The organism is Jatrophihabitans sp., assembly GCA_036399055.1.
In the GTDB taxonomy this organism is placed as follows: Bacteria; Actinomycetota; Actinomycetes; order Mycobacteriales; family Jatrophihabitantaceae; genus Jatrophihabitans_A.
Genome location: DASWNX010000018.1, coordinates 57,672 through 115,342, shown reverse-complemented (window position 1 = coordinate 115,342; position 57,671 = coordinate 57,672). Strand labels below are relative to the sequence as shown.

Sequence of the window (57,671 nt, the reverse complement as noted above, 5' to 3'; positions counted from 1 at the left end):
GCGGCCCTGGCCAGTGCGGCCTTGCGCGCGACCGCTTGGCGTGCCGCCTGCTGAGCGCGCGCTCGAGCTGCCCGTTGCTTGGACTTGGCGGCTCGTTCCCTTGCCGTGACCGCGCGAGGCTTGGCTGGGGCCAACCCCGCGGAGTGAGCGGCTGAGTTACCGGCTGTCAGCGCGAATTGGCGCAACCCTGCGGCCTCGGCCGGCCCCGGCAGCAACACCGTGCTCGTCAAGGCCAGGACGCAGAGCATCGCCGCTGCCCTGAGGCCGCGCACGCCTCTGACTCGCCTGCCGAGGAAGGTCACGAGTGCCACCGGTGAGAAGTCATAACGCCCATATCATTTTATCTTGCGCGGAGTGAAGCCGTGCTTACACGGAGTGAACACCGTCTGGTAATAGAACCACACAGAAGCAATACGCGCGAAGTAAAAGTTGGGCAATTCACCCCCCAAAGCTAGGCAGACCATATTTCGATCACACAGAGTCACCGATCTGCAGACACGCGACAGCCAGTGACAGCCCCCCGTTCGCTTCGCCTGGGCAGGCGCCTCATGCGGAGGTCGAGTCGGGCAGTCCGCACTCAGGTCCTGAGCAAGGACGGCTACGGGCAGGCCCTCCGGGGCTCCTCAGGTGCGCTCTGCTCAGGCGGTCCGGGCAGCTGCCTTGGCCCGGGCGCGCTCACGCTGCTCGACGAAGCGGTTCGCCTGCGCGTCCAGCTGGCTGACAAACCGCGCCAGCTCCTCGCGGGCTTGCTCGCCGGCCGGGCCCAGGTCATCGCGGCCGAAGACGTTCCAGAACTTCAGCACGGGAGTGATCACCGCGTCATGGTGCAACCGCAAGTCATAGATGCCCGCCTTGGCGATGGTCACCGAGTTGCGCATGAAGTCCGGCATGTTGGCGCCGGGCATCTTGAAGCCGATCACCTCGTCGCGGACCGCGGCCATGGTCTCATCAGGCGCTATCTCGAAGGCGGCGGCGATCAGGTTCCGGTAGAAGACCATGTGCAGGTTCTCGTCCTGCGCGATGCGAGCCAGTAGCTGCTCGGCCAGCGGGCAGCCGGTGGCCTTGCCCGTGTTGCGGTGCGAGACCCGGGTCGCGAGTTCCTGAAAGGACACGTAGGCCACGGCTTCCAGGGCTGTCTTGTCGCCTGAGTCATACCCGGCGACCATGTGCTCCATCCGCAGGCCCTCGAGCTTGACCGGGTCCACCCCGCGGGTGACTACCAGGTAGTCGCGTAACGCGATGCCGTGGCGGCCCTCTTCAGCGGTCCACTGGCCGACCCACTGTCCCCAGGCGCCGTCGCGTCCGAACTGGGTCGCGATCTCACGGTGGTAGGAGGGCAGGTTGTCCTCGGTCAGGAGGTTCACGATCATCGCGGTCCGGGCGACCGGGTCCAGCGGCGAGTCCTCGGGCTTCCAGTCCTCGCCCCCTAGGAAGGCGAAGTCACGGCCCCGGCTCCACGGCACGTAGTCATGCGGCATCCACGGCCGGGCCACTGACAGGTGGCGTTCGAGGTTGTCCTCGACGACTGGTTCCAGCTCGTGCAGCAGGCGGGCCTGAAAGCCCTCGGCGCCCGACGGGATCTTGGTCGTGGTCATGGTCATCTGGAGCTCCCCGGCGTCGGTGGCAAACATACCTACGCTTACGTAGGTTACGCCTTTTTCAGGACTGCTCTGGCCGGCCAGTCAGCCGCTGCGGACCACTACCAGGTCGGCCAGCGCGTGCAGGGCCGCCTTGGCCGGCAACTCCGGCAGCCCGGCGATGGTCGCCCGAGCCGACTCGGCGTACTCCAGCATGGTGTGCTTGGCCTGCTGGATCGCCTCGGAGGACCGCAGCAGCGCCAGCGCCTCGGCGTGCTCGGCGTCGTCCTCGATGGGCCTGCTGATGAGTTCACGCAGCCGTGCGCCGGCCGCGGCGGTGTCCTGCAGCGCGTAGAGCACGGGCAGCGTCTGAACGCCCTCGCGCAGGTCAGTGCCCGGCGTCTTACCTGATTGGACGAACTCCGAGGCGATGTCGAGGATGTCGTCTGAGATCTGGAAGGCCATGCCGAACTGCTCGCCGAAGGCCCGCAGGCAGTCGACTGTCTGCTCGTCGACTCCGGCGAAGCGAGCGCCGAGCTCGGCCGAGGTGGCGATCAGCGAGCCGGTCTTGTCCGCCAGCACCGACAGGTAGTGATCCACCGGGTCTACCCCCGGCTTGGGACCGACCGTCTCGCGAATCTGGCCGGTCACCAGCCGCTCGAAGCATCGAGCCTGGATCCGGACCGCCTCTGGGCCGAGATCAGCCAGGATGTCCGAGGCCCGGGCGAACAGGAAGTCGCCGGTGAGAATGGCGATGGTGTTCGTCCAGCGGGTGTTGGCCGCAGTGGCCCCGCGCCGGACGGTCGCCTCGTCCATCACGTCATCGTGGTACAGGGTGGCCAGGTGGGTCAGCTCACAGACCACCGCCGACATCACCACCCCATCGCTGTCGGCGGTGGCATCCCCGAACTGCGCGGCCAGCAACGCCAGCAACGGCCGGAACCTCTTGCCGCCGGCGTTGACCAGGTACTTCGCGACGCCGGCTACGAATTCGTCCTCAGAGCGAACCGCTGCCTGCAGGGCCGACTCGACGGCCTGCAGGCCTTCTCGGATCGTCGCTTCCAGGGCCGGGTCGTCAAACTCGATTCCGACAGCCAGGAGAGAGGACTGGTAACTCACCCGCGTAACTTCGCTGCCTTGTCGGCGAGATCCAGCAGGGGCTGCGGGAAGACGCCCAGCACCAGGGTGGCGGCGGTGCCCACGGTGATCGCGATGGTGGACATCGCCGACGGGATGGCCACCGTCGGCCCGTCCTCGGCCGGCTCGGCGAAGAACATCATCACCACGATGCGCAGGTAGAAGAACGCCGCGACGGCCGAGGCGATCAACGCGATCACCACCAGCGGCCCGGCGATGTCGTACGCGGCCCGGAACACCACGAACTTGCCGGTGAAGCCGCTGGTCAGCGGGATGCCGGCCAGGGCCAGCAGCAAGAAGGTGAAGGTGATCGCGAACAGCGGTGACCTGCGCGCCAGGCCCGACCACTGCGACAGGTGATTGGCCTCGCCGTTGCCGTCGCGAACCAGCGTCAGCAGGCCGAAGGCGGCGATCGTGGTGAAGCCGTAAGCGGCCAGGTAGAACAGCACGCTGGACAGCCCGGCCGCGTCCAGGGACACCAGCCCCACCATGATGAAGCCGGCATGGGCGATGGAGGAGTAGGCCAGGATCCGCTTGAGGTCGGTCTGGGTCAGGCCCACGATCGAGCCCACCACCATTGACGCGATGGCCACTGCCCAGATGATCGGACGCCAGTTCCAGGCGCTGACCGAGAAGCCGACGTAGAGCACCCGGATGATGGCGCCGAACGCCGCGATCTTGGTGCACGAGGCCATGAAGGCGGTGACCGGCGTCGGCGAGCCCTGGTAGACGTCGGGTGTCCAGGAGTGGAACGGCGCGATTCCGGCCTTGAACAGCAGGCCCACGATGAGCAGCCCGAAGCCGAGGTACAGCAGGGTGTCGGACTGGGTGGAGCTGTTCTGGGCCTGCAGGATGTCGAACAGGTCGACCGAACCGGCGTAGCCGTAGAGCAGGGCCACGCCGTAGAGGAAGAACGCCGAAGCGAACGCGCCCAGCAAGAAGTACTTGATGGCCGCTTCCTGGCTCAGCAGCCGACGTCGGCGCGACAGCCCGGCGATCAGGTACAGCGGCAGCGACAGCACCTCCAGCGCCACGAACATCAGCAGCAGGTTGTTGGCCGCCGGAAAGATCAGCATGCCGCTGATGGCGAACATGCTCAGGGGGAAGATCTCGGTCTGGACGCGCTCGCTGCTGGCCAGCCTGCGGTCCGCCGGTGAGCCCACGATCACCGCCGCCGAGGCGACGATGGCGCCGCCGGGTTCGACCGCGCGCTCGGCCATCATCAGCAGCGACAACGCGCCCAGCACCAGGATGGCCCCCTGCAGGAACAGGGTGACGCCGTCGATGGACAGCGCGCTCGAGGCGGTCAGGGTGGACCGCCCGCGCAACATGATCACAGCGACCAGGGCCGCCAGCAGCGCCAGCAGCGCCAGCCCCAGCTGGAGGTGGAACCGGCGCTGGCGCGGCGCCAGCGCCTCGACCACGATGCCCAGGCAGGCCGCGCCCAGCACGATCAGGATCGGCGCCAGCGCCGAGTAACTGATCGAGGGGGCTTGCACCGGACTGGTGTCAGCTGCCAGCACGACGTTCAGCGGGCTCACTTTTTTCCTCCGGGCTGGGCCGCCTGCTGAGGCTGTGGATCGGTCTGGCCGATGTCGTTCATGGTGAACTCCACAGCCGGGTTGATGATGTCGATGACCGGCTTGGGATAGATCCCCAAAGCCAGGATCAGCACGATCAGCGGCGAGACGGCCAGGACCTCGCGCAGGTTGAGGTCGCGGAAACCGCTGACCTTCTCTTTCAGCGGGCCCTGCATGGTGCGTTGGTAGAGCAACAGGACGTAGATCGCGGCCAGGATGATGCCGGTGGTGGCCAGGATCGCCAGCGTCTTGTGCCGGGTGAAGGCGCCCAGCAGCGTGAGGAACTCGCTGATGAAGGTGCTCATCCCGGGCAACGCCAGCGCCGCCAGGCCCGCGATCAGGAAGACTCCGCCCAGTCGGGGAGCCACCTTGGCGGCACCGCCGTAGTCGGCGATCAGCCGGCTCTTGCCGCGGGCCACCACGTAGCCGACCACGATGAACAGCAGCCCGGTCGCCAGGCCGTGGTTGACCATGTAGAGCACGGCTCCGGTGCCGCCCTGGGTGGTGAAGGCGAAGATCCCCAGGCCGATGAAACCGAAGTGGGCCACCGAGGTGTAGGCGACCAGCCGCTTCATGTCGCGCTGGCCCATCGCCAGGAAGGCCGCGTACAGCACCCCGATCACCGACAGGATCAGGATCGGCTTGGCGAAGTCGCGCGAGGCCTCGGGGAACAGCGGCAGGCAGTAGCGCAGGAAGCCGAAGGTGCCGACCTTGTCCAGCACGCCCACCAGCAGCGCCGCCCCGCCGGCCGGCGCCTCGGCGCCGGCGTCGGGCAGCCAGGTGTGGAACGGGAACAGCGGCGCCTTGATCGCGAAGGCGATGAAGAATCCGAGGAAGAGCCACTTCTGGGTCGCGCCGGTGGGCACGTTGCCTACCAGGTCGGTGAAGGCGAAGCTCGAGGTGCCCGAGCTGACGTAGACGCCGATCACCGACGCCAGCATGAGCAGGCCGCCGACCAGGGAGTACAGGAAGAATTTCATCGCCGCGTACTGCCGGCGGGGGCCGCCGAAGCTGCCGATGATGAAGTACATCGGCACCAGCATGGCCTCGAAGAACACGTAGAACAGGAAGACGTCGGTGGCCGCGAACACCCCGATCATGAAGACCTCGAGCAGCATCACCAACCCGAAGAAGGTCTTTGGCGACCGGGTGGTGGAGGTTCGCAGTTCCTCAGCGCTCTCGACGCTGTCGAAGCTGTGCCAGGACGAGAGCACCACGCAGGGCACCAGCAGGGTGGCCATCGCGATCAGCACCAGGGCGATGCCGTCCAGTCCGAAGGCGAAGTGCACCCCCAGGTTCTCGATCCACACCCAGGAGCAGCTGAACTGGAAGCGGCTGGCGTTCTCGGTCGTCTTGAACGCCACGCCCAGCACGACGGCGTAGCCGAAGGTGAGCACCGAGGCGGTTAGCGCGATTTGCTTGGCCAACAGATCACGTCCGGCCGGCAAGGCGAAGATCAGCAGGCTACCGAGCAGCGGAATCGCGAGCAGCCCGAGCAGGCTGGCGTTGTGCATCAGGAGAACCTCACCGCGAGCAGCGCCGCGAGTACCACCGCGGTGCCGGCCAACATGGACAGGGCGTAGGACCGGACGAAGCCGGTCTGCAGCCGACGAAGACGGCCCGAGCCGCCACCGAGGCCGGCGGCCAGGGTGTTCACCGCGCCGTCAATGCCCCGGTTGTCGAAGAACACCAGGCCGCGTACCAGCCACTGTCCTGGCCGCATGAGCACCGTTTCGTTGAAGGCGTCGGCGTAGAGATTGCGCCGGGCGGCGACCGTGACCGGCGAGCCGACCGGCTGCACGACCGGCACCGGCCGCACCGCGAACGCCACGATGCCACCGGCCACGCCGAAGGCGACCACCAGCAGCGTGATCAGCGTCAGCACGGCCGGCGAGATGGTGTGCAGGCCCTCCTCCACCGACTCCCCGACCGAGGGCTCGAGCCAGTGCTGGAACCCGCCGCCGAACACCAGCAGCCCGCCGCCGACCAGCGACAGCAAGCCCAGGATCACCAGTGGCGCCTTCATGACCATCGGAGCCTCATGCGGGTGCACGTCGTCCTCCCACCGGCGACGGCCGTGGAAGGTCATGACCAGCGCCCGGGTCATGTAGAAGGCGGTCAGGCCGGCGCCCAGCAGCGCCACCCCGCCCAGCACCCAGCCGCTGACGCCGCCCTTGTTGAAGGCCGCCTCGATGATCTTGTCCTTGGTGAAGAACCCGGTGGCGAACGGGAACCCGATGATGGCCAGGTAGCCGCAGACGAACACCCCGTAGGTGACCGGCAAGACCCTGGCCAAACCACCGAACCGGCGCATGTCGATCCGGTCGTTCATCGCGTGCATCACCGAACCGGCCGACAGGAACAGCGCCGCCTTGAAGAATCCGTGCCCGATCAGATGCATGATGCCGATCGCGTACACGCCCTCGCCGAGCCCGACGGCCAGGAACATGTAACCGATCTGGCTGACCGTGGAGTAGGCCAGCACCCGCTTGAGGTCGTCCTGGCCGAAGGCGCAGACGCAGCCGTAGAGCAGCGTGATCGCTCCGACGATGACCACCACCGTCCGGCCGGTCTCGGTGAGGTTGAAGATCGGCGCCGACCGGGCGATCAGGTACACCCCGGCGGTGACCATGGTGGCCGCGTGGATCAGGGCCGAGACCGGGGTGGGGCCCTCCATCGCGTCGGGCAACCAGGTCTGCAGCGGGAACTGCCCGGACTTGCCACAGGCGCCGAGCAGCAGCATCAGGGCGATCGCGGTGACCACGCCGTTGGACAGGCCGTCGACCCCGGCGAAGACGCCCTCGAAGTCGGTGGACCCGACATAGGCGAACATCAGCATGATCGCGATGGACAGCCCGACGTCACCGACCCGGTTGGCGATGAAGGCCTTCTTGGCGGCGGTTCCGGCTGACTCGCGGGTGTAGTAATAGCCGATCAGCAGGTACGAGGCCAGCCCGACGCCTTCCCAGCCGACGTAGAGCACCAGGTAGCCGTTGGCCAGGACCAGCAGCAGCATCGCGGCGATGAACAGGTGGAAGTAGCCGAAGAATCTCCGCCGACCTGGGTCATGGCTCATGTAGCCGACCGCGTAGATGTGGATCAGCGAGCCGACTCCGGTGATCAGCAGGACGAAGGTCAGCGACAGCGGGTCGAGCAGGAACCCGACGTCGACGTTGAAACCGCCCACCGGCACCCAGCTGAACAGGTGCAGGTTGCGCTCGCGCTCCTCGCTGGCCTCACCCTTGATCGAGAAGAACAGCAGCACGGCGTAGCAGAAGAGCAGCACCGGAACGAGCGCGCCCAGCAGGTGACCCCACCGGTCGGCACGCTTGCCCAGCAACAGCAGGGCAGCGCTGGACAGCGCCGGCAGTGCCACCAGCAGCCAGGCTGCGGACTGAATACCGTGAGCGGCGTTCACTGTTTCGAATCTCTCCTTAGTACTTCAGGAGGTTCGCGTCGTCGACCGAGGCCGACCGCCGCGTCCGGAAGATGGACATGATGATGGCCAGGCCCACCACGACTTCAGCCGCGGCCACCACCATCACGAAGAAGGCCATGATTTGGCCGTCCAGGGTGCCGTTGATGCGGGAGAAGGTCACCAGGCTCAGGTTCACCGCGTTGAGCATCAGCTCGACGCACATGAAGACCACGATGGCGTTGCGCCGGACCAGCACTCCGACCGCGCCGATGGAGAAGAGCGCGGCGGACAGCACCAGATAGTAGGTAGGGGTCATGAGGCGACCACGCCTTTCCGGTCGCCGGGACACTCGGTCATGAGGCGACCACGCCTTTCTGGTCGCCGGGACACTCGGTCATGAGGCGACCACGCCTTTCCGGTCGCCGGACACTGGCCTCACAGCCGCCCGCTTTCGGGTCCGGGCAGCGCGTGCGGCGCGCCGACGCTGATCTCTGCCCCGCTGCCCAGCAGCGACTCGGCGGCGACGGAGCCGTCCGGCAGCAGCGCCGGGGTGCCCACCGCGTTGCCTGAGGACAGCACACCGGGGCCGGGCAGCGGCTGTGGCCGGCCGGAGCGGATCCGCTCTCTGGCCAGGGACTTCTGGCTCGCCCGAGGACCCTCCCGCTCGATGTGGGCCAGCACCATCGCCCCGACGGCGGCCACGATCAGCAGCGCCGAGGTCAGCTCGAAGGCGAATAGGTACTTGGTGAACAGCAGGTGCGCGATCCCGTTGACGTTGTTGCCGTACTGGGTGTTGGCCGCGTCCAGGTTCTTCACGTCCTGGCCGGTGAACGCGCGTCCGATCCCCAGCGCCACCAGCAGGGCGAACGCGACCCCGGCCACCAGGGCCGCTGCCCGCTGGCCCCGCAGCGTCTCGACCAGCGAGTCCGCCGAGTCCCGCCCGACCAGCATCAGCACGAACAGGAACAGGATCATGATCGCGCCGGTGTAGACGATGATCTGCACCAACCCCAGGAACGGCCCCTGCTGGATCAGATAGAACAGCCCCAGGCACATCATCGTCGCGACCAGCGACAGCGCCGAGTGCACCGCGTTGCGCAGCAGCACCATGCCGATCGCGCCGAGCAGCGCCACGGGGCCGAGGATCCAGAACGCCACCGCCTCACCGGTGCTCACCTGGCTGGCTGCCAGCACCGCCTGAGCCCCACTCATGCGTGGTGCCCGCCGACCTCGATAGCGGGTCCGGTGATGGGTCGGCCGGCGACGTTGGCGGCGCTCTGCGGCGCTCCCACATCCTTGCGAGGGGTGTAGTACGCCTTCTCGGTGTCGCCCAGGCGCATCGGATGCGGCGGCGCCTCCATGCCGGGCAGCAGTGGGGCCATCAACTGCTCCTTGGTGTAGATCAGGTCCTGCCGGTTGTCCAGGGCCAGCTCGTACTCGTTGCTCATGGTCAGCGAACGGGTCGGGCAGGCCTCGACGCACAGGCCGCAGAAGATGCAGCGCAGGTAATTGATCTGATAGACCTTGCCGTAGCGCTCACCTGGAGAGAACCTGGCGTCCTCGGTGTTGTCGCCGCCCTCGACATAGATCGCGTCCGCCGGGCAGGCCCAGGCGCACAGCTCGCAGCCGATGCACTTCTCCAGGCCGTCCGGATGCCGGTTCAGCACGTGCCGGCCGTGGTAACGCGGCGCCGTCGGGAAGACCTCGAACGGGTACTGCTGGGTGTAGACCTTCTTGAACATGGTCGAGAAGGTCAGGCCGAAGCCGGCGGCGAAGCTGCCCAGGGTCGCGTTCGGGTGGTTGAACGCGTCCTCGTTGAGCGCGACCGCCGAGACGTCCACCGGCGCCGGCAGCCCGGTCTGGACCGCCGGCCTCACCTCGGTCCCGGAGACCTCTGCCTGCCGGCTCCGCGGCGCGGCGGCCCCGGTCGGCTCTGCGGCGTCGTCCGCTGACGGCTGCGGAGCTGGTTTGTCAGCCATGTGAGGGCCCTTCGGGGAGAGGACGTTCAGGAGCGGGCAAAGCCGGCGAGCTCACGCCGGCGCTGACCAGCCTGGGTGAGGGCGGCACCACCAGGTCCATCGGCGGGATCGGGAAGGACGCCGGGCGGGCGGCCTCCTCGGCTTCCTCGGCGGCCGACTCAGCCTCGATCCGCTTCGAGCGACGGGCGTCCAGCGCTGCCCACAAGATGATCAGCGCGATGATCGGCAGGCCCACCAGCAGCATCACGGTGACGGCGCTCCAGCCCCGGTCCCGCAGCACCCGCATGGTGGTGACGGCCAGGATCCAGACCAGGTTCAGCGGGATGAGCACCTTCCAGCCGAAGTGCATGAACTGGTCGTAGCGCATCCGGGGCAGCGTGCCGCGCAGCCAGACGAAGCCGAAGATGAACAGGATCACCTTGGCGGTGAACCACAGGATGGGCCACCAGCCTGAGTTGGCGCCCTCCCACAACGACAGCGGGAACGGCGCCCGCCAGCCGCCGAGGAACAGCGTGGGCGCCAGCGCCGAGACGGTGACCATGTTGATGTACTCGGCAAGGAAGAACAGGGCGAACTTCATCGAGGAGTACTCGGTGTGGAAGCCGCCGACCAGCTCGGACTCGGCCTCGGGCAGGTCGAACGGCGCCCGGTTGGTCTCGCCGACCATGGCGATCAGGTAGATGCCGAAGGACACGAACAGCGGGATCGCGTTCCACAGGTGCTCACGCTGGTAGTCCACGATCCCCGACGTCGACATCGTGCCGGCGTAGAGGAAGACCATCACCATCGACAGGCCCATGGCGACCTCGTAGGAGATCATCTGGGCCGCCGAGCGCAGGCCGCCGAGCAGCGGGTAGGTCGAGCCGGAGGCCCAGCCCGACAGCACGATGCCGTACACCCCGAGGGAGGAGCAGGCGAAGATCACCAGCACGCCGACCGGCAGGTCGGTCAGTTGCAGCATGGTGCGCTCGCCGAAGATCGAGACCTCCGGGCCGAACGGGATCACCGAGAACGCCAGGAAGGCCGGCACGGTGGAGACGACCGGGGCGATCCAGTACACCGGCTTGTCAGCCAGCGTCGGGATGATCTCCTCCTTGAAGGCCAGCTTCACGCCGTCGGCCAAGGACTGCAGGGTGCCCCACGGCCCGACCCGGTTGGGGCCGATCCGGTTCTGCATCCGGCCGACGACCTTGCGCTCGAACACGATCGAGAACAGCGTCATCACGACCAGGAACGCGAAGACCGCGACCACCTTGAGCAGGATCAGCCAGAACGGGTCGTGCCCGAAGCCGGCCAGCGTCGCGTTGGGATCGGTCTCGGCCAGAAGAAGGGTGGGCCCCGTGTTGATCATCGCCTACCTCCACTCACTGGAACCGTCACGCGCCGAACCCGGTTCGACGCGAGTCACCGCAACCTGATCACCATGGACTGCCCGCAGCACCTTACGCACCGACCCCTCGCGGTGGTTGGTCGGCAGCCACACGACGCCGGCCACCGCCCGTTCGGCCAGTTCGACGGGCGCGGTCAGCGAGCCGTGCGCGGTGCTGAGCGTGACCAGGTCACCGGCGCTGACACCCAGCTCCGCGGCAGTGGACGCGGCCAGCATCACCCGCAGCGGCTTGCTGGTGCCGGCCAGGTTCAGCTCGCCGTCGGTGAGCCGGCCGCCGTCGATCAGCTCGTGCCAGGTCGCCAGCGCCAGGCCGGACCCGGTGGGGGCCGGACGCGGACGGGCCGGCTCGGGCCGAGGTCCGCGGCCGGCGCTGACCCCCAGCACTGCCAGCTCGTCGCGCGCGCTGGCTGGGCCCGGAAGCCCCAGGTCGATGTCGAGCTCGTCGGCCAGGGCGTTGAGCACCCGGCCGTCAGCCATCTGGCCGGTGTTGGTCAGAGTCAGGTCGAACGGCCGGCGCCGGCCCTCCCACGTGACGAACCGGCCCGCCTTCTCGGCCGCCACTGCCACCGGCAGCACCACGTCGGCATGAGCGGTGACCGCTGAGTGCCGAATCTCCAGGCTCACCACGAAGCCGGCCGCGGCCAGCGCCGCTTCGGCCAGCGCCGGATCCGGCAGGTCGGCCAGCTCCACGCCGCCGACCAGCAGGCCACCGAGTGGGGCCTCCTCGGCCAGCACGGCGGCCAGCATGCCGGACACGTCCCGGCCGGGCGTGCTCGGCACGGTCGCGTTCCAGACCCGCTCCACCTCGGCGCGGGCGGCGTCGTCGGCGACCGGGCGGCCACCGGGCAGCAGGTTCGGCAGCGCGCCGGCGTCCACCGCCCCGCGCTCACCCGCCCGTCGAGGCACCCAGGCCAGCCGGGCGCCGGTGCTGGCGGCCAGCTCGAGCACCGCGCTCAACGCTCCGGGCACCACGGCCATCCGCTCGCCCACCAGGATGACCCCGGTCGCCAGCGCCGCTCGCAGCGGGCCGTCCACGGCGGCGATCGCCTCTGCCTCGGCGCCTGGCGCCGTCGGCAGCAGCCGGCCGGCGAGCTTGTCCAGACCGCGACTGGCTAGCGCGGCGATCGAGTGCACCTCGCACCGGCCGTTGCGGACGCCCTTGTGCAGCCGCAGGAAGGTGATCGGCGACTCTTCCTCCGGCTCGAAGCCGACCAGCAGGACCGTGCCGGCCTGCTCCAGGTCGGCGTAGGTGAGGGCCCCGGTCTCGGGCGTGGCGCCGGCCACCGCCGCGCCGAGGAACGCCAGCTCCTCATCCGAACCCGGCCTGGCCCGGTAGTCGACATCGTTGGTGCCCAGGGCCATCCGGGCGAACTTGGCGTAGGCGTAGGCGTCCTCTTCGGTCAGCCGGCCACCGGGCAGCACGCCGACCCCGCCGTTGTCCCGAGCCCGGGCCAGCCCGGCCGCGGCCGCTTCCAGGGCCTGCGGCCAGGACGTCTCGACCAGCTGGCCGGAGTGGTCGCGGATCAGCGGGGCCAGCAGCCGGTCGGGCTGGTTGACGTACTGGAAGGCCCACCGGCCCTTGTCGCAGTTCCATTCCTCGTTGACGGCGGCGTCCTCACCAGCGAGCCGGCGAGTGATCTTGCCACGCCGCCAGTCGGTGCGCAGCGCGCAGCCCGACGAGCAGTGCTCGCAGACGCTCGGCGTCGACATCAGGTCGAAGGGCCTGGCCCGAAAGCGGTAGGAGGCGCCGGTCAGCGCGCCGACCGGGCAGATCTGCACGGTGTTGCCGGAGAAGTAGGACTGGAACGGGGTGTCGGTGGAGGTGCCGATCTGCTGCTGGGCGCCTCGCTCGAGCAGGTCGATGAAGGGGTCGCCGGCGATCTGCTCTGAGAACCGGGTGCAGCGCTGGCAGAGCACGCAGCGTTCCCGGTCCAGCAGGACCTGGCTGGACACCGCGACGGGCTTGGCGAAGGTGCGCTTGATCTCAGAGAACCGGGAGTCGGCGCGGCCATTGCTCATCGCCTGGTTCTGCAAGGGGCACTCGCCGCCCTTGTCGCAGACCGGGCAGTCCAGCGGGTGGTTGATCAGCAGCAGCTCCATAACACCCTGCTGGGCCTTGTCCGCCACCGCCGAGGTCAGCTGGGTCTTGACGACCATGCCCGGCATGACCGTGGTGGTGCAGGAGGCGGCCGGCTTGGGCATGCCGCGGCCGTTGCCCATGTCGGTCACCTCGACCAGGCACTGCCGGCAGGCGCCGGCGGGCTCCAGCAACGGGTGATCGCAGAAGCGCGGAATGTGGATGCCCAGCTGTTCGGCGACCCGGATCAGCAGGGTGCCCTTGGGAACCGAGATCTCGATGCCGTCGATGGTGACGGTCACCAGGTCCTCGGCCGGACGCTGCCCGGCTGCGGGCTTCTCGGGTGCGACAGTCATGCGTGGGCTCCGGTCAGGGCTGGGGCGTGCGACTCGGCGCCGCTGTTCGGGTTCTTCGCGATCAGGGCGAGGTACTCGTCCTTGAAGTACTGGATGGAGGAGGTGATGCAGCTGGTCGCGCCGTCACCCAGCGCGCAGAACGAGCGGCCCAGGATGTTGTCGCTGACGTCGAGCAGGACGTCGAGGTCGGCCAGCGTGCCCTGCCCGTGCCAGATCCGCTCCAGGATCTGGGCGGTCCAGTAATTGCCCTCGCGACAGGGGGTGCACTTGCCGCACGACTCGTGCTCGTAGAACTGCGTCCACTTCAGCACGGCCTGCACCACGCTGTCGTCGGAGTCGAACACCATCACCGCCGAGGTGCCGTTCATCGAGCCGTTCTTGGCCACCGCGTCGAAGTCCAGCGGCACGTCCAGGTGCTCGGCGGTGAACAGCGGCGTCGAGGACCCGCCGGGCGTCCAGAACTTCAGCGGCTTGCCACGGCTCATGCCCCCGGCCAGCTCCAGCAGCTCCCGCAGGGTGGTGCCCATCGGCGCCTCGTACTGGCCCGGGTTGGCCACCCGTCCGGACAGCGAGTAGATCGAGGTCCCGGGCGAGCCGTCCGGGCCCATCTGCTTGTGCCAGGCGGCGCCGCCCAGGACGATGTAGGGCACGCTGGCCAGGGTGCCGACGTTGTTGACCACCGTCGGAGCGTCGTAGAGGCCGTTGGTCGCCGGGAACGGGGGCTTGAGCCGCGGCTGGCCGCGCTTGCCTTCCAGCGAGTCCAGCAGCGCGGTCTCCTCGCCGCAGATGTAGGCCCCGGCGCCGGCGTGCACGGTCATGTCGAAGCGCAGGCCGCTGCCGAGCACGTTATCGCCGAGGTAGCCCTTGGCGTAGGCCTCATTCACCGCCTGGCTGACCCGGCGGATCGCGTGCACCGCCTCGCCGCGGATGTAGACGAAGGCGTGCTGGGCCCGCACGGCGTAGCAGGCGATGATGATCCCCTCGATCATCGAGTGCGGGTCGTTCATCATCAGCGGCAGGTCCCGGCAGGTGCCCGGCTCGCCCTCGTCGGCGTTGACCACCACGTAATGCGGCTTGGCGGCCTGGCCCGGCTTGGCCTGCGGAATGAACTGCCACTTCATGCCGGTCGGGAAACCGGCGCCGCCGCGGCCTCGCAGATTGGACTCCTTGACCAGCGTGATCAGCTCGTCCGGCTGCATCGTCAGGGCCTTGCGCAGGCCGGCGTAGCCGTCGAGCTTGACGTAGTTGTCCAGCAGCCACGGCGCGTTGGCGCCGAACCGCTTGGTCAGGACCGGAGTAAGCGGCATGTCACTTTCCCTTGTCAGCTTCGTCAGCTGTGTTGGTTCGTTCGCTCTGGCCGCCGGTGGGTGAGTCCGCGGCCGGATCGCTTTTGAAGGTGTTCAGCGGCGCGTCGTTGGAGCTGGTGTAGTCGGGCTTGCCGGAGTTGTCGGCTGCCGTCTGCTCGGCGTCGACGGAGCTGGCCTCGGCCTCGTCACCGGGCGGGTAACCCGGCGCCTGCTGGTTGAGCCGCTGGGCCAGCCGGACCCCGGCCTCGGTCTGCGGCCCGGTGGCCTGCGCCCGGATCGAGGCCGGCCGCTGGTCGACGAAGCCGGCGATCTGGCGCGAGATCTCCTTGAAGCTGCACAACGGCGCGCCCCGGGTCGGCTGCGGCCGGTTGCCCGCCCGCAGCTCGGTCACCAGGCCCACTGCCGAGTCCACGCTCTGGTTGTCGAAGAACTCGTAGTTGACGGTCACGATCGGGGCGTAATCACAGGCGGCCAGGCATTCGGCGCGCTCCAGCGTGATCGAGCCGGGCTCGCCCGCGGCGCCGGCGGTCTCGTTCATCCCGACGCCGAGCAGCTCCGACAGCGCCTGGTAGATGTCATCGCCGCCGAGCATCCCGCACAGGGTGTTGGTGCAGACGCTGACGAGGTACTCACCGGCCGGGGACCGCTTGTACATCGTGTAGAAGGTGGCCACCGCGGCCACCTGGGCCTTGGTCAGGTCCAGCACCTGGGCGCAGAAGGCGATTCCGTCGGCTGAGACGTAGCCCTGCTCGGACTGCACCAGGTGCAGCATGGGCAGCAACGCCGAGCGGGACTGGCCCTGCGGGTAACGGGCGACTATCTCCAGCGCCGCGGCGCGCACGTCCGCGTCGAAGACGGCCGGGTCACCGGGCCGTCCGATGTCGATGAGGCTTAGCCGAGTGTTGGCCATCAGCGGTCACAGCCACCTATCACCGGGTCGATCGAGGCGATTGAGGCGATCACGTCGGCGATCTGGCCGCCGATCGACATCGCCGCGGTCGCTTGGAGGTTGATGAACGAGGGCTCGCGCAGATGCACCCGGTAGGGCCTGGTGCCGCCGTCGGAGACCACGTGCGCGCCGAGCTCGCCGCGGGGGCCCTCGATCGGCACGTAGACCTGCCCGGCCGGCACCCGGAAGCCCTCGGTGACCAGCTTGAAGTGGTGGATCAACGACTCCATCGAGCCGTTCATGATCTTGTTGACGTGCGCGGGCGAGTTGCCCATGCCGTCGGAGCCGATGGACAGCTGGGCCGGCCAGGCGATCTTGGGATCGTCGACCATCACCCGCCCCGGAGTCTGCTCGATCCGCTCGATGACCTGGGAGATGATCCGAAGGCTCTCGCGCATCTCGGCGACCCGAACCACGAACCGGCTCCAGCAGTCGCCGCCGTCGTCGGTGGGGACGTCGAAGTCATAGGTCTCATAGCCCAGGTACGGGTCGGTCTTGCGCAGATCCCAGGGCAGGCCGGCGGCCCGCAACAGCGGGCCGGTCACGCCCAGGGACAGGCAGCCCTCGACGCCGATCCAGCCGACGCCCTTGAGCCGGTTGATCCAGATCGGCTGGCCGCGCAGCAGCCGGTCGACGTCCCGGATCTCCTTGTCCATCTCCTTGATCCAGTCCCGGATCTTGGGCAGGGCGTCCTCGGGAAGGTCCTGGGCCAGGCCGCCCGGCCTGATGTAGGCGTGGTTCATCCGCAGGCCGGTGATCAGCTCGAAGATGTCCATGCAGCGCTCACGGGCGCGGAAGCCGTTGGTCATCGCGGTCAGCGCGCCCAGCTCCATGCCGCCGGTGGCCAGCCACACCCAGTGCGAGGAGATCCGGTTGATCTCCATCATCATCAGCCGGATCAGGTTGGCGCGTTCGGGCACCACCGTGCCGAGCAGCTTCTCCACGGCCATCGAGTAGACCGACTCGTTGAACAGGTTCGCCAGGTAGTCGCACCGGGTCACGAAGGCGCTGCCCTGGGTCCAGTTGCGGAACTCGGCGTTCTTCTCGATGCCGGTGTGCAGGTAGCCCACCACCACCCGGGCGTCGGTGACCGTCTCGCCTTCGAGCTCGAGCACCAGCCGCAGCACGCCGTGGGTCGAGGGGTGCTGCGGGCCCATGTTGATGACCAGCCGCTCGTCGTGCAGCGGCTCGGCGCCCAGCACCGAGTCCCAGTCACCGCCGGAGACGTTGAAGATCCGTCCCTCGGTGGTCTCGCGGGACGGGCTGTAGATATCAGAAGTCGTCATCGGTTATGCCCCTCACTTCTGGCCGAAGCGCTCATCGCTGACGAGCCGGTGCGAGCGCTGCTCATCGGTAGGCCCGCCGCTCGTCCGGCGGTGGGATGCTCGCGCCGCCCTTGTACTCGGTCACCACGCCACCGAGCGGGTAGTCCTTGCGCTGGGGGTGGCCGTCCCAGTCGTCGGGCATCATGATCCGGGTCAGCGCCGGGTGGCCGTCGAAGACGATCCCGAGCAGGTCCCAGGTCTCGCGCTCCTGCCAGTCGGCCGTCGGGTAGACGCCGGTGACCGAGGGGATGCGCGGGTCTGCGGTGCTGACCGCGACCTCGAGCCTGATCCGCCGCCGGAAGGTCATCGAGGTCAGCTGGTAGACCGCGTGCAGCCGTTTTCCCTCGACCCCCTCGCGGGCCAGGTAGTCCACGCCCGAGACGCTGGACAGCAATTCAAAGCGCAGCGCCGGGTCGTCGCGAAACACCTGGCAGACCCGTGCGATGTGCTCGCGCCGCAGGTGCAAGGTCAGCTCGCCGCGGTGCAGCACGACCTTCTCGACCGCGGCCCCGTGCTCGGGATAGGCCTCGGCGAAGGCCTCCATCACCTCGTCGAAGTACCCGCCGTACGGGGGCTCGGCGGGCAACTCGATCCATGGCTCGCGCTGCAGGCCGGAGAAGCCGGAGGTGTCACCGGAACCGGTGACCCCGAACATCCCGGGTGTCTGCCGACCGGCCGGCAGGCTTCCCGACGCCTGCCCGAGCGGCGCCTCAGGGTCGAAGTCAGGGCCGGTGGTCACTTGGCGAACCTCTGGCTGGACGGGATGAGCTCGACCTTCTGACCGGCCAGCCGCTCGGCGCGCTTGGGCCCGAGGGGCTCGTTGGAGATCTTGTGGTGCAGCTTCAGGACCGCGTCGATCAGCATCTCAGGCCGCGGCGGGCAGCCAGGCAGGTACATGTCGACCGGAATGATGTGGTCCACGCCCTGCACGACGGCGTAGTTGTTGAACATGCCGCCCGAAGAGGCGCAGACCCCCATCGCGATCACCCAGCGCGGCTCAGCCATCTGGTCATAGATCTGGCGGACGACCGGGGCCATCTTCTGGCTGACCCGGCCGGCCACGATCATCAGGTCGGCCTGCCGCGGCGAAGGCCGGAACACCTCCATGCCGAACCGGCCCGAGTCAAACCGCGGCGCCCCGAAGGTCATCATCTCGATGGCGCAGCAGGCCAGCCCGAAGGTCACCGGCCACAACGAGGACTTGCGCGTCCAGTTCACCACCGACTCGACGGTGGCCAGCATCATGCCGTCCGGCAGCTTCTCTTCTAAACCCATGTCAGCGGGCCAATCTTGTGGTGGAAATGGGTAGTCGGCACATCAGTCAGTCCCAGTCCAGACCGCCGCGACGCCAGACATAGACGTAGGCGACGAACACGGTCGCCAGGAACAGGAAGATCTCGACCAGGCCCAGCAGGCCCAGCTCCCGGCTGGCGACGGCGTAGGGATACAAGAAGATGATCTCGATGTCGAAGACGATGAACAGCATTGCGGTGAGGAAGTACTTCACCGGGAATCTGTTGGGTCCCGAGGACGTCGGCGCGGGCTCGATCCCGCACTCGTAGAAGGACAGCTTGGCCTTGTTGTAGCGCTTGGGCCCGGTCACTGTCGCGATGATCACCGAGAAGACCGCGAACCCGAAAGCCAGCGCGAAAAGAACCACGATCGGCAGGTAAGGCCCTAACATCGTGACCTGCCCCCCTTCTCACTCGAGTCCACTCGTCGTTGGGCTCACGGCACTCTTGACAAACACTGCCACGGTAGTCTGCTCGACGTTCCGGCCGCTGGTTAGGCTTGCCTAAGTTATCCATCGCAGGCCTATCGCAGCGGCGGCGTGAGGCGGGTCAACGCCGTGATGATCCGGTCGCTGGCATCGCCGTCGTGGGGGTCTGTCAGGTTTGCGAGCAACTTCAGGACGAACTGCATCAGCCGGGGATGCGGCAAGCCGTGCCGGGTGCAGGCTCGCATCACCGCCGGATTGCCGATCAACTTCACGAAGACGCCGCCGAGGCGGTAGTAGGCGCCCCACTCGGCTGCCATCGCCGCCGGGTAGGCCGCCAGCGCCTTCTCCCGCGCCGGACCCTGCGGACGGGCCAGAGCTTGCACGACGGCCTCGGCGGCGAACTTGCCCGACTCCATCGCGTACGGGATGCCTTCGCCGTTGAACGGGTTCACCGAGCCCCCGGAGTCACCGACCAGGAGCACGCCGTCGCGGTAGTGCGGTGTCCGGTTGAAGCCCATCGGCAGGCCGGCGCCCTGGGTCGGGCACAGCGCGTTCTGCTCGCGCAGGCCCCACTCGGGCGGGGTGTTGTCCAACCAGGTGGTCAGCAGCGAGCGGTAGTTGGTCTTCTGGAAACCGGCAGAGGAGTTCAGCACGCCCAAGCCGACGTTCACCGACCCGTCGCCCATTCCGAAGATCCAGCCGTAGCCGGGCAGCAGCTTGGCGTCGTCGGCGCCGGGCGGGCCGTCCCACAACTCAAGCCAGGACTCCAGGTAGTCATCGTCGGTCCGTGGGCTGGTGTAGTAACGGCGCACCGCCACGCCCATCGGCCGCTTGTCATTGCGCTGCATGCCCAGCGCCAGGGCGAACCGACCCGACACCCCGTCGCAGGCCAGCACGACCGGGGCCCGGTAACTGATCTCGGCCGGGTCCCCGCTCGCTGCCGACTTCGCTCGCACACCCCTCACCCGGCCCTGCTTGTCCAGGATCGGCGCGGTGACCGAGGTCTGCTCGTGCAGCCGGGCGCCGGCCTTGACGGCTTGCCGCACCAGCAGGTGGTCCAGGTCTGCCCGGGGGCGGACCAGGCCGTAAGCGGGGAACGAGGTCAGTTCGGGCCAGTCCAGCTCCAGGCGCATGCCACCGCCGATCACCCGCAGACCCTTGTTGTGCAGCCAGCCGGCCTCTTCGCTGACGTCGATGCCCATGTCGATCAGCGCCCGGGTGCCTCGCGGGGTGAGGCCGTCACCGCAGACCTTCTCGCGCGGGAAGGACGTCTTCTCCAGCAGCAGGACATCGAGCCCGGCGGTGGCCATCCAATACGCGGCGGCCGAGCCGGACGGCCCGGCGCCGACCACGATCACGTCGGCGTCGTAATGGCTGTCTTCGCCTTGCTCGGCAGGCAAGGACAGGCCGCGCGGACCCTCGGCGATCACGGTCATCCTGCTCCCTCAATTCGGCGCGCCACGCACACCCGGCGTCTCGCGTCCGCCGGCCGATGGCGCGCCAGCGCGAACCCGCTACCCCTCAGGTGCGACGGTTCGTGAAAACTTTCACGAGCCCGCTGCATGTAAGTCTAAGCATGGTCTGGGACTGCTCGGCGCAACCGGCCAGCCCGCCATAACATGGTTGCCATGAGCGATGCCGACGGCCTGCCGGCCGGAACCGGCCGGGCCCGCGACATGGTCGGCCGGCGGCGCCAGCGCAAGGCGCCCGCCACCGGCCGGGTGCACCACCTGGGAGCGGCGCCGGCCGTCATGCCGGTGCTGCGGGACGGCGGGGACGAGACCTCGACCCGGACGGCGGCGGTGCAACTCAGCGCTCGGACCCGCTGGGAACTCGACCAGCTGCTGGCCGACATCACGACGGAGATGGCGCGCGCGTCCGATGACCTGGACTTCGAACGCGCCGGCCAGCTGCGCGACGAGCTGGTCCGCGCCCGGGCCGAGCTCGACCGGCGCACAAGCTAATCAGCGCCGACGGCACCCGGCAGAAATCGGCGTGACCCTCCCTTAATAAATATTAATACTAGGTGAAACCGGGCAGTACTGGTACTTATGTGCCACGGGGATCCATTCCCACTACCCGGAGGTCCTACATGCTCAAAATGCGCCCACTGGTCGTCGCCTTCAGTTCGGCGATGGCGATCGTGATGACGGTGCTGCTCACCGCAGCGCCAGCCAACGCCATAACTGGTGGCTATGTCGCTCTGGGCGACTCGTACTCCTCCGGCGTGGGCAGCGGCAGCGAGTCCGGCGGCTGTCTGCAGAGCCCGACCGCGTACCCGGGGTTGTGGAACGCCGCCCACCATCCGAGCTCCTACCGGATGGTGGCCTGCTCTGGAGCCAAGACCACCGACGTCAACGCCAACCAGCTGTCGGCGCTCAGCTCGTCGACCGGCCTGGTCAGCATCACCGTCGGCGGCAACGACGTCGGCTTCTCCGACATCATGACCACGTGCGTGCTCTACAGCGAGTCCGCATGCGTCGCCGCGGTGAACAGGGCCGAGGCCTATGCCAACGCCAACCTGGCCAATTTGCTGAACGTCACCTACAACGGCATTCGCAGCCGCGCCCCGTACGCCCGGGTGGTCGTGCTGTCCTACCCGGTCTTCTACCAACTGGGAGTCTGGTACTGCGTCGGGCTGAGCGAAACCTCCCGGGCCAAGATCGATGAAGGCATCAATCTGGTCGACAACATCATTAAGAACTCCGCCATTGGGCACGGCTTCGTCTTCGCGGATGTGCGCAGCAAGTTCGTCGGCCACCAGCTCTGCTCCGGCGACAAGTGGCTGCACTCGCTGAACTACTCCGAACTCACTAAGTCCTACCACCCGACCGGGACCGGCCAGTCCAGCGGTTACCTGCCGGTGTTCACTACCGCGGCAGGCTGACCCACCCGTGGGCCGGCCGGACGGGTTTCCCGAGCACTTAGCGGGCGCCCGTCCGGCTGGCGTGCGGCACCTCACCGGCTTCGAGCAGCTCGACCGGCCGATGCCGCACCAGCCTGCTCAGCGCGATCACCGACGTCGAGCGGGCCACCCCCGGAACCTGGGAGACCTCGAGCAGCACCCGCTGCAGGTCCTCGTGCGAGCTGGCGGCCAGCCGGCAGTGCACGTCGCCAGGCCCGGTGGTGGCGAAGGCCTCGACCACAGAGGGGATGGCGGCGATCGCGGCGGTCACCTCCTCCAGCCGGCCCTGGGCTATCTCCAGCGTGGCGAACGCGAGCACCGGGTAGCCGGCGACGGCCAGGTCGATGTCCGGGCCGTACCCGCAGACCACCCCGTCGCGCTCCAAGCGGTCCAGCCGCGCCTGGATGGTGGCCCGGGAGACCTGCAGCAGCCGGGACAGCTCCAGGTAGCCGGCTCGCGGGGTGTCTCGCAGGGCGGCCACGATCGCCACGTCCAGTGAATCGATCTCGCGCCTGCTCACCGCCACCCCTCTGTTCACCGCGCCGCTCGAGTGACTCTGCCCGAGTGACTCTGCCGGGCTAGAGATTGCCGCGAGTCTCCTGCTCACGCTCGATCGCCTCGAACAGGGCCTTGAAGTTGCCCTTGCCGAAGCCTAGCGAGCCGTGCCGCTCGATCAGCTCGAAGAACACCGTCGGGCGGTCCCCGACCGGCTTGGTGAAGATCTGCAGCAGGTAGCCGTCCTCGTCGCGGTCGACCAGGATGCCGCGCGACTGCAGCTGCTCGATCGGCGCCCGGACGTGGCCGATCCGGGCTCGCAGCTCGGGGTCGGAGTAATAGGAGTCCGGCGTGGCCAGGAACTCCACACCCTCGGCCCGCATGGCGTCCACGCTGCCCAAGATGTCGTTGGTGGCCAACGCCAGGTGCTGCACGCCGGGGCCCCGGTAGAACTCCAGGAACTCATCGATCTGGCTCTTCTTCTTGGCGATCGCCGGCTCGTTGAGCGGGAACTTCACCCGGTGGTTGCCGTTGGCCACCACTTTCGACATCAGCGCGGAGTAGTCCGTGGCGATGTCGTCGCCGATGAACTCGGCCATGTTCACAAAGCCCATGACCTTGTTGTAGAAGCCGACCCAGTCATCCATCCTGCCCAGCTCGACATTGCCGACGACGTGGTCCAGGGCCTGGAACAGCCGCTTGGGCGCGCCGTCGCGCGGGCGGTAGCTCGAGCTGCGGGCGACGTAACCGGGCAGGTAGACGCCGGTGTAGCCGGAGCGGTCGATCAGGGTGTGCCGAGTGCTGCCGTAGGCGGCGATGGCGGCGGTGCGGATGACGCCGAACTCGTCGCTGACCTCGTGGGGGTCGGAGAGGACGACAGCGCCCTGGGCCCGGGCCTGCCGGATGCAGCGGTCGACGTCGGGAACCTCCAGCGCGATGTCGAGAACCCCGTCACCGTGCGCGCGGTGGTGATCCAGCAGCGGACTGTCCGGGCTGACCCCGCCCGAGATCACGAACCGGCAGGAGCCGCTGCGCAGCACGTAGGACTTGTGGTCGCGGTTGCCGGTCTCGGGCCCGGAGTAGGCCACCAGCCTCATGCCGAAGGCGGATTGATAGAAGTGCGCGGTCTGGGTGGCGTTGCCGACCACGAACACGACGGCGTCCCAGCCGGTGACCGGAAACGGATCGGTGCTCTGGTCATAGGGCACCAGGCCGACCAGCTGCTTGAGCTGCTCCAGATTGAGGTCGGCGTCCCGCTCGTCAGGCGTCAGGGCCACATCGATGGTCGTCATCTGCATTTCCTCCTGCGCGAAGAGCCGGCAGACCAGTGCTTCCGGCCGCTTATCGCAGGATGACGCCGTGAGGGCTACCGAGCAAGATGCCCATTTAAAAGTAGCTTGGATGCGCAACTTGTCAGCTACTTATCCCTTTTCTATGCGCATTTTGCTCAGCATACTTGCGGGTGCCCAGGTGAACACCGGATACCACACACCGAATGGATCGTCGCTGTAGCGCAGATGGCCTCGGCCCGGCGCCTCACCCACGGCGCCGGCCAGCACCTGCCAGGCCGCCCGGCCCGCGACCAGCAGCTCGGCCGCCAGCACCGGGTCGAGATCGGCCAGGCCCGCCAGCCGGCCCGAGCTCAGGCATGCCCGGACGCCCTCGTCGAACGGCGCGGCCCGGGCGTCGAGGTAGCCGGGCGCCTTCAGCGAGCGCCGAGCCGAGCCGTCGGCCATCACCAGCAGCCCGGTCGCCTCCTCCCCGGCCGCCAGCGCCCGGCCGGCCCGCAGGCAGTCCGCCGGGGGGCTGTCAGCCGCGATCACCAGGTGCTCGATCGGCAGCCGGCAGCCGGCCTGGCTCAGCAGCAACCGGCCGACCACGATGCTCAGCGCCTTGTCGTCCTCACCCCTGGCCGCGCCGCCGACCACCACCAGCCGGCTCGGCCCGGCTGCCAGCAGCTCGCCGATCGCGGCCAGGCAGGCGGTCCGCAGCTGCTCCACCTCGGCCACCGGCCGGCCGGTGACACCGTGCAGCAACAGCGGCGGGTTCGGGCAGCCGGCGACCCCGACGATCACGCCAGGCCCCGCACGGCCCGCCGGGGCGGCTGGCTGCCTCGGATGGCGGCGACCATGTCGAGCACCTGCCGGGTCTCGGCCACATTGTGGGCGCGAAACACCATGGCCCCCTGCCAGGCGCAGATGGCGGTGGTCGCCAGGGTGCCCAGCAACCGCTGGTCCAACGGCAGGTCCAGCGCCTCGCCGACGAAGTCCTTGTTCGACAGCGACACCAGAACCGGCCAGCCAGTCGCCACCATCTCGCTCAACCGGCGGGTCACCTCCAGTGAATGCCAGGTGTTCTTGCCGAAGTCATGCCCCGGGTCGATCATGATCCGCTGACGCGAGACCCCCAGGCCGACCGCACGCTCGGCGAGAGCGACCGTGCGATCCAGCACGTCGGCCAGCACGTCGTCGTAGAAGATCCGGTGCGGCCTGGTCCGCGGCTGCACCCCACCGGCGTGCGTGCAGACCAGCGCGGCGTCGAACTCGGCAGCCACCTCGGCCAACCGCGGGTCATAGCCGCCCCAGGCGTCGTTGAGCACATCCGCTCCGGCCTGGCAGACGGCCCGGGCCACCTCGTGGCGCCAGGTGTCCACCGAGATGATCAGGTCGGGAAAGTCCGCGCGCACCCTGGCCACGAAATCGACCGTGCGCCGGATCTCCTCTTCGGTGTCGACCTCGTCGCCGGGCGCGGCCTTCACACCGCCGATGTCGACGATCTCAGCGCCGGCGGCGACCACCTCGGCCACTCGCTCCAGGGCCTTGTCGAAGGCGTAGGTGGCGCCGCGGTCATAGAAGGAGTCCGGCGTCCGGTTCACGATCGCCATGATCAGCAGGTCGCTCGGCTCGAAGCCGCGGCCGGCTAGCTCGAGCATCGGGTCACTGTCTGCTCATGGGCCCGCTGCTCATGGGCCCGCTGCTCATGCGCCCGCTGCTCATGCGCCCGCTGCTCATGGGCCCGCTGCTCATGGGCCCGGTAGCGCGCGTTGCCCCGGGCGGCCGGGCGCTCGATCACCGGCACCGAGCGGCTGCGCCAGCCCTGCGGGGTGCCGCGGTCGTACTGCTGCAGGTCTCGCGCCTGGACCGGCGGCGCCAGCCCCGGCGGCGCCTGCGCGGACCCGCCGGACCGACCCAGCGGCAGCCGGCGCATCGCCGTCGCCAGGATCTCGGCGGCCATCACTCCCAGATCATGCACGTTCTGGTGCCGATGCCCACGTCTGCCCAGGTCGACCTGGGCGATCGCCGGCAGGCCGTGCAGGCGCCAGGTGTCGGTCAGGCTGGCGAACTCGACGCCGTAGCCGACCGGGATGGGCAGCGACTCGATCAGCGAGCGTCGCACGGCCCACTCGCCGGCCAACGGCTGCACGACAGCGGCCAGCTCGGGCCAGTAGAGGTTCAGCAACGGCCGGGCGACCAGCTCGGTGACCCGGCCGCCCTGCGGCGCGGCGTTCGGCGGCGAGGCAGCCGGCTCCGCGGGCAGGTCGTCGGCCAGCCGGTCGTAGAAGCCTTTGACCAGCAGGGTGTCCGGGTCGGTCAGCAACGGCCCGAGCAGGCCGGTCACGAAGTGCGGACCCCACTCGGTCAGGTCGGCGTCGATGAAGACCAGCAGATCACCGTTGGTGACGAACAGCGACTTCCACAACGCCTCGCCCTTGCCGGGGCTCACCGGTGTGCCGGTGTCGATGTCGCGGGCGGCGAACACGGTCGCGCCCGCGGCCCGGGCCACCGCCGCGGTGTCGTCGGTGGAGTCGGAGTCCAGGACGATCAACTCGTCCACCAGGCCGGTGACCATCAGCGCCTGGCGAATCTGGCTGACCACGGCCGCGACGGTCCCGGCCTCGTCGCGCGCCGGGATCACCACGCTGACGGTGTCAGCCGACTGCCGCTTGGCCCTGAGCAGGTCGGCGAGCCCGAACCGTGCCGCGTCGAAGGTGTGCGAGTCGAACCATCGCCGTGCGGCGACATCCATACCGGCACCCCTCCGCTGTCTGACCTGCTCGACGCTACCGCGCTAGGCGTCGCGGCCCCTCACTCAAGCAAGCGCCTCGGTTCAGCCTGCCGCCGTGAGCCGCCCGGCCAGCCGGGCTGCCACCGCTGCCGGGTCGGCGGCCTCGGTCAGCACCCGAACCACCACGACCCGGCGGGCGCCGGCCTCGAGCACCAGGTCGAGGTTGGACTCGTCGATGCCGCCGATGCCGAACCAGGGTCGGGCCACCTCCTCAGCCGCCAGCGTGGCCACCGGCGCCAGGCCGGTGTGCGGGCGTCCCGGCTTGGTCGGGGTCGCCCAGATGGGTCCCAGGCAGAAGTAGTCCACCTCCGACACCGCCGCCGCGGCCCTGGCCTGCTCGACGCTGTGGCTGCTCAGGCCGATCAGCACGTCCGGGCCCACGATCCGGCGGGCGGTGGCCGGCGCCAGGTCGCGCTGACCCAGGTGCAACACGTCCGCGCCGGCCGCGACCGCCAGGTCGGCGCGGTCGTTGACCGCCAGCAGCCTGGCATGCCTGCGGCACGCGTCGGCCATCACCTCCAGCGCCGCGAGCTCGTCGGCCGCTTCGAGGTTCTTCTCGCGCAGCTGGACGATGTCGACCCCGTTCGCCAGCACCGCGTCGAGGAAGTCGGCCAGGTCGCCGCGTTCGCGCCGGGAGTCGGTGCACAGGTACAACCGGGCTGTTGCCATAGCGGCCAGCGAGGGCTTGGTCATCGCCTCATCCAACCACCGCCGCGTCCGAGGACCGCCGGACGCCGGCCCCGAGCTGACCTGCGGTGTCTGGAACCGGCGCGTCGCCGGGGGTGCGAGCATGTGAGCGTGCGACCACCGGGGCGGACCGACGCCATTCCGCCGCAGGCCCTGATCCTGATCGGCATCGCCTCGGTGCAGTTCGGCGCCGCCTTCGCCGACACCCTGTTCGCCAAGGCCGGTCCGGCCGGCGTGGTGCTGATGCGGCTGGCGTTCGCCTCGGCGGTCCTGCTGGCGTTGACCCGGCCCCGGCTGCGTGGCCGGACCCGCCGCGACCTGCTGGCGGCAGTGGGCTTCGGGCTGGTGCTGGCCTGCATGAACTGGAGCTTCTACGAGTCGCTGGACCGGCTGCCGCTCGGACCGGCGGCGACGGTCGAGTTCATCGGGCCGCTCGGGGTGGCCATCGCCGGTTCCCGCAAAATGCTCGACCTGCTCTGGGTGGCGCTGGCCGGCGGCGGTGTGGCGCTGCTGGCCTTCGGCGGCTCGCACCAGAGCCTGGACCTCGTCGGGCTGCTGCTGGCCGCCCTGGCCGGCGCCTTCTGGGCTGCCTACATCCTGCTGTCCCAACGGGTCGGCTCAGGCTTCGCCGGGCTGGACGGCCTGGCGATCGCCCTGACCCTGGCGACGCTGGTGATGCTCCCGGCCGGAGTCGCCGACGGCGGCTCGGCGCTGCTGCGCCCGGACGTGCTGCTGGGGGGCCTAGGGGTGGCGGTGCTGTCCTCTCTGATCCCGTACTCACTGGAGCTGATAGCCCTGCGCCGGTTGTCAGCGGCCGGCTTCGGACTGCTGATGAGCCTGGAGCCGGCTTTCGCCGCGCTGGCCGGCATGCTGGTGCTCAGCCAGCGGCCGCAGCTTCGAACCGTTGCCGCGATCGTCATGGTGGTGGTGGCCAGCGCGGGCACCACCCTGGAGGCTAACCGCTCGGCCACCGGCAGAGCCGGCCGGTCGCGCGGGCCCGAGGCGACCGGCGAAGCTGGCGACAGTGAGCCCGACGCCGGCGCGGCTCCCCTCGACGGACCGCCCGGCGAGGCCTCCGGCGGGCCGGCCTTGAGTGGGCCTGCTCCGACCAGCCAGCCGCCCCCGCTCGGCTAGCCTGGACCGCATGGCGGCGCACCGTGGCGATGCACTCCTGGTCGGCGGCGGCGCGATCGGACTGGCCGCGGCTTATCGATTGGCTGAGCGCGGTGTCACGGTGCGGGTGGTCGATGCCAGCAGCGGCCGCAACGCCAGTTGGGCAGCCGCCGGCATGCTGGCGCCGGTCAGCGAGGCGGCCTTCGGCGAGGACGAGCTGACGCGGCTCAACCTGGCCGCGGTGCCGGCGTTCGGCCGACTGGCCACCGAGCTGCAGGAGCGCACCGGGCAGCCCGTGGGGTTGCGGACCGAGGGCACCCTGGCGGTGGCTTTCAACGCCGATGACCGGGCGGCGTTGGACCGGTTGACCGAGTTCCGGCGCGGGCTGGGCCTGGGCGCCGAGCGGCTGAGCGGCGCCGCGGCCCGCGCGCTGGAGCCCTACCTGGCCACCGGCGTCCGGGGCGGCGTGCTGACCGCCGATGACCTCTCGGTCGACAACCGCCGCTACCTGACGGTGCTGCGCAGCGCCGCCGAGGCCGCCGGGGTCCGCTTCGTCACCGCCGAGGTCAGCGGCCTGCTGTGGGGCTCCGCCGGCGACCGGGTCAACGGAGTCCGGACGTCCGCCGGCGCCGAGCTGCGCGCTGGCGTCGTGGTGCTCTGCGGCGGGGCCGCGACCGGCTCGCTGCTGCAGGTGCCGGTGCAGCCGGTGAAGGGCCAGATCCTGCGGCTGGCGGTGCCCGAGCGGCTGCGCTCGGCCGGACCGGTGCTGACCCGCACCGTGCGCGGGATCGTGCGCGGCAGCGAGATCTACCTGGTCCCCCGCTCCGACGGAGAGGTGGTGGTCGGCGCCACCTCCGAGCAGCAGGGCCACGACACCGGCGTGACCGCGGGAGGCGTCTACGAGCTGCTGCGCAACGCCTACGAGCTGCTGCCGATCAGCTCGGAGTTCGGCTTCGTCGAGGCCCGGGCGGGATCGCGTCCGGGCACCCCGGACAACGGCCCGATCCTCGGCCAGGTCTGTGACGGACTGGTGCTGGCGACCGGGCACTACCGCAACGGCATCCTGCTGTCGGCGCTGACGGCCGAGGCGGTGGCCGCTCTGGTCGACGGCGAGCCGGTCGCACCGGTGTGGCGCCCGTTTCCCCCCGACCGGTTCGCCGGCTACCGGCCCCCGCAGCGGCCCACAGCCACCGAACCGGCTACCGAGCCCGCCACGGCTGACCCGGTCCCGGCCGGCCTGACGAACTGGGAGCCCGCATGCAGATCACGGTGAACGGCCAGCAGCGCGAAGCAGCCGACGAGCTGAGCCTGGCCGAGCTGGTGGGCCAGATCAGCGACCGCGACACCGGCATCGCCGTCGCGCTCAACAGCGAGGTGGTGCCGCGCGGCAGCTGGCCCGCGACCGCCGTCCGGCCAGGCGACCGGATAGACGTGGTGACAGCGGTGCAGGGCGGCTGAGACCCTCAGCCCTCGGTGAGCCTGGGCACCTCGAGCATGCCGTCATACGGCGAGGACGCCTCAGCTTTGGTTGGCGACTGCGACGAGGCGCCGCATGCACGGTGGTCGTGAGGTCCAAGATCGCTACGCTGGCTCACCAGTGAATTGCTGGGGATTAGGGCTGCGCCAGGACGTCTGGTCGGTGGCGCTGAGTACGTACGCCAGGCCCGCTCGACAGCCGGCTTTGGTCGTCGCACGGTCATCTCATATGGATATCGCAGGGGAGATCACATGGTTGTTTCATGACACCTGGACGGGAACGGCACCGACCGTGGCTACAACAGCGCGCACCGCGCTCTGAAATTGGATACTCGAGCGATCATTGAAGATCCGATGTTTCAGTCCTCGACCGCATCACAGTGGATGCAGATGGCTGACTTCGCAGCCTGGACCGCCTACCAAAGCTTGCTGCGGCACCCAGGCAAACGATGGGCCTGGAATTGGTATCACACTTATTTGACCGGAAGCGACGTCAACGGCGGGCCACAACCGATGTGACTGAGCCGGACAAAAAGCTAGACCTGCCGATCCACGTGTGTGGGGCAGGTCCGCCCGATAAATGTACCACGACCTAACCCGACGCTCCAGCGGGTGTGATGAGAGAACATGAGGTACCTCTGTAAGACCTTGACGAGCGCCAGACCGGACACTCCGATATGTGAACGCTGAACACATCGGCAGACGCCCGCCTGTGAGCCAAGCGCGGTTGTTACGGAGCCGCGCGGTGGACTGACCTCACAGACGTCGAGTCCGGGGTAAAGGGACGGGACCATTAGCTGGGATACGCCGTCTCAGGTAACCAGAGGTCGATCTACGTGAGCTTGGGGGCGTCGAGCATGCCGTCATAGGGCGAGGACGCCTCGGCCCACCAGCGGCGCGGGATCCGGCCGGCCAGCCGTGAGTGCCGGCCGGCTTGCACCGCCAGCCTCATGGCATGGGCCATGCGCAGCGGCTCGGCGGCGCGGGTGACCGCCGAGGCGACCAGCACCGCGTCGCAGCCCAGTTCCATCGCCTGGACGGCGTCGGCCGCGCTGCCGACGCCGGCGTCGAGCACCACCGGAACCCCGGCCTGCTCGACGATCAGGGCGATGTTGTGCGGGTTGCCGATGCCCAGGCCTGAGCCGATCGGAGAGCCACCGGGCATCACCGCCGCGCAGCCCAGGGCCTCCAGCCGCCGGGCCAGCACCGGGTCGTCGTTGGTGTAGGGCAGCACCACGAACCCGTCGTCCACCAACTGCTCGCAGGCGGCCAGCAGCTCGGGACCGTCGGGCAGCAGAGTGCGCTCGTCGGCCACCACCTCGACCTTCACCCACTCGGTCTGCAGCGCCTCGCGGGCCAGTTTGGCGGTGAGCACCGCTTCGGCAGCCGTGCGGCAGCCGGCCGTGTTGGGCAGCACCCGCACTTGAGCCGCTCGCAGCACGTCCAGCACCGATCCGGACGAGCTCGCCTCGACCCGGCGCATCGCCACCGTGGTCAGCTCGGTGCCCGCGGCCCGCAGGATGTCGGCAAGGCCGTCCAGGCTCGGCGCGCCACCGGTACCCACGATCAGCCGTGAGGAGAACCGTTGACCGGCGATGACTAGTTCGTCGAGGGCGTCCCCAGCCGACGGCCCCCCGGTCACCGCAGGCCCCCGGCCTGCTCGGGCGCCGCCGGCCGGCCTGCGCTGCCGGCCCGCGAACCGGCGAAGGGCAGCGCCAGCAGCACGGCCACCGCGAACGAGGCGATCGAGGCCGACAGCCAGGAGTGCCCGAGGGTGTGCAGCCGGGTGCCTGCCGACGTCCAGAAATCCGACCAGTAGGCGATCGAGCCGGGATTGATCAGCTGGTAGCAGAGGAAGCCGATCAGCCAGGCCAGCAGCATCCCGGGCCGCGCCGGGGCGTCGGAGGAGGTGTCCCAGCCGTGGCCGCGGCTGCGGATCCAGGCCGCGATCAGGGCGCCGGACATCGGGATGAACACCCCGCCGATCAGGTACAGGAAGTTGGCGTAGTCGTCGATGTCGATGGTCAGGGCCAGGGTGGTGATCAGCACGCCGACGGTCACGGTGAGCACCCGGCGGTCGAGTGAGGGCCGCAGGTTCTGCAGCGAGATCGCGGTGGAGTAGACGTTGGCGAAGCTCTGGTCGCACTCCCGGATCACCAGGATGGCGAACGCCAGGACGCCCAACGGCAGCCCGATGAACAGGTCGAAGATCCGCTCGCCGTCCTGGGCCACCTGCGCCAGCGCGATCAGCCCGATCACCAGGCAGGCGATCTGAGTGAGCCCGTAACCGAGGAAGCCGCCGGCGAAGGCCGAGCGGGCCGAGCGTGAGTGCCGGGAGTAGTCCGCGCCCAGCGGCACCCATGAGATGGTCAGCGCCATCGCCGAGTCCACGGCCAACCAGAAGCCCTGCCAGGAACCGGCCAGCTCCGGCGTCGGCTCGCGCAGCAGGCCGATCACCAGGACCACCAGCGCGAACACCACCAGCACCGAGACGTACTTGCGCAACGTCCGGATCCAGCCCAGCGGGCGGATCGTCAGGGCGGTGGTGACCGCGCCGGCCAGCACCAGGCACAACCACCGGGGCAGGTCGCCGTGCGTCAGCGCCTGCAGGCCGATCGAGATGGTGACCAACTCGAAGACGGCCCAGCCCAGGCATTGCGCGATGTTGAGGGCCGTCGGCAGGAAGGATGCCTTGGCGCCGAGCAGGCCGCGCAGCAGCACCATGGCCGGCGCGCCGGTCCGTGCGCCCAGCACCAGCGAGCCGCCCAGGATCAGCCCGCCCAGCACCGAGCCGACGACGGTGGCGGTGACCGCCGCGGAGAAGCTGAGCGGCTGCACGCCGTAGGGGGCCAGGATCGCGATGGCGCCGCTGAAACCGAGCAGGCTCACTCCGAGGTTGCCCCAGAATCCCAGCTGGTCGAACAGGCTCAGGGTGCGGGGGGCGGCCTCGTTGAGGGTGGTCGGCGCCTCGGCGTGCGGCGCTGCGGGCGGTGGTTCGGAACGGGTGTCGACAGCCATGGCGGCTACCTCACTCCCTTCGCCGGTATTAACCGGATCAGGTTCGAGCGGTCGGCGGCCGTGCCGGACGGTTGAGCCGTCCTGCTGTGCCGCCCTCTCAGCCCGTTCGTCGGGCTCCCGCGGGGACTGTCCTAGGTTAATACCGTGCAGCCACGCGATTCCAGCGCCGTTCGTGTCCTGACCATCGCCTCCTCGGACTCAGGCGGCGGCGCCGGCATCCAGGCCGATCTGAAGGCCTTCGCGCGCTGCGGGGTGCACGGCATGTCGGTGATCGTGGCGCTGACCGCGCAGAACACGGTCGGAGTGAGCGCGATCCACCAGTGCCCGCCCGACTTCATCCGTGCCCAGCTGGAGGCAGTCTTCTCAGATCTGCCGCCGGCCGCGGTGAAGACCGGCATGCTGTTCTCCGAGCCGATCATCACCACGGTCGCCGCGGCGCTGGCCGGGCGCTCCCAGCCGGTGGTGCTCGATCCGGTGATGATCGCCTCGTCCGGTGCCCGGCTGCTGGAGCCGGCCGCCGTCCGGGCTCTGGTGGGGTCGTTGTTTCCGCTGGCCACCGTGGTGACGCCCAACCTGATGGAGGCCCAGGCCCTGACCGGGCTGGACACCGAGGACCGGCGGGTGCTGACCGAGTCCCTGGTGGCTCTGGGCGCCCGGGCCGCCCTGGTCACCGGTGGGCACGGCAGCCGGCCGGTCGACCACCTGCTGGCCGACGGCCAGCACCTTGAGATTCCGGTCAGCCGGCATGACCGGGCGGCCACCCACGGCGCCGGTTGCACGCATTCGGCCGCGCTGGCCGCCTGCCTCGGCCGCGGCGATCCGTTGCCGGTGGCCGCCCGCCGGGCCGCGCTGCTGGCTGGACTGGCCGTCGAGCGCGGGCTGACCGGCCTGGGCGCGGGCGACGGCCCGGTGGACGCCTTGGACATCGCCTCGTTCAGCCCGCCCGAGCTCGACTGAGCAGGCGTCCGGCGTTGTCAGGCGGCGCCTCAGGACGTCGGACAGACCGCTGGGTAGGCCGCGCCCACCAGCGGCGAGAGCTCGGGGTCGCCGGCCGTCTCGATCGAGAACCGCCAGTCCGAGCAACGAGAAAGCCCGGCGCGCAACGGCCGCTCGATGAGGTCCCAAGACCGGCTGATCGAGCCGCCGAGCACGAGCAGCTCAGCGCCGAATCGCTGAAGCCATGGCCCGAGCACCTCGCCCAGCGCCCGGAACGCGCCGTCGAAGGCCGTGACCGCCGCGGGGTCACCGGTGCGGGCCAGCTCGGCGATCTGCCTGACCCCCAGGGTCGGCGCGCCGCCGGCCTGCGCGAACGCGGCCCGGATGGCACGCCGCGACACCCAGTCCTCCAGCGGCCGGCCGGCGTGGCTGAGTAGCCGCAGCTCGGCCTGCGGCGGCACCGACGGGCCGACGTCGATGACATTTCCCCTGTCCAGGAAGGCCGAACCGACACCGGCGCCGAGGGTGACCCCCACGCACCGGGTGGCGCCCCGGGCAGAGCCGATCAGCCACTCGCCGACCAGGAACGCGCTGGCGTCATTGCTGAAGCACAGCGAACCGGGCTGGTGCGGCAGCGCCTGGTAGAGCGCCGAGCGGACGTCCACGCCGGCCAGTGCCTGCAACCTGCCCGTCCCGGCGTAGTGCGCCACGCCTCGGACGTAGTCGAACGGTCCCGGCATCGCGATGCCCCAGGCCGCGCCCGGCTCAGCTCCCAGGCCGGCCCCGGCCCGTGCCAGGGCCTCGATCAACTGCTCGGCGCTGCCCTGAGCCGGCAGCGGGGCGCGGGTGAGCCCGCTGACCTGCCAACCGTCCGGCCGCACCCAGCCCGCCGTGACGCGGGCGCCGCCCACCTCCAGGACCGGGATGTCACCCGGTCCCCGGCGGGTCGTCGGCCGGCTCACGGCTCGTTCAGGCCCAGCTTCAGCAGCGCGTTCTCCACGACCTCCATCAGTGCCGGATGTATCCAGTACTGGCCACGGACCAGCTCTGGCACCGGCTGGCCGAAGGACATCGCCTGGATCAGCGGCTGGATCAGGTTGGAGGCCTGGTAACCCATCAGGTGCGCTCCGAGCAGCAGGCCGGTGCCGGGGTCGGCGATCAGCTTGCAGATGCCGGTCTGATCCTCCATCGCCCAGCCGTAGGCGGTGTCGCCGAAGGCCTGGATCGCGGTGACGTAGTCGAGGTTGGCGGCCCGCGCCTGGTCCTCGGTCAGGCCGACGCTGGCGATCTGCGGGTCGGTGAAGACAGCCGCCGGCACGAACCGGTGGTCGAACTTGCGCAGGTCGTGCGGATGGGCCAGGTTGTGCGCGATCGCCCTGGCCTCGTGATTGGCCACGTGCTTGAGCTGGAAGTCCGAGGAGACGTCCCCGAGCGCCCACACCCCTTCGACGTTCGTCCGGCCGTAGCAGTCCACCCTCACCCGGCCGTCGTACAGGGTCTGGACACCCGCGGCCGCCAGGCCCAGCCGGTCGGTGTTGGGCACCCGCCCGGTGGCCACCAGCAGGACGTCGCCCTCGGCGTACGAGCCGTCGGTGAAGTCGAGCCGGACGCCGTGCTGGTCGCCGCTGAGCTTGCTGGTCTCCACGCCCAGGCGCAGGTCCCACCGGGTGGCCGCCAGCTGGGTGAACCGGTCGGAGATCTCGGAGTCCAGGTGGCGCAGCAACCGGGTGCTACGGGCCACCAGGCTGACCTGCGCGCCCAGGGCCGAGAAGACGTGGGCGAACTCCGCTCCGATGTAGCCGCCACCCAGGATCACCAGCCGCTCGGGCAGCTCGTCCAGGCGCATGATGGTGTCAGAGGTGTGGTACGGGACCCCGGACTGGGCCACCACATCGGGCACCATCGGCCGGCCGCCCGCGGCGATCACGATCTGCTCTGCGCTGAACTGCTCGCCGGTGCTGACCCGTAGCGACTTGGGTCCGGTGAACTCGGCGTAGCCGGAGAACACGGTGGTGTTCGGCTCACTGACGCGATAGGCCTGGCCGCCGGCCGCGATCGGGTCGATCCGGCCGAACACCCGGTCACGGATGTCGCGCCACCGGACGCCTTCGAGCCGGGCGTCGACTCCGAACCGGTGGGCGTGCTTGACCGAGGCCGCCACGTCGGCGGCGTAGACGTACATCTTGGTGGGAATGCAGCCCACGTTCAGGCAGGTGCCGCCGAAGGTCCCCGCCTCGACGATCGCCACCTTCTTGTCGTCGAAGTCCGGGGTCACCAGCGAGTTACCGGAGCCTGTTCCGATGATTGCCAGGTCAAAGTCGGCCACCGCGCCAGCCTACGGTGCGAATGCCCGGATTTCTCCGTGTCTGGTTGCCCGGTTGCGATCACCCGGCTCAGCGTCGCTGCCGTGCTCGATCATCTGGCTGCTCAGGTTGGCCAGGGCTAGCTGTCGCGCTCACCCGGATCGCGCTCGCGCAGCAGCACGATGAGCTCCTGCTGGGAGCTGACCCCGAGCTTGCGGAACACCGAGGACAGGTGGTTGCGGACGGTGCTCTGGCTGATGAACAGCTGCCGGGCGATCACCGGGACCCGGTCACCGAGCAGCAGCATCCGCACCACCTCGATCTCCCGTCGCGAGAGCCGCTCCAGGCCGGGAATCGGCCGGCCGGACTGGCTGGCAGGCGTCAGATCGTTCAGCGACGTCAGCTGGGCCGTGCGCTCGGTGAACCTGGCCGCGAGGTAGGCCGGGCTGTCGGCCACCCGGCCGGGGATCGCCGACGCGCCGAAGCCGTAACCGGTGAGCTCCTCCCGCCGCTTCTGGTCGGTGATGTCGGTGAGCATGCCGACCGCTCCCATGTAACGGCCGGTCTGGTCATACCAGGGCGCGCCCGCGACCCGTAGCCAGCGGCGCTGCCCGTCCAGCCTGCGGAAGCTGAACTCATACAGCTCGCGCGCGCCCAGAGCCCGCTGACGCAGTCGCTGCCGCAGCATCTCCGAGGTCTCCTCATCGAAGAAGTCCCAGACGTAACCGGCCAGCAAGCGACCGTGGTTGACCGCCAACATCTCGGCGATCTGGTAATTCGCCAGCACGACGGCGCCTTCGGGATCGAGGATGCAGACGCCCTCGACCGAAGCGTCCACGATCGTTTGCAGCAGCTGCTCGCTGGAGGCCAACGCCTCAGCCGTCTCATGCTGCTCGGTGATGTCGCGCACGTTGAGGACCATCGCGCCGATCGACACATCGGCGACCAGGTTGCTGATCCGCACCTCGACCCAGCGCCACGCGCCTTCGCCGTTGCGAATCCGCAGCTCCAGCCGGCGGTACTCCCCCGCGCCCCTGACCGCGCCCTCCCAGTCACGGCGCACCGTGGACAGGTCCTCGGGGTGGACGTAGTCCCAGCCGGAGTGGCCGATCACCTCGCGCGGCAGGCACCCGAACATCTGCCACAGCGACGGCCCGGCATAGCTGATGACGAGGTTGCGGTCGCAGATGACGACCAGGTCGCTGCCCCGCTCGAGCAGCGCCCGGAACGGCCGTTCGGTCATCGCCAGCCGCATCCGGCCTTCGGGCAGCTGGATCCGGGTCGTGGACGCCAGGATCTCGTCCATGCCCTCGGCGCCGCTGACCAGCGAGGCCGTCGTCTTCAGCCGCATCCGGACGCCGGCCCTGGTGGTCACCTCGTGCTCGTGCACCCACAGGCCGCTGGTGCCCATGAAGAGGAACTCGGTGACGTCCTTGCGCGACAACCCCCACTCCGCCAGGTCCGCGATCGGACGCCCGAGGGCCTCGTCCTCGCTCCAGCCGAACATCGCAGCCGCCCCGCCCGACCACAGGGTCACGATGCCCGAGAGGTTGGCTCCCACGACCGCGACCGTCGTGGTGGGGGCGCCCGGCCGGGGAACCCTTGCCTTCGCGCCGTCATCGGCGGGGTCTGATCCAGAGCCCTGAGAGCGGGTCATCGGCCTAGCCGCCTGGACAGCCACGGCATGCAAAACCATGCCGAGGGCCCTCCAGTTTCTGAGGACAAACGGTAACGAGGCATTGCAGGTAAGTCTTGACTGTTGGTCGCTATCCAACCATAGACATAGTGTCCCGCCTTTTCCGATGCTTCGTCCTCATGATCACGTCGGGAAATCCTCGGCTGCCGGCTGCGGTGTCTGCAGAACATCCGGCAACGTAAGGTCAAACGAGATCACTGAACGGGCGGGCGGGCCGCTGCGGGGGTTATCGGCAACCGACTAGGCGGCCACCACCAGACCGTCTGGAAGCCACCACCAGACTGTCTGGAATTAGATACCGGCGATGTAGCGGGCGATAGACCGCTCTTGTAGACAGCTAAAGCCACGGCGCGTGGGGATCAGAGCGGAGAATATAACCGCTCAAGGAATTGATTGCCGCACTCGCGCTCAGAACACGCAGCGCCAGGGACCGTTGAAATCGACGTAGCGGTCATACAGTGCGCAGCGCCGGCGCCCTGGAGCCCGAAGAGCTCATGCCTGGCGCCGCCGGATGCCCCATGGCTCCAGCTGCGCGAAGCCGACCTCGCCCGCCCCGGTCGCGAACCTGCGCCGTCTTCGCTCAGCCGGCGTCGGCAGGCACTGTGATAGCGGTCAGCACCAAGGTGTCAGACGTGCTGAACCGACCGGTGAAGGTGGTCAGCTCGCGCCCGTTCAGCACCGGTCCGGGCACCTGGAGCACGGCGGTGAAGGAACCGGCCGCCGGCTCGACGGTGATGCAGGCCCCGGAGAAGTCCAACCATTTGCCGGTGAGCGGAAACCACGCCTTGTACACCGACTCCTTCATGCTGAACAGCAACCGGTCCCAGTGCACCTGCGGGGCGCTGGCCGCCAGTTCGGCAAGCCAGCTGTGCTCCTGCGGCAGGGCGATCGCCTCCAGCACGCCTTCGGGCAGCGGCCCGTGCGGCTCGGCGTCGATGCCGATGCTCGCGGCGAGCTTGTCTGAGGCGACCGCCGCGCCCCGGTAGCCGGCGCAGTGCGTCATGCTGCCGACGATGCCCGCCGGCCAGCTGGGAGCCCCGCGGGCGCCGGGCAGGATCGGCGCCGGGGGCACCCCCAGCTCGGCGAGCGCGGCCCGGGCGCAGACGCGGACGGTGGTGAACTCGACCCGCCGCTTGGCGACCGCCTGCTGGAGAACAGCCCGCTCGGCAGGCCAGAGCAAGTCCTCAGAGGCGTCGGAAGTGGTGTCCACAGCCCGCACCCACGAGGGCAGCAGGCGCTCGATCACGCCGGCACGGGCAGGATCTGACGCGGCCATTGCCTGGGCTGGCTGCGACCGCGCCACTCGCGGGGATAACCGAGGGAGACCTCTTCGAACCGGGTGCCGTCCTCGAACGTGGTCCGCGGGATGTGCAGGTGGCCGTACACCACCGTCTTGGCCGCGTAGCGCTGATGCCAGTCGGCGGTCAGCTCGGTTCCGCACCACTGGGCGAACTCGGGATAGCGCAGGATCAGGGTCGGCAGCCGGGTCAGCGGGTAGTGGTTGACCAGCACCGTCGGGATCTCGGGGTCGCGCGCGTCCAGGCGACGCATCGTGTACTCCACCCGGGCGCGGCACCAGGCTTCCCGGCTGGGGTACGGGTCAGGGTGCAGCAGCTGCTCGTCGGTGCAGACGATGCCGGTCTCGTAGGCCAGGGCGAGCGCCGCCTCCTGGGTGTCCACGCCCGGGGGCCGAAAGGTGTAGTCATAGAGCAGGAACAGCGGGGCGACGGTGACCGGCCCGCCGTCGCCGGTCCAGACGGGGTAGGGGTCCTCGGGCGTGAGCACTCCGATGTCGCGGCAGAGCCGCACCAGGTGCTGGTAGCGGTAGTCCCCCCGCAAGGACAGCGGGTCGGAGTTGTGCGACCAGAGCTCGTGGTTGCCCGGCACCCACACGACGGTGGAGAACCGGCTGCGCAAGGTCGCCAGCGTGCGCTGGATCTGCTCGGCCACCTCGCCGACGTCGCCTGCGACCAGCAGCCAGTCCTGATCGGTGGTCGGCTGCAGGCGGTCCACCACTTGCCGGTTGTCGGCATAGCCCATGTGCAGGTCGCTGACCGCGAGCATCTTGGGCGCATCACTCGTCACCACTGCCACCAGGACTACAGCCAATCTTTCAGCGGGACCGCTTCGGACGATTCGCGCATTCGGTGAGTGTAATCGGTGCTCGCCAGACGCCGGAATCGCCAACGGGCCTTCGGCCGATTAGTAATCAACAGGGCAAATACACTATTACGGTCGTTCGACCGGTGGTGCGGCCCGGCCGACCCGTGGGTGGCAGCCGTGGCCGGCGCACTGGTGAGTGGTGAACCCGCTACTGTCTGGCGAGTATCTCTCCGGCAGGTGAAGCCAACCGCCGGGCCCAGCGACGTCGAGGGTGGCAATGGCAGGACGATTCACTCCGAGGGACACCGCGTTCTACGATCTGCTCGCCGAGGGCGGCCGCAACGTCGCGGCTTCGGCGGACGTGCTGGCCGGGTTGTGCGAGCCCGACGCCGACCGCGCCAAGATCGCGGCCGCCATGCGCGACCTCGAGCACGCCGGTGACGCGGTCACCCACCGCATCCTGCGGCAGCTGAACAAGAGCTTCGTGACGCCCTTCGACCGCGAGGACATCTACCGGCTGGCCAGCGCTCTGGACGACGTGGTGGACGCCATGGACGAGGCCACCGACTTCATCGTGCTCGCTGACGTCGGCGAGCTGCCGACGCTGTTGATGGACCAGATCCGCCTGGTGCGGTTGGCCTCGATCGAGACAGCGGAGGCGATGGCGCGGCTGGTGACCCTGCAGGACCTGGAGCCGTACTGGATCAAGGTCAACGAGCTCGAGAACGAGGCAGACCAGGTGTACCGCAAGCTGCTGTCGCAGCTGTTCGGCGGCGGCTATGACACCCTGCAGGTCCTCAAGCTGCGCGAGGTCGCCGACCTGCTCGAAGAGGCTGCCGACGCCCTCGAGCACGTCGCGCACGCGGTGGAGACGATCGCGGTGAAGGAGTCGTGACCCGCCCGGCCCAGCCGGCAGGGGCTGATCGGCGCTGGTGGTCCCTGGCGTGAGCATCACCGCGCTCGCGATCGTGATCGTCGTCGTCGCGCTGGCCTTCGACTACACCAACGGATTCCACGACGCGGCCAACGCGATCGCGACGGCGGTGTCGACCCGGGCGATGACCCCCCGGATCGCGCTGGCGATGGCCGCGATCATGAACGTGCTGGGCGCCCTGGTGTCGACCAAGGTGGCCGCCACCGTCGGCAAGGGCATCATCGACCCGCCCACCGGCCGGGACGGGCTGATCATCGTGATGGCAGGCCTGCTGGGGGCGATCGTCTGGAATCTGGGCACCTGGTGGTTCGGGTTGCCCTCCTCGTCCTCGCACGCCTTGATCGGCGGGCTGATCGGCGCGGCGCTGGCGGGCTCAGAAGGCGTCCAGTGGGCCAACATGCTCGACAAGGTGGTCATCCCGATGGTCGCCTCCCCGCTGACCGGCCTGGTTCTGGGCTACCTGTTCATGCTGTCGCTGCTCTGGTTGTTCCGCCGGTCCAACTACCACCGGACCCACCGCAGGTTCCGCTGGGCGCAGGTGGTCAGCTCGGCGGCGATGGCGTTCGGGCACGGCAGCCAAGACGCCCAGAAGACCATGGGTGTGATCGCGATCACATTGATCGTCTCAGGCCACCTCGGCCAGGACGAGGCCATCCCGTTGTGGGTGATCCTGTCCGCGGCCGGCGCGATCGCCGCGGGCACCTACGCCGGCGGCTGGCGGATCATGCGCACCATGGGCCGGCGGATCTACTCGCTCAACCCGGTCAGCGGCTTCGCGGCCCAGTCGGTGGCCAGTGGGGTGCTGTTCACCACCGCCCAGTTCGGCCTGCCGATCTCGACCACGCACGTCATCAGCACCTCGATCATGGGCGCGGGCGCCACCCGACGGCTGTCCGCGGTCCGGTGGGGGGTGGCCGGCAACATCGTCAGCGCCTGGATCCTGACGATCCCCGCCTCGGCCGGGGTGGCCGCGCTGATGTGGGTGCTGCTGCGCCCGCTCAGCTGAGCCGCTCAAACCCGCTCAGACAGCACGTGCCCTCGGCAGGCGCCCGCTCAGGCCGGCAGGATCGCCCAGACCGGATGGATCTCCATCCAGCCGGTCTGGGTGTCCAGAACCCACGGGCCGACGATCGTCACCCGGGATTTCAGCGGCGGCATCTGCATCGGGATCGAGGGCACCACCTCGATCACCAGACTCTGGCTCGAGCGCTGCATATTGACCGCGTTGAGCCACTTCGGATTGACCCCGGTCAGCGAGATGTGCATGTCACCGTCATGCTCGCGGTTGATCGCCCAGGCGATCCCGGTGACCGCCACGCAACGCTGCTTGACGGTCAGCCGGTGCGGTGAGTAGACCCCTTCCAACGGAAAGCCGGAGCGGCAGTACTTGGCCAGCTCCGGCGGCACCAGCGAAGGGTCGGGCTTGACCGGGCTCGGGGGCGGCGCCGTGGACAGCGGCGGCCGCGAGGCATTGGGCGGCGGCTGCGGGATGCTCGGCTCCTCAGCGGTGGTGCATCCGATGAGCAGCAGCAGCGCCGCGCCAGCCACCGGGTACCGGAATAGCACGTCTGTCCCCCGTCCGCACCTGATCCAGTCCACCATAGGTGTCACGGGCGCCCTGCGCCGGGCCCGGGCCGGCGATGCGGCCGGCTCACCCGGGTCCCGGCTCGACGCGGCTGCCGGCCATCAAGTCCTCAGACGCGGGACGGCGCAGGCAGGCAGGCCTGCTCGGCCAGCTCCCAGTCCGGCTGCATGGCCGCGTCGCGCTGCTCGGTGAGGCCTTCCAGGATCGCGCCCCGGACCTCACCGGCGGCAGCGACCCGGTCTCGCAGGAGCTGGGCCGCGACCAGGGCGGCCTTGGTGCCACGCGCGACCACCGGGTCCAGGTGGTAGCCGGCGTCACCGACCAGGCACCAGCCCGGCCCGCTCATCGGGCGGCGCTGCATACGCAGCTTGCCGGCGCCGCCCACCGGCGAGATCCGCCGCCCGGCCGCCACCGCCGGGCCCAGATGCGGGTCCTCGGCGATGATCCGGGCGAACTCCTGCGCGGGGTGCCGGCCCGAGGCGTCGAGCATGGCCTGGTGCATGTCGGTCGAGACGCACCACTGCCGGGGACCGCACGGTGTCGAGATGGCCACGTTGTCCCGTTGCAAGCAGATGTAGCCGCGGTCGGAGGGCAGCGGCAGGTCGGCGAAGTAGGCCAGCATCGCGACCCATGGCGAGGGGATGACCTGGTAGGGCACAGCGCCGACCCGGTCGGCGTTACGGGACAGCCGGCCGTCGGCCAGCACCAACAGGTCACAGCTGACCGGGTGCTCCGCGCCCTGGTGACGGACCGTCACCCCCTGCACCCGCCCGCCCTGGATGGCGATGTCGCGCACCCGGGCGGGACGCAGCACGGTGACGTTGTTCCGGCTCTGGGCCGCCCGCAACAGCGCCGGGTCGAGCACCTCGCGCGGCGCGGTCATCCGGTAGGAGTAGGCGTCCTGTCGCGGGTAGTCCTGCTCGGTGACCTCGCCGTCGGCGCGGAAGGTGTGGCCGTACGTGGGCGGCGCGCCGCAGGCCAGCACCGTCTCGTGCAGGCCGAGGTCAGCCCACAGCAGGGCGCCGTCTCGGTCCCAGGTCGACTGCTGCGGCCAGAACGAGGTGGCCTGCGAGGCGTCGACGACCAGGATCTTCTTCGCATACGGAGCAAGTGCCCACGCGGTGGCCGCGCCCGCGATCCGAGCGCCGACGACCACGACATCCCAGTGACCGGCGATCATCGGCCAGCAGGCCGGTCGTGGCGGGTCATGATTGCCGAGCTTACCGGGCCGTCCTCGATCATCGTGGTTCTTAGGCAGGATTACCGTCGGCCGGCGACCAGCGGGGCTGCTCGGATGCCAACGACCCTCCAGGGTCAGCTGTCACATACAGCGCTCTGCGGACCGGGTTCGACGACTCGGACGTCAGGCACAACGCTTGCCTTTGGCGCCTGCACTCGTCATGGCCGCCGCGATAAACCCCTTCCAGGGGATGAATCTGGACCAAGGGGTGTGACCAGACCACTTGGTATGTTTCAGCGCCGGTTTTCGCACGCCCTCGCGCTCAGTGCGAGACCAGCGGGTTCGCCGTCGCCTGCGTCCTGCTGGTCGATCTCGACAGCGGCGGCGTAGCCCTCGGCGAAGGCTCGCACCGCGTCGAGCTGGCTCGCCTCACGGGCGCCGCCGACGACACGGTGCCAGATCCCGGCCCGCCGGGCGAGCGCCGGGACGATGGCCTCAGCCAGCTGACCCACCGCGACCACCACGGTGTCGGCCGGCACCACAAGGTCAGCGCCCTGGGCGTCGGTGACGTGCACGCCCTCGGCGGTGATCCGGCGGCACCGCACACCGGTCAGGACCTGCACGCCTTGGCCGCGCAGCTCGCCGAGCACCGCCCACCGGGTCGAGCGCCCGGTGCGTGCGGCGAGGCTGGCGCCGCGGTGCACCACGGTGACCTCGTGGCGGCCGGTGACCGGAACGGGGCCGCCGAGGACGCCGTGCTCGCGCAGGAACCGCTCGGAGTCAGGCAGCGAGGTCGTGCCCCGGCTTGCCAGGTGGGCGATGTCGACCGCGATCCCGCCGCCGCCGATGATCACCACGCGACCGCGCAGGGCGCCGTCGGCGAACGCCTCGGGATAGCTGCGCACGTGCGGCAGGTCCGCGCCCGCAAGCGCCAGCGGGCGCGGACGCACGCCGCTGGCGACTATCACGCCGTCGTGTGAGCGCAGCAGTTCCAGGTCCTGCGGGCCGACGGCGCGCCCGAGGTGGACTCCGACGCCCAGGCGCGCCAGCTCGGCGGCGAAGTAGTCGACGGTGGCGCCGTAGTCGGCTTTGCCGGGCACCCGGCGGGCCAGCAGGAACTGCCCGCCCAGTGCCTCTGACCTCTCGTAGAGCTCGACCTGATGCCCTGCGCGCGCCGCCTGCAGGGCAGCCTGCAGGCCGGCGGGACCACCGCCGATGACCGCGATCCGGCGCGCCGCCGGAGTGCGGACCGGCGCGGGAACAGCCTCTCGACCGGCCCTGGGGTTGACCATGCAGGACACCTCGCGGCCGGCCAGCGAACGATCGACACAGGCCTGGTTACAGCCGATGCAGAGGTTCACCCGGCGGCCGGCGCGGGTGGCGGCGATCAGGTCGGGGTCGGCGAGGAAGGGGCGGGCCATCGACACGAAGTCGATGGCCGTCTCGGTCAGGACGGCGGCGGCGAGCTCCAGGCGGTTCACCCGGTTGCTGGCGATCACCGGCAGCCCGGCCGCGCCCGCCCGGGTCAGCTCAGCCTTGATCTCGGCGGCCACCGGCGCCCACACACCGGGCGGCACGATCGCCTGGACGCTGGGAACCTTCGCCTCGTGCCAGCCGACGCCGACGTTGAGGGCGTCCGCGCCGGCCGCGGCCAGGGCGCGGGCGAAGGTGAGCACGTCGGCCCGATCGGCGCCGCCGGCGACCAGGTCCAGGCCGGTGAACCGCACGATCACCGGCAGCTCGGTGGCGGCGCGGACCGCCCGGGTCACCTCGGCGCCGAACCGGGTGCGGCCGGTGGCGTCACCGCCCCACTCGTCATCGCGAAGGTTGGTCAGCGGCGAGAGGAACTGATCGATCAGATACCCCTCCGAGCCCATCACCTCCACCGCGTCGAAGCCCAACTCGGCCGCCCACGCCGCGCCGCGCGCGAAGTCGTCGATGGCGTCGCGAACCTGCCGGTCGGTCATCGCCGATGGCTCGCAGCGGGAGAACCCGCTGTAGACCGCCGACGGCGCGAGCGGCGCGCCGGCCTCGGACAGCGGCGCGTAGCGGCCGGCGTGGAACAGCTGCAGGGCGATCAACCCACCGGCGCCGTGCACCTCGTCGGTGACCCGGCGCAGCCTGGCTCGGAACCGCGCGTCGGCCAGCACGCCGTATGCCGGGCCGCCCGCGCCCACCGTGCTCACCGCGACGCCGCCGGTGACCATCAGGCCGGCGCCGCCACGGGCTCGCTCGGCGTAGAACGCGGCCAACGCCGCACCGCCGTCATCGCGCGCCTCGATCCCCAGATGCATCGCGCCCATGATCACCCGATGCGGGAGCCTCAGCCGGCCGATCCGCCTCGTGGTGAAGACCGCGCCGAGGTCAGCCACGCTCAGCTGTCCCAAGCCAATGGCGGGCCAAGATCCTCGGCGAACGGCGGCGCGACCACCGAGAGGCCACCGTCGACGACGATCGTCTGCCCGGTGATGTAGGTCGAGGCCGAGGACAGCAGGAAGACGACGCTGTCGGCGACCTCCTGCACGGTTCCCATCCGAGCAGCCGGGATCTTGGGCAGCACCTTCGACAGCGGTGCCATGCCGGGGACCTGGTAGAAGAACTCCGACGAGTCCGAGTCGATGATGCCGCCGTTGACGGCGTTGACGTTGATCCTCTTGGGCGCGAACTCCACGGCCATGTAACGGACCCACGCCTCGATGGCAGCCTTGGCGGCGCCGAGGTTGGCGTAGGTCGGGTAGGCCCGGATGCTGCCGTAGCTGGACAGCGCGACGATCCGCCCCCCGTCGTCCATCAGCCGCACGGCCTGTTGCGCGCCGAGCACGAAGGCGCGCACGTTCATCGCGTACGAGCGGTCCAGGTGGTGCTGCTTGAGATCGGCGATGTTCTTGAACGAGCTCGCCGCGGCGTTGCACACGAAGAAGTCCAACCGGCCGAACCTCGTCCGGGCCGCGTCGAACAGCGCCTGGATCTCCTCAGGCTGCTCGACGTCGGCCTGCACGGCGATCGCCTGGCCGCCGGCCTTCTCGATCTCCTCAAGGGTCTGCTGGGCCCGATCGGCGTTCTTGCGGTAATTGACCACGACCGAGGCGCCGCCGGCGGCCAGCGTGAGCGCCACCGCCCGCCCGATACCGCGCGAGCTGCCGGTGATGACGGCGACTCTGCCGGAATAGCCGCCTTGGTGGCTCACTGGACAGACCCCAGCACCTCGCGGGCGATAACGGTCTTCTGAATCTCGTTGGTGCCCTCCTCGAACCGTTGCGCTCGCGCGTCGCGGTAGACCCGCTCGATCGTGCTGGACTCCCAGAAGCCGATGCCGCCGTGCACCTGCAGCGCCTTGTCCGTGACCCGGGTGAGCATGTCGACCGCCGTCAGCTTCGCCATCGAGGACAGCGAGCCGGCCCGGACGTCACCGTCCTCCCACTGGCGGGCGGCGTAGAGGGTCAGCTGACGAGCAGCCTCGATGTCGGCGGCGTTCTCCGCGAGGGCGAACGAGATCGCCTGCCGGGCGGCCAGCGGCTTGCCGAACGTGGTGCGGGCGCGCGCGTGCTCGACCGCGAGCTCCTGCGCCCGTCGGGCCAGGCCGACGCAGGACATCGCCACCGCGATCCGGCTGGGTGTGAGGAATCCGCCGAGCGCGACGTCCAGTCCGCTGCCCTCGTCGCCGAGCCGGTTGGCGACCGGCACCGGGGTGCGGTTGAAGACCAGCCGGGCATGGTCGGTGCCGCGCACGCCCATGGTGCCCGACATCGACTCCACGATCACCCCTGGGGCGTCTCGGTCGACCAGCAGCGCCAATGTGCCGTCCTTGCCGCTGGTTCCGGCCAGCCGCGCGAACAGCAGCCAGTAGTCGCAGCTCACGCCGAAGGTGATCAGATGCTTCTCACCGGAGAGGTAATAGGTCTCACCCTCCCGCTCGACGCTGCTGCGCAGGTCCGCGCCGGTGCCGGCGGTGGGCTCGGTGAGGGTGAACGCGACCCTGAGGTCACCGGCGACCTGTGGCAGCACGAACCGCTCGCGCTGGGCGTCGGTGGCGAACTGGTCCATCGAGCGCCAGACGCCGTTGCACACGTGCACGATCATTCGCACCGACGCGTGCGACATCGAGATCAGCTCCAGCACTTCGAGGTAGCGGGAGAACGGGATGCCGCGGCCGCCGTACTCGACAGGCGCCGCCAGCCGCAGGAACCCGCGGTCGCGCAGGTCGGCCCACAGCTTGTCCGCAACCATGCCGGACTGCTCTATCTCAGCCGCGTACTCCTCGCCCGGCCCGCGGACGAACGCCTCGACCTCCGCGAGCACTGCCTGGATCCCGGCCTCGTCGATCCCTGTCACTGCCGCACCTCACCGTCGGTCAATTCCCTGATCCACTCGCGGAGCAGGTACTTCTGCACTTTGCCCGCCGGGTTCCTCGGCAATTCGGCCAGCAGCTCCAGCCGCTCAGGCCAGTACTGGATCGCCACCTGTCGCGAGTCGAGAAAACGCCGCAGCTCATCGAGGTCAAGGGCACGGTCGAGGTCATCGGCCGCGACCACGAACGCGCAGGCCCGCTCACCGAGCCGCTCGTCGGGCATCGCGACGATGACAGCCTCCCGGATCGCCGGATGCAGATGCAGCAACTGCTCGATCTCGGCGACCGGCACCTTCTCGCCACCCCGGTTGACCACGTCCTTGACCCGGCCGGTGATGCGGACGAAGCCGCGCTCATCGATCACCGCCAGGTCACCGCTGCGGTACCACCCATCCGCGGTCATGGCCTGCGCGGTCCACTCCGGACGGTCGAGATAGCCGGCGAACAGGCACCTGCTGGTGACCTCGAAGTGCCCTTCCTGCCCAGGGCCCAGGACGGCGCCCTCGCCGTCGACCACCCGGACGCCGACCCCGCTGAGGGCACGCCCGTCGGTCCCCCACACCAGGGCGGCCTCGTCGCCAGGCGCGGCCAGGGTGCCCAGGCAGGTCTCGGTGGTGCCCCACGCCCCGCACACCGCGGCGCCCAGCTCTCGGGTGGCCCGCTCGGCCAGCGCTCGGGGCACGGCGGCGCCGGTCGCCACGAAGATCCGCAGCGCCTCGGGCTGCTGACCGGTTCGCTCGACCGCGCCCACCAGGTCGGCCAGGAACGGGGTGGCCGCCTGGGTGAAGGTGCCCTCCCAGCGGCGCAGGGCGTCCAGGGCGGCCGGCCCGTTCCACACCGGTTGCAGGATCTGCGCGACGCCCAGCGTGATCGCCAGCCACATGCCGTACAGGAACCCGGTCTGATGGGCCAGCGGAGAGGGGATGAAGACCCGGTCCGCGCGGGTCAGGCCAAGGTGCCTGACCTGCATTCCAGCCGCCCTGGTCAGGGTCTCCATCCGGTGCAACACACCCTTGGGCTCGCCGGAGGTCCCCGAGGTGAACAGCAGCTGAGCGAGCGCGTCCGGCGCGGGGCGGCGCGCGTCGAGGCAGGCGCGGTCGGGAACGCGCCCGCCGATCAGGTCGGCGTAGCGGTGCCAGCGGGCGGCTCCGCCGACGGGCAGCGGCCCGGACCCGCCCCCCACCACCACGACGTGCTCGACAGTGGCGGCCCCGGGCCCGGCGAGCAGGGCGAGAGTCTGGCCGATGTGGTCCCGGCCGCGGAACTCCTCCGGCGCCACCAGCACCCGAGCCCGGGCGCGGCCCACCATGAAGCTCAGCTCGCGTTCGCGGAAGATCGGCATCAGCGGGCACGAGATCGCGCCGATGCGCGCCACCGCGACGGCCAGGACGGTGAACTCCGCCCAGTTGGGCAGCTGCCAGGCCACCGTCTCGCCGGGCGCCACGCCGAGCTCCAGCAGCATGGCCGCCGCGGCGTCAGCCTGCTCGTCGAGCTCCCGCCAGCTGAGCACCCGCTCCGGCCGAGAATGCGAGGCGGTCTCGACCACTGCCGTCTCGGTCGGCCGCTGCTGAGCCCAGCGACGCACGTACGCGTCGAGAGGAGTCCTCGCGAGGGTGTCGGGGTCTTCGACCGCCGCTGCCTGAACAGGCGGCCCGACCTGAGTCCGCGCCAGCGATGTCTGCACCGAGGGCATGGCCATGGCGATCGAGTTCACCTCGATGGGAAAAGAAAGATAGGAGATCGAGTGGCACCGGGGGAAGGTCGACCTGCTCTGGCCGTCGGCCCCGAACGCGGCGATCACCAGCTGCATCAAGAACCCAGCGGCGGCGTCGGAGCCGCCACCTGACACGAGCTGGCGGCGCCGAGCGCGTCAGCCCCGGACGTCCGAGCCACGCTCAACTCGTTCTCGAGCATCGCGACTTGCTGAGCCATGTCAACCCCCATGCCACGTATAACCGGCGTGTGTAGCCCGCTCGTCATGCTGATCGTATGCATTGGCAATCATGGGAACGTACGAAACCGACATCTTGCCGCACTGTGACCACTGGCCGGCACCCGTTGAAGAGATCGGCACGTCGGCCGACAGGATGCTAGCAGCGTTTTTGCTTGCAGGCCTGGCAAATCCGGATCGGACCGGCGACCACCGGACGCTTTGGCCAGGCGCAGCCGGCTGGGCCGGCGTGCGACGCAGATGTGGCTGGGGTGAAGCCGTCGCCCCTCGACCTGATGGATTTCTCCACACCTGACTTATTGTCGGGCTCGGGTATTGGCACGTTCTAGACCGCTATCGCAGACTGCCACTGCCCTGCGAAATCTCACGAAGGCCCCCGAAGGCGACACACCGTGGTTCGCAGGTCGGTAACGCACTCGACGAACCACACTGAGAGGTCATTCACGTGGATAGCGCTGTTCTGCCTGCTCCTGCCGGATCGCGCCCGGAGTGGGGCGCCGACGCGCTCGACCTGGACGCCTACTTCGCCCGCACCGGCTACAGCGGACCTCGGGACACCACGTTCGAGACGCTGCGTGGCATCCACCGAGCGCATGCCACGTCGATCAGCTGGGAGATCCTGGACATGACGGCCGGCCGGCACGTCGCCCTGGATCTGCCCACGACGCAGCAGAAGATCGTGCGGGACGGCCGCGGCGGATGCTGCCTGGAGACCAACCTGTTGTTCGCCGCCGCGCTGGACCGACTCGGTTTTCCGCTCGTGCGCCACATCGCCCGGGTCCGCCGTGGCAGCGACCAGATCCGCACCCGGTCGCATGCGGTGCTGCTGGTCGAGGCGGACGGCGAGCTGTGGATGGCTGACCCCGGCTTCGGCGACGAGAGCCCGCTGGAGCCGATCCGGTTCGCCGACGGGGCAACCCTGACCGTGGCTGACTGGACGTGGCGACTGGACCAGGAAGGCGAGGACTGGGTTCTGCGCAGCCTGCACGCCGACGGCTGGTTCGACGTCTACTCGTTCCGACTCGAAGCGCACTTCCCCATCGACTTCGACATGATCAACCACTTCTCCTACGCCGACCCCAAGTCGATCTTCGTCGGCAAGCTGGTGGTGCAGCGAGGCGATGAGAAGGTGCGGCAGGTGCTCAAGGAGAACGTCCTGATGACGACGTATCCCGACGGCACCTCCGAGCGCCGGGAGCTGACAGGCGAGGAGATCGTGCAGGAGATGCGCGACACCTTCGGGATCAAGCTCGACGCCGGTGACCAGCAGTTCCTGCGTGAGCACTACGCGGTCGCGCCGGGCACCGCGTGAGCCTGCCGGGGCGGCCCCGCCCCGGCAACCTGATCTGGACCGCGCCCGACCGGCTGTCGGCCCGTGCTCGGCAACGTATCTCAGCAGAGAGAGACACCTATGCTCAGCTTTCCCGCCAGCAAGCAGGGCTTGTACCTGGGCGCCGTCGCTGAGAACGCCGCGGCCAAGCATGGCAGCACCCCGCTGACGCTGGATCACGACCTCGACATCCTGCCCGACGCCGGCCGGGAGCTCACCGTCTCCGAGCTCGCTCGGCACGTCGAGGACTTCGGGTCCCGGCTGTGGGCGGCTGGCGTCCGCACCGGCGACCAGGTCGCGATCCACAAGGCGAGCAACTTCGACATCTACATCCTGGCCAGCGCGGTGGCGCGGCTGGGGGCGGTGCCGGTCATGCTGTCCCCCGCCCTCGACGGCGACAGCGTCGCTGCCCTGCTGGGCCGGCTTGACAGGCCTTACCTCATCACCGACGAGGCAAAGCTCGACGGCTCGCTCGCTGACGAGCCGCTGACCGAGCTCAGTTCGGCGATCATGCTGGCCAGCGGATCCCGCGACGGCGCCGTCAGCCTGGCCGAGCTGGCCGGTTCACCCCGGCGGCGGCCGATCTACCCGCACCCGGACGAGCCGGCGCTGATGACTCACACGTCGGGCACCACCGGACTGCCCAAGCTGGTGGTGCACTCGGCCAGAACCCTGCGGGGCCGGTTCCGTCCCCAACGCCGGCTGATGTCCCTTATCCGTAAACGAGAAACCGTCGCGGTGCATGTGTCCTACGTGCACTCCCGGATGTATCTGGCCATGGCGGTGCTGCTGCCCCGCGCGATGCCGCTGGTCATCATGAACGACGGCGAGCCGGACAAGGTCGCCGAGCTCTTCGCCCGCACCCGCCCGGGATTCCTGGAGACCCATCCCAACTCCTTCATGGAGTGGGAGCCGTTGGTCGAGGACCCGCGCCGGCCGCTGGCCAACGTCAAGTACTTCAGCACCACTTTCGACGCCATCCACCCCGGGACCATGGACCGTCTGCTGCAGGCCTCCCAACGACGCATGCCGTTTTTCTTCCAGATCTACGGGCAGAGCGAGTGCGGGCCGCTGGTCGGTCGCGGTTACACCAGGCGCAACGCGCACAAGGCCAACGGCCGCTGCCTCGGTTACGCGATGCCCGGCATCAGCAAGTTCCGGATCGTCTCGCGCGACGGCAAGCCGCCGTCGAAAGAGAACCCTGGCTACGTCGAGGTCTTCACGGTCGGACGGGCTGTGACCTATTACGGCGAGCAGGAGCGGTTCGACAGGCAGACCGACGGCCGCTGGTGGCGCGGCATGGATGTCGGTTACCGGGGCAGGCTGGGTTGCCTTCACCTGCTCGACCGGGAAGTCGACCAGATTCCCAACGTGCACAGCACCCTGGCCGTGGAGGACGCGGTGCTGTCCAGGCTCGCCGAGGTCACCGAGCTGGTCCTGGTAGCCGGCCCGAATCAGGAGCCGCTTCCGGTGGTGTGCACCCGGCAGGACCTGCCGTTGGATCCGGACCGGTGGCAGCTGGCCGTCGCCGACTTCCCGCAGCTGGCGCCGCCGATCCAGATGTCGCTCAGCGAGCTGCCGAGAACCGCCACGATGAAGGTGCAGCGAAGCGAGCTTGCCCGCCAGCTCCACGCGCGACTGAGGCAGAATGCGTGATCGGCTCAACCCCCTCACTCGCAGACTGCGACGTCCTGGTCGTCGGCAGCGGTCCGACCGGCCTGATGGCAGCCGCTGAGCTGCTGCGACGCGGTGTCCGGGTTCGCGTCATCGACCGGGCTGCCGAGCCCTTGAGCGTGCCCAAGGCTCTCTCGCTCTGGCCGCGGGCATTGGACATCCTGACCGATCTCGGCGTGGGCGAGGGCATCCGGCAGGCCTCGGTTCAGGTCAACGCCTTCAGCTACCACTCCGACCGGAAGGCTTTGGCCACCTTCGGATTCGCCCCCGAGCTGGCCTCGCGGATACTGCCCCAGCCCGAGACCGAACGGCTGCTCACCGAGCGGTTGCACTCCCTCGGCGGCAAGACCGAACGGGGGGTGCGGCTGCTGTGCATCGACGACGTCGACTTCTCCGGTCAGATCGACCGCACCGACGGCGTCACGGTGCTGCTCGAGCACGCCGACGGCGGAGTGCAGCGAGTCCGGGTGCCCTTCGTGATCGGCGCTGACGGCGCCGGCAGCACGGTCCGCGGCCAGATCGGCTCCGGCTTCGCGGGAAGCACCTACGAGCGCGCCTTCGCCCTCGTCGACGCGCGGATCGAGGGGTACCTGCCGCCGGACGAGATCCACTATTACCAGGCTGCCAGCGGAACGCTGGTCATCGTGCCGGCGCCCGGCGGCGTGTTCCGCTTTCTGACCATCGTGCCGCCGAGCGTGAGCGAGGTCAGCGTCGAGATGATGCAGTCGGTGATCGATGACCGGGGACCGCGGGGGGTCCGGATAGCCGAGCCGGTCTGGCAGACCATCTTCCGGGTGCATGCCCGCCACGCCACTGATTTCCAGCGAGGTCGGGTGTTTCTCATGGGAGACGCCGCGCACGTGCACAGCCCCGCCGGTGGTCAGGGCATGAACAACGGCCTGCAGGACGCGCACAACCTCGCCTGGAAGCTCGCTGCCGTGATTCGCGGCGAGTCACCCAGCTCGCTGCTGCTGAGCTACGGGCCGGAGCGGTCCGAGGCGACCCGGCGGATCGTGCGTGACACCGACGTGCAGACCAGAGCCTGGATGGTGAGCGGTCGGGCGAAGTTGCTGGCCCGCGACGCGGCCTTCCGGCTGCTCGACGCGACCGGCGCGGTGTCGCGCTGGTACGCGCCGGTCATGGCCGGCCGCCGGCTGGCCTACCCTCCGACCCGCCAGACCCAACAGCCCTCCCGCCTGAGCGGGTGCGCCCTGCGAAGCCGGCTTCCCAGTGGCGTGCGGGTCGGCACGGTGTTCCCGCGCCGGCTGGCGCTGGAGCACGGCATCTGCGGTCCCGACGCCGACCCGCTGGCGTGGACCCTCCTCGTGCTGCCGCCGGCCGCGGACGCCGGCTGGCCGAACGACCCCTCCTGGCTCACGGCGCGGCGCCCGCGGTTGCGGGTGGTCCGGCTGCAGGCGCAGCCGGCGGAGCTGGAGTGCCAGCGGCCCGGGTACTACCTGGTGCGCCCCGACGGTCATATCGCCGCCCACGGGCACGAGCGCGACCTCGACCGGCTTCGCGCCGAACTCGACCTCGCGCTCATGCCCGCCGTCCCGGTAGCCGGCTGAGGAGAAACGAATGAGAGACCGCTGCACCGTCGCGATCGCCTACCACTCCCGTTCCGGGCACACCGCGGTCCTGGCCGAGGCAGTGCGCGCCGGTGTGGAGGAGACCGGCGCCCGGGCCGTGGTGGTCCGGGTGGACCTGATCGACGACGCGCAGTGGGCCGAGCTCGACGCCGCCGACGCCATCGTCTTCGGAGCGCCGACGTTCATGGGAACGGCCTCTGCCGCATTCCACGTCTTCGCCGAGTCGACGGCCGGTCGCTGGGCCGCTCGGGCGTGGCGCGACAAGCTCGCTGCCGGCTTCACCATCGCCGGGGCCATGAGCGGTGACAAGCTGCACACCCTGCAGTACTTCACGATTCTGGCCGCCCAGCACGGCATGCATTGGGTGAACCTCGACCTGCTGCCCGGCTGGAGCTCCACCCGGGGCTCGATCCAGGACTTGAACCGGCTCGGCATCACCCTCGGCGCCGGCGCCCAGGTCAACACCGATGAGGGTCCGGAAGCGGTGTCCCAGGCTGACGCCGACACCGCGCTGCACCTCGGCAAGCGCGTCGCCGAGGTGGCCGGCGCCTTCGCCGACACCCGGGCTCGGCAGCCCAGCGAAACCGTCGCACGTCCGCTCCGGCACAGCGCCCACAGCACCGCAGGGTTGTTCGGACAGAAGAGGGACGTCACCACCAGGCCGTCCTCGCTCTTTAAGGAATCGTGAGCGCACTCATGACACTTGACAGCCACGTCTACCCCGGGCTCGAGCAGAGCATCCAGCAGCTCACCGCGCTCGTGGTCATCAAGAACGACCTGGTGCGCCACGGCATCGCCAGCATGCTCGGCGCCGTGGCCACCGTCGGCGACGTCTGCACGTGCGCCAGCGAGGAGGAGGCCATCGCCAAGCTCGCCACCCACCGTCCGGATGTCGTCCTGTGCCACGGCACCGGACCGGCCGCGCTACCCCTCATGCAGGCCGTGCTCACGCACAGCGCCCAGATGGTGCTGCTGCTTGAAGACCTGGACCTGGCCGCCATCGACGAGACGATCATGCTCAACGCGCACGGTTTTCTCATGCAGGACGACGCCACGGTCGAGGTCCTGCAGGCCGCGATGGACCGGCTCGCGGTCGGAGGCATGCTGCTGCCCAGCGAGCTGGCCCGCGCGCTGATGACCCGGGTGGCCGGCGCGTCACGCATCGCACCACCCATCTGCCTGACCTCACGGGAGCGCGAGGTGCTCGGCCTGCTGGCCCAGGGCCTGAGCAACAAGCAGATCGCCCGGCGGATGGACATCTCCGAGCACGGGGTCAAGCGGCACGTGACGAACCTGCTCGCCAAGCTCAACGCGCCCAACCGCACGCTCGCCGTAGCCGTCGCGATTCAGGATGGGCTGATCCCGCAAGGGGACTGAGCCGGCGTTCACCGGCGCGGTGGGGTCAGAAGTTGACAGACATCTGCCGCTGACCGGTGGCAACCCATCCGATGCTGCCAGAATCGAGCTTTGTGCGCGCTGCCTACATCACCTCCTTCGGACCCGCGGAGTCCATCCGGCACGGAGAGCTGCCCGCGCCTGCACCCGGTCCCACCGACGTGCTCGTCGATGTGCACTACAGCACCGTCAATCCAGTGGACACGTTCGTGCGTTCAGGGCTCTTCCCCAGCCCGCCGATCTTTCCACTGGTCATAAGCCGCGACCTGGTCGGCGTCGTCGCCGCGGTCGGCGACTCGTCGACCGGCTTCGCCGTCGGCGACTGGGTCTGGTGCAACAGCCTCGGCTACGGGGGCCGGCAAGGCGCCGCGGCCGAACAGGCCGTCGTGAGCGCCGAACGGCTCTATCACCTGCCCGAAGGAGTCCCCGCCGCCGAGGCGGTCGCCGTCATCCATCCGGGCGCCACCGCTTACCTCGCGCTCAACACCCACGGCCGGCTCCGGGCCGGTGAGACGGTTCTGGTGGCCGGAGCGGCCGGCAACGTCGGCGCCGCGCTGGTGGTGCAGGCGGTCCAGGCCGGGGCAACGGTCATAGCCACCGCTCGGGACTGCGACGCCGACTACTGCCGGTCCCTCGGCGCCTCGGAAGTGCTCGACTACCGCCAGCCGGATCTGGCCGGCCAGCTGCGTCGGCTGAGCCCACCTGGCGTGGACGTGTTCGTCGACACCTCGGGCGTCAACGACCTGGCCACCGCCGTGGACGCCCTTGCGCACCGGGGCCGGATCGTGCTGCTGGCCGGCGCCCGCAGCCGTCCCGTCCTTCCGGCTGGAACGCTGTACATGAAGGACGGGTCCATCCGCGGTTTCGCGATCTCCCATGCCACGTCGGCGGAGTTGGCCGAGGCCGCGCGTCGGCTCAATCAGCTGATGGCGACCGGCCTGCTACGGGCACGGGCGATCGAGCAGGCGCCGTTGGCCGACGCCGCGCAGGCGCATCGGAGCGTGGAGGACGGCCGGCTGCACGGCCGGCGGACCGTGCTGCGCATCCTCACCTGAGTGACTCGACCGCCGATCGCGGCTCGGTCAGTCAGGAAACGCAACTGGCGCGCTCGGCACGCCGGGACAGCGCGGCGATGGCGTGCGCTGAGGAGGCCAGTGTCACGTGCCGGTGCCAGCCGTCGAAGGAACGCCCGCGGAAGTCGCGGATGCCGACCTGATCGCCGATCTCGGTGGTGTCGCGTTCTACCCGGTCCAGCAGCCGGCTCAGCCGGAACAGCGTGCTGAGCGGCGCGTCGACCACGTCGGTCAGCCAGTACTCGGTGGGCCAACGGCGGCCGGGCACGCCGGCGCCGATGAGGATCATCTCGCCACGGCCGGCGCCGCGCTCGCCGTGCCTGGGACGGGGGTAACGCGCGGGTATCCGGACGCGCACGGCGCTCACCACACTGGTTCGCTTGACCGTTTCGGAGTGCTCGTCGGTCCAGGCCACCAGACGTCGCAGATCCCTGGAACCGGCCAGGATCTGGCTGGCAGTCAACGGCTGAGCGATCAGGCCGACCAGCGAGGGCTCGGCGACGCTCAGCGGCATATTGCCGCTGATCCGCGCCAGCATCGGCACCCGCACGGCCTCAAGCCTGCGGATGATCTTCACCGCGTCCGCGTCGCAGCCGTCGAAGACGACCGGACGGACCGGCAGGTTCCAGTTCTGCGCCACGTCCAGGATGGCCGCGATCGTGCAGTCGACCAGGGACTCGGCGGGGACATGATCGGGGATCGCAGCCCTGTTGCGGCGGGAGGCGTCGCGCAGCCAGGCCTGCGACAGGTGCAGCCGCCACGATATCGGGCTGCTCAGCTGGTCTGAGGCCGACCAGACGCCGATGGCCTGCTGAACGTTGAGCGTCTGCCCGAGCGCGGGCACGAAGCGCCGGTCCACCCCCACCGTGTGGCTGCCGGTGATCGGAATGACCATCGGGCACGCGACCCACGCCTGCGGCGAGGCCGTGCGCAGCAGGTACTCCGCCAGCGCGCGCCGGACGGTCCGCCAATCCCACGTCGAGCTGTTGATGAAATGGTG

Annotated in this window: 52 protein-coding genes and 1 riboswitch (2 of these 53 cut by a window edge); of the genes, 14 read left to right on the top strand and 38 right to left on the bottom strand. The window is 69.6% G+C overall.

Annotated elements, in window-relative coordinates:
* From VGB75_07255 to VGB75_07170, 18 genes are all read right to left on the bottom strand, one after another.
* On the bottom strand, positions 1-311 hold the beginning of the coding sequence (locus tag VGB75_07255) for a hypothetical protein (protein ID HEY0166825.1). Its footprint begins 907 nt before the window's first position; the window shows 311 of its 1,218 coding nt (coding positions 1-311); it begins with the start codon at positions 309-311; its stop codon lies beyond the left edge, outside the window.
* 327 nt (positions 312-638) lie between these two features.
* Positions 639-1,601, bottom strand: a complete 963-nt coding sequence (locus tag VGB75_07250) for an acyl-ACP desaturase (protein HEY0166824.1) — start codon at positions 1,599-1,601, stop codon at positions 639-641.
* 81 nt (positions 1,602-1,682) lie between these two features.
* Complete coding sequence (locus VGB75_07245; GenBank protein HEY0166823.1) at positions 1,683-2,696, bottom strand: polyprenyl synthetase family protein; 1,014 nt, start codon at positions 2,694-2,696, stop codon at positions 1,683-1,685.
* The gene (nuoN, locus tag VGB75_07240; GenBank protein ID HEY0166822.1) at positions 2,693-4,255 is read right to left on the bottom strand and encodes an NADH-quinone oxidoreductase subunit NuoN; all 1,563 of its coding nucleotides are present in this window, start codon (positions 4,253-4,255) and stop codon (positions 2,693-2,695) included. The genes VGB75_07245 and nuoN overlap by 4 nt, the downstream gene beginning before the upstream one ends.
* Complete coding sequence (locus VGB75_07235) at positions 4,252-5,808, bottom strand: NADH-quinone oxidoreductase subunit M (GenBank protein HEY0166821.1); 1,557 nt, start codon at positions 5,806-5,808, stop codon at positions 4,252-4,254. The genes nuoN and VGB75_07235 overlap by 4 nt, the downstream gene beginning before the upstream one ends.
* Positions 5,808-7,712, bottom strand: coding sequence for an NADH-quinone oxidoreductase subunit L (gene nuoL / locus VGB75_07230; protein HEY0166820.1), 1,905 nt, complete (start codon positions 7,710-7,712; stop codon positions 5,808-5,810). The genes VGB75_07235 and nuoL overlap by 1 nt, the downstream gene beginning before the upstream one ends.
* Before the next feature lie 16 nt (positions 7,713-7,728).
* Entirely contained in the window at positions 7,729-8,028 is a 300-nt protein-coding gene (gene nuoK, locus VGB75_07225; GenBank protein HEY0166819.1) for an NADH-quinone oxidoreductase subunit NuoK, read from the bottom strand.
* A 119-nt stretch (positions 8,029-8,147) separates the two neighbouring features.
* On the bottom strand, positions 8,148-8,924 hold the full coding sequence (locus VGB75_07220) for an NADH-quinone oxidoreductase subunit J (protein HEY0166818.1): 777 nt from the start codon (positions 8,922-8,924) through the stop codon (positions 8,148-8,150).
* Positions 8,921-9,691 (bottom strand): NADH-quinone oxidoreductase subunit NuoI, encoded by a 771-nt coding sequence (gene nuoI / locus VGB75_07215; protein HEY0166817.1) that lies wholly within the window; start codon positions 9,689-9,691, stop codon positions 8,921-8,923. Before nuoI ends, VGB75_07220 begins: the two co-directional genes overlap by 4 nt.
* Positions 9,684-11,042, bottom strand: coding sequence for an NADH-quinone oxidoreductase subunit NuoH (gene nuoH, locus VGB75_07210; protein ID HEY0166816.1), 1,359 nt, complete (start codon positions 11,040-11,042; stop codon positions 9,684-9,686). Before nuoH ends, nuoI begins: the two co-directional genes overlap by 8 nt.
* 3 nt (positions 11,043-11,045) lie before the next feature.
* A complete protein-coding gene (locus VGB75_07205) occupies positions 11,046-13,514 on the bottom strand; it encodes an NADH-quinone oxidoreductase subunit G (protein ID HEY0166815.1) in 2,469 nt (822 codons plus the stop codon).
* A complete protein-coding gene (gene nuoF, locus VGB75_07200) occupies positions 13,511-14,821 on the bottom strand; it encodes an NADH-quinone oxidoreductase subunit NuoF (GenBank protein HEY0166814.1) in 1,311 nt (436 codons plus the stop codon). The genes VGB75_07205 and nuoF overlap by 4 nt, the downstream gene beginning before the upstream one ends.
* 1 nt (position 14,822) lies before the next feature.
* Complete coding sequence (gene nuoE / locus VGB75_07195) at positions 14,823-15,731, bottom strand: NADH-quinone oxidoreductase subunit NuoE (protein ID HEY0166813.1); 909 nt, start codon at positions 15,729-15,731, stop codon at positions 14,823-14,825.
* Positions 15,731-17,056, bottom strand: coding sequence for an NADH-quinone oxidoreductase subunit D (locus VGB75_07190; GenBank protein HEY0166812.1), 1,326 nt, complete (start codon positions 17,054-17,056; stop codon positions 15,731-15,733). Before VGB75_07190 ends, nuoE begins: the two co-directional genes overlap by 1 nt.
* Before the next feature lie 61 nt (positions 17,057-17,117).
* Positions 17,118-17,834, bottom strand: coding sequence for an NADH-quinone oxidoreductase subunit C (locus VGB75_07185; GenBank protein HEY0166811.1), 717 nt, complete (start codon positions 17,832-17,834; stop codon positions 17,118-17,120).
* Positions 17,831-18,370 (bottom strand): NADH-quinone oxidoreductase subunit B family protein, encoded by a 540-nt coding sequence (locus VGB75_07180; GenBank protein HEY0166810.1) that lies wholly within the window; start codon positions 18,368-18,370, stop codon positions 17,831-17,833. The genes VGB75_07185 and VGB75_07180 overlap by 4 nt, the downstream gene beginning before the upstream one ends.
* A gap of 46 nt (positions 18,371-18,416) precedes the next feature.
* A complete protein-coding gene (locus VGB75_07175; protein HEY0166809.1) occupies positions 18,417-18,779 on the bottom strand; it encodes an NADH-quinone oxidoreductase subunit A in 363 nt (120 codons plus the stop codon).
* Positions 18,780-18,910: 131 nt separating this feature from the next.
* Positions 18,911-20,251, bottom strand: a complete 1,341-nt coding sequence (locus tag VGB75_07170) for a geranylgeranyl reductase family protein (GenBank protein HEY0166808.1) — start codon at positions 20,249-20,251, stop codon at positions 18,911-18,913.
* Positions 20,252-20,443: 192 nt separating this feature from the next.
* Between VGB75_07170 and VGB75_07165 the strand changes: the two genes are divergently transcribed.
* Positions 20,444-20,779 (top strand): UvrB/UvrC motif-containing protein, encoded by a 336-nt coding sequence (locus VGB75_07165; GenBank protein ID HEY0166807.1) that lies wholly within the window; start codon positions 20,444-20,446, stop codon positions 20,777-20,779.
* Between the two features lie 128 nt (positions 20,780-20,907).
* Positions 20,908-21,702, top strand: coding sequence for an SGNH/GDSL hydrolase family protein (locus VGB75_07160; GenBank protein ID HEY0166806.1), 795 nt, complete (start codon positions 20,908-20,910; stop codon positions 21,700-21,702).
* Positions 21,703-21,739: 37 nt separating this feature from the next.
* Here VGB75_07160 and VGB75_07155 read toward each other — a convergent pair whose 3' ends face one another.
* From VGB75_07155 to thiE, 6 genes are all read right to left on the bottom strand, one after another.
* Positions 21,740-22,240 carry an Lrp/AsnC family transcriptional regulator gene (locus VGB75_07155; protein ID HEY0166805.1) on the bottom strand — a complete coding sequence of 167 codons (501 nt, stop codon included), beginning with the start codon at positions 22,238-22,240 and terminating at the stop codon, positions 21,740-21,742.
* Between the two features lie 58 nt (positions 22,241-22,298).
* Positions 22,299-23,507 (bottom strand): 4-hydroxyphenylpyruvate dioxygenase, encoded by a 1,209-nt coding sequence (gene hppD, locus VGB75_07150; protein ID HEY0166804.1) that lies wholly within the window; start codon positions 23,505-23,507, stop codon positions 22,299-22,301.
* 129 nt (positions 23,508-23,636) lie between these two features.
* Complete coding sequence (locus VGB75_07145; protein ID HEY0166803.1) at positions 23,637-24,290, bottom strand: hypothetical protein; 654 nt, start codon at positions 24,288-24,290, stop codon at positions 23,637-23,639.
* Positions 24,287-25,147: a dihydropteroate synthase gene (gene folP, locus VGB75_07140; GenBank protein HEY0166802.1), complete on the bottom strand. Its 861-nt coding sequence runs from the start codon at positions 25,145-25,147 to the stop codon at positions 24,287-24,289. Before folP ends, VGB75_07145 begins: the two co-directional genes overlap by 4 nt.
* Positions 25,135-26,241 (bottom strand): glucosyl-3-phosphoglycerate synthase, encoded by a 1,107-nt coding sequence (locus VGB75_07135; protein HEY0166801.1) that lies wholly within the window; start codon positions 26,239-26,241, stop codon positions 25,135-25,137. The genes folP and VGB75_07135 overlap by 13 nt, the downstream gene beginning before the upstream one ends.
* An 81-nt stretch (positions 26,242-26,322) precedes the next feature.
* Positions 26,323-26,973 (bottom strand): thiamine phosphate synthase, encoded by a 651-nt coding sequence (gene thiE / locus VGB75_07130; GenBank protein HEY0166800.1) that lies wholly within the window; start codon positions 26,971-26,973, stop codon positions 26,323-26,325.
* 105 nt (positions 26,974-27,078) lie between these two features.
* Here thiE and VGB75_07125 point away from each other — a divergent pair, with 105 nt between their 5' ends.
* From VGB75_07125 to thiS, 3 genes are read left to right on the top strand one after another with little or no spacing between them, the layout of a single operon-like run.
* A complete protein-coding gene (locus tag VGB75_07125) occupies positions 27,079-28,101 on the top strand; it encodes an EamA family transporter (GenBank protein HEY0166799.1) in 1,023 nt (340 codons plus the stop codon).
* A gap of 10 nt (positions 28,102-28,111) precedes the next feature.
* Positions 28,112-29,353, top strand: a complete 1,242-nt coding sequence (gene thiO, locus VGB75_07120) for a glycine oxidase ThiO (GenBank protein ID HEY0166798.1) — start codon at positions 28,112-28,114, stop codon at positions 29,351-29,353.
* Complete coding sequence (gene thiS, locus VGB75_07115) at positions 29,338-29,538, top strand: sulfur carrier protein ThiS (protein HEY0166797.1); 201 nt, start codon at positions 29,338-29,340, stop codon at positions 29,536-29,538. Before thiO ends, thiS begins: the two co-directional genes overlap by 16 nt.
* Positions 29,539-30,388: 850 nt before the next feature.
* Here thiS and VGB75_07110 read toward each other — a convergent pair.
* Positions 30,389-31,198, bottom strand: coding sequence for a thiazole synthase (locus VGB75_07110; protein ID HEY0166796.1), 810 nt, complete (start codon positions 31,196-31,198; stop codon positions 30,389-30,391).
* Positions 31,195-32,574, bottom strand: coding sequence for a cytosine permease (locus VGB75_07105; GenBank protein ID HEY0166795.1), 1,380 nt, complete (start codon positions 32,572-32,574; stop codon positions 31,195-31,197). Before VGB75_07105 ends, VGB75_07110 begins: the two co-directional genes overlap by 4 nt.
* A riboswitch (TPP riboswitch) is annotated at positions 32,571-32,705 on the bottom strand. It overlaps the preceding gene by 4 nt.
* 13 nt (positions 32,706-32,718) lie before the next feature.
* Here VGB75_07105 and thiD point away from each other — a divergent pair.
* Positions 32,719-33,531, top strand: coding sequence for a bifunctional hydroxymethylpyrimidine kinase/phosphomethylpyrimidine kinase (thiD, locus tag VGB75_07100; protein ID HEY0166794.1), 813 nt, complete (start codon positions 32,719-32,721; stop codon positions 33,529-33,531).
* Positions 33,532-33,560: 29 nt separating this feature from the next.
* Here thiD and VGB75_07095 read toward each other — a convergent pair whose 3' ends face one another.
* The 5 genes from VGB75_07095 to VGB75_07075 form a co-directional block, all read right to left on the bottom strand.
* Complete coding sequence (locus VGB75_07095; protein HEY0166793.1) at positions 33,561-34,472, bottom strand: ROK family protein; 912 nt, start codon at positions 34,470-34,472, stop codon at positions 33,561-33,563.
* Positions 34,469-35,836 (bottom strand): mycothione reductase, encoded by a 1,368-nt coding sequence (locus VGB75_07090; protein HEY0166792.1) that lies wholly within the window; start codon positions 35,834-35,836, stop codon positions 34,469-34,471. Before VGB75_07090 ends, VGB75_07095 begins: the two co-directional genes overlap by 4 nt.
* A gap of 116 nt (positions 35,837-35,952) precedes the next feature.
* Positions 35,953-37,470 (bottom strand): PAS domain S-box protein, encoded by a 1,518-nt coding sequence (locus tag VGB75_07085; protein HEY0166791.1) that lies wholly within the window; start codon positions 37,468-37,470, stop codon positions 35,953-35,955.
* Positions 37,471-38,089: 619 nt separating this feature from the next.
* Positions 38,090-38,755: a 4'-phosphopantetheinyl transferase superfamily protein gene (locus VGB75_07080; protein HEY0166790.1), complete on the bottom strand. Its 666-nt coding sequence runs from the start codon at positions 38,753-38,755 to the stop codon at positions 38,090-38,092.
* Complete coding sequence (locus VGB75_07075) at positions 38,752-39,594, bottom strand: metallophosphoesterase (protein ID HEY0166789.1); 843 nt, start codon at positions 39,592-39,594, stop codon at positions 38,752-38,754. Before VGB75_07075 ends, VGB75_07080 begins: the two co-directional genes overlap by 4 nt.
* Positions 39,595-39,889: 295 nt before the next feature.
* Here VGB75_07075 and VGB75_07070 point away from each other — a divergent pair, with 295 nt between their 5' ends.
* The gene (locus VGB75_07070) at positions 39,890-40,507 is read left to right on the top strand and encodes a DUF47 family protein (protein HEY0166788.1); all 618 of its coding nucleotides are present in this window, start codon (positions 39,890-39,892) and stop codon (positions 40,505-40,507) included.
* Between the two features lie 49 nt (positions 40,508-40,556).
* The gene (locus tag VGB75_07065; protein ID HEY0166787.1) at positions 40,557-41,552 is read left to right on the top strand and encodes an inorganic phosphate transporter; all 996 of its coding nucleotides are present in this window, start codon (positions 40,557-40,559) and stop codon (positions 41,550-41,552) included.
* 47 nt (positions 41,553-41,599) lie between these two features.
* Here the strand turns inward: VGB75_07065 and VGB75_07060 are convergent, their stop codons facing one another.
* The 6 genes from VGB75_07060 to VGB75_07035 all read right to left on the bottom strand — a co-directional run bounded on the left by VGB75_07060 (position 41,600) and on the right by VGB75_07035 (position 49,469).
* On the bottom strand, positions 41,600-42,112 hold the full coding sequence (locus tag VGB75_07060) for a hypothetical protein (protein HEY0166786.1): 513 nt from the start codon (positions 42,110-42,112) through the stop codon (positions 41,600-41,602).
* 128 nt (positions 42,113-42,240) lie between these two features.
* The gene (locus tag VGB75_07055) at positions 42,241-43,311 is read right to left on the bottom strand and encodes an FAD-dependent monooxygenase (GenBank protein HEY0166785.1); all 1,071 of its coding nucleotides are present in this window, start codon (positions 43,309-43,311) and stop codon (positions 42,241-42,243) included.
* Between the two features lie 293 nt (positions 43,312-43,604).
* Complete coding sequence (locus VGB75_07050) at positions 43,605-45,683, bottom strand: FAD-dependent oxidoreductase (GenBank protein HEY0166784.1); 2,079 nt, start codon at positions 45,681-45,683, stop codon at positions 43,605-43,607.
* Positions 45,684-45,685: 2 nt separating this feature from the next.
* On the bottom strand, positions 45,686-46,498 hold the full coding sequence (locus VGB75_07045; GenBank protein ID HEY0166783.1) for an SDR family oxidoreductase: 813 nt from the start codon (positions 46,496-46,498) through the stop codon (positions 45,686-45,688).
* Positions 46,495-47,643, bottom strand: a complete 1,149-nt coding sequence (locus VGB75_07040; protein ID HEY0166782.1) for an acyl-CoA dehydrogenase family protein — start codon at positions 47,641-47,643, stop codon at positions 46,495-46,497. Before VGB75_07040 ends, VGB75_07045 begins: the two co-directional genes overlap by 4 nt.
* Positions 47,640-49,469 carry an AMP-binding protein gene (locus VGB75_07035; protein ID HEY0166781.1) on the bottom strand — a complete coding sequence of 610 codons (1,830 nt, stop codon included), beginning with the start codon at positions 49,467-49,469 and terminating at the stop codon, positions 47,640-47,642. The genes VGB75_07040 and VGB75_07035 overlap by 4 nt, the downstream gene beginning before the upstream one ends.
* Before the next feature lie 586 nt (positions 49,470-50,055).
* Between VGB75_07035 and VGB75_07030 the strand changes: the two genes are divergently transcribed.
* From VGB75_07030 to VGB75_07005, 6 genes are all read left to right on the top strand, one after another.
* Complete coding sequence (locus tag VGB75_07030) at positions 50,056-50,922, top strand: arylamine N-acetyltransferase (GenBank protein HEY0166780.1); 867 nt, start codon at positions 50,056-50,058, stop codon at positions 50,920-50,922.
* Between the two features lie 99 nt (positions 50,923-51,021).
* Positions 51,022-52,596, top strand: a complete 1,575-nt coding sequence (locus VGB75_07025; protein ID HEY0166779.1) for an AMP-binding protein — start codon at positions 51,022-51,024, stop codon at positions 52,594-52,596.
* Complete coding sequence (locus VGB75_07020; protein HEY0166778.1) at positions 52,593-54,182, top strand: FAD-dependent monooxygenase; 1,590 nt, start codon at positions 52,593-52,595, stop codon at positions 54,180-54,182. The genes VGB75_07025 and VGB75_07020 overlap by 4 nt, the downstream gene beginning before the upstream one ends.
* 10 nt (positions 54,183-54,192) lie before the next feature.
* A complete protein-coding gene (locus tag VGB75_07015; protein HEY0166777.1) occupies positions 54,193-54,891 on the top strand; it encodes a flavodoxin family protein in 699 nt (232 codons plus the stop codon).
* Positions 54,892-54,899: 8 nt separating this feature from the next.
* Positions 54,900-55,580: a response regulator transcription factor gene (locus VGB75_07010; GenBank protein ID HEY0166776.1), complete on the top strand. Its 681-nt coding sequence runs from the start codon at positions 54,900-54,902 to the stop codon at positions 55,578-55,580.
* A gap of 92 nt (positions 55,581-55,672) precedes the next feature.
* Positions 55,673-56,653 (top strand): NADPH:quinone reductase, encoded by a 981-nt coding sequence (locus VGB75_07005; protein HEY0166775.1) that lies wholly within the window; start codon positions 55,673-55,675, stop codon positions 56,651-56,653.
* Positions 56,654-56,684: 31 nt separating this feature from the next.
* On the opposite strand, the gene VGB75_07000 is transcribed toward VGB75_07005, so the two are convergent.
* Positions 56,685-57,671 carry the 3' portion of a transposase gene (locus VGB75_07000; protein ID HEY0166774.1) on the bottom strand. 150 nt of this gene lie beyond the right edge of the window, so the window shows 987 of its 1,137 coding nt (coding positions 151-1,137); its start codon lies beyond the right edge, outside the window — the gene reads right to left on this strand; its stop codon occupies positions 56,685-56,687.

Coding starts and splice junctions, on each gene's coding strand:
- VGB75_07250 (HEY0166824.1), bottom strand. CDS start 1,601: ATGACCATGACCACGACCAAGATCCCGTCGGGCGCCGAGGGCTTTCAG.
- VGB75_07235 (HEY0166821.1), bottom strand. CDS start 5,808: ATGCACAACGCCAGCCTGCTCGGGCTGCTCGCGATTCCGCTGCTCGGT.
- nuoK (HEY0166819.1), bottom strand. CDS start 8,028: ATGACCCCTACCTACTATCTGGTGCTGTCCGCCGCGCTCTTCTCCATC.
- VGB75_07220 (HEY0166818.1), bottom strand. CDS start 8,924: ATGAGTGGGGCTCAGGCGGTGCTGGCAGCCAGCCAGGTGAGCACCGGT.
- nuoI (HEY0166817.1), bottom strand. CDS start 9,691: ATGGCTGACAAACCAGCTCCGCAGCCGTCAGCGGACGACGCCGCAGAG.
- nuoH (HEY0166816.1), bottom strand. CDS start 11,042: ATGATCAACACGGGGCCCACCCTTCTTCTGGCCGAGACCGATCCCAAC.
- VGB75_07205 (HEY0166815.1), bottom strand. CDS start 13,514: ATGACTGTCGCACCCGAGAAGCCCGCAGCCGGGCAGCGTCCGGCCGAG.
- nuoF (HEY0166814.1), bottom strand. CDS start 14,821: ATGCCGCTTACTCCGGTCCTGACCAAGCGGTTCGGCGCCAACGCGCCG.
- nuoE (HEY0166813.1), bottom strand. CDS start 15,731: ATGGCCAACACTCGGCTAAGCCTCATCGACATCGGACGGCCCGGTGAC.
- VGB75_07190 (HEY0166812.1), bottom strand. CDS start 17,056: ATGACGACTTCTGATATCTACAGCCCGTCCCGCGAGACCACCGAGGGA.
- VGB75_07180 (HEY0166810.1), bottom strand. CDS start 18,370: ATGGGTTTAGAAGAGAAGCTGCCGGACGGCATGATGCTGGCCACCGTC.
- VGB75_07175 (HEY0166809.1), bottom strand. CDS start 18,779: ATGTTAGGGCCTTACCTGCCGATCGTGGTTCTTTTCGCGCTGGCTTTC.
- VGB75_07170 (HEY0166808.1), bottom strand. CDS start 20,251: ATGACCGTGATCGCCGAGGGTCCGCGCGGCCTGTCCTTGCCTGCCGAG.
- VGB75_07165 (HEY0166807.1), top strand. CDS start 20,444: ATGAGCGATGCCGACGGCCTGCCGGCCGGAACCGGCCGGGCCCGCGAC.
- VGB75_07160 (HEY0166806.1), top strand. CDS start 20,908: ATGCTCAAAATGCGCCCACTGGTCGTCGCCTTCAGTTCGGCGATGGCG.
- hppD (HEY0166804.1), bottom strand. CDS start 23,507: ATGACGACCATCGATGTGGCCCTGACGCCTGACGAGCGGGACGCCGAC.
- folP (HEY0166802.1), bottom strand. CDS start 25,147: ATGCTCGAGCTAGCCGGCCGCGGCTTCGAGCCGAGCGACCTGCTGATC.
- VGB75_07135 (HEY0166801.1), bottom strand. CDS start 26,241: ATGGATGTCGCCGCACGGCGATGGTTCGACTCGCACACCTTCGACGCG.
- thiE (HEY0166800.1), bottom strand. CDS start 26,973: ATGACCAAGCCCTCGCTGGCCGCTATGGCAACAGCCCGGTTGTACCTG.
- thiO (HEY0166798.1), top strand. CDS start 28,112: ATGGCGGCGCACCGTGGCGATGCACTCCTGGTCGGCGGCGGCGCGATC.
- thiS (HEY0166797.1), top strand. CDS start 29,338: ATGCAGATCACGGTGAACGGCCAGCAGCGCGAAGCAGCCGACGAGCTG.
- VGB75_07105 (HEY0166795.1), bottom strand. CDS start 32,574: ATGGCTGTCGACACCCGTTCCGAACCACCGCCCGCAGCGCCGCACGCC.
- VGB75_07085 (HEY0166791.1), bottom strand. CDS start 37,470: ATGACCCGCTCTCAGGGCTCTGGATCAGACCCCGCCGATGACGGCGCG.
- VGB75_07070 (HEY0166788.1), top strand. CDS start 39,890: ATGGCAGGACGATTCACTCCGAGGGACACCGCGTTCTACGATCTGCTC.
- VGB75_07055 (HEY0166785.1), bottom strand. CDS start 43,311: ATGATCGCCGGTCACTGGGATGTCGTGGTCGTCGGCGCTCGGATCGCG.
- VGB75_07035 (HEY0166781.1), bottom strand. CDS start 49,469: ATGCAGCTGGTGATCGCCGCGTTCGGGGCCGACGGCCAGAGCAGGTCG.
- VGB75_07025 (HEY0166779.1), top strand. CDS start 51,022: ATGCTCAGCTTTCCCGCCAGCAAGCAGGGCTTGTACCTGGGCGCCGTC.
- VGB75_07015 (HEY0166777.1), top strand. CDS start 54,193: ATGAGAGACCGCTGCACCGTCGCGATCGCCTACCACTCCCGTTCCGGG.
- VGB75_07010 (HEY0166776.1), top strand. CDS start 54,900: ATGACACTTGACAGCCACGTCTACCCCGGGCTCGAGCAGAGCATCCAG.